This is a genomic window from Bradyrhizobium sp. 18BD (assembly GCF_054185225.1).
Genome location: NZ_JAVAYL010000002.1, coordinates 108839 through 165402, shown reverse-complemented (window position 1 = coordinate 165402; position 56564 = coordinate 108839). Strand labels below are relative to the sequence as shown.

Sequence of the window (56564 nt, the reverse complement as noted above, 5' to 3'; positions counted from 1 at the left end):
CAGTCGACATGATCGCACTCCCATTGGGGGTCGCGCGGCGCAGTGTTGTGGTGGGAACACCGAGCTATTTGAAGTCGCACGGGACGCCCCTGATCCCCCAGGATCTCGCCGAGCATTCCTGTCTCCGCGTCCGGCTTCCCGATGGTGCAATCTACCGCTGGCCGTTCGAGAAGGACGGACAATCGGTCCATATCGACGTCGAGGGTCCCATCACCCTCGACGAAGCGAGCCTCGCGCGCACCGCGGCCCTCGCTTCCGTCGGTCTCACCCTGGCGATGGAGTCCGACGTGCGAGACGACATCGAGGCAGGTCGCCTTGTGCCCGTGCTCGAGGATTGGACGCCCATTCGGTCGCCGTTGAGCCTCTACTATCCGAGCCGACGCAACCCGACCGCCGGGTTCAAGGCGTTCGTCGATTTCGCTCGGCGGCAAAGTGGGGCCAGCATTACCCGACGCACAGATCCGAAAGCGCCAGTAACGGACATTCGAGCGCTGTAAATTCAAAGTCGGTTATGGGTCACCAGCGGTAATGCTCCAGCCGATCAGAAGATTTCCGCTCGGGCTTCACAAGCCGACATCGCTTTCGTGAGTACACGTCCTAGCTAGGCGATACCTCCGGTCCGCGCCTGCCGTCACTTCAGGTGGGTGCGGAAAAAGGCCACGGCCGCGTCATTGAACTCTTTGTGAAACGCAACGCGATCGAACCCTGGCGGATCGGTGCACAGGATCGGCGCGGCTTCGGCGAGTTTTGGCGGACACGGAGCGATGAAGGAGAAGTGCGCGGAGTTCGGAACGATCCGGTAGTCGGGCCGCGCGGGCAGCAACGGCACCAGCGCGTCGACGGCTTCGGGTGCGACACCGTCGCCACCGAGCGCTGAACGCCACAACAGTATCGGGATCGTCACGTCGGCAAGGCGCTCGCGGCTGAACAGGCCCTCGAAGAGCGGCGGATCCGCTAGTACTGCAGCCCTGACACGGGGATCGTGGGCCACCGGCGCGGTCGGCACGCGGCCCTCGTGGATATCCCTGCATTTCGAACTTGTGGTGTCCGCCTTGTCGCAGAGCGGGGCCAGAGCGCCAAAATCAGGATTGCCGCCGATGACGACGAGACCGGTATAGGCGCCCCGCGAAAACCCGAACAAGCCGATCCGCTGCGGGTCCAAAATCGCCGCCTCCTGCCAGGCACCAAGCATGAAGTCGGTGAGCCGCTTCATGTCGGCGGGGCGTTCGATCAGCACGGAGAAATCGTCGGTGCGGCTGCTGTCGCGCGCGGTGTCGCCCGGATGATTGATGGCGGCGACCACGAAGCCGGCATCGGCCAATGCGGCCGCAGTGTCGATGTGGCCGAAAACCGAGCCGCGCCGTCCATGCGTCACCACGATCAGCGGCAGCCTGCTGCCGGCAACCGGACAGTCCCTCACCCCCGGCAGGGACACGCCCCCGCTTAGCACGACTTCGGAGGGCGGCGCCGCGCAAGGTGTCCACACCATGCCCTTGAGCGCGGGCCCGCTCGGATCCGCCGACACGTCGATCAGGCGGACTGCCGCCTGCGCCGACGTCGCCCCAAGCCAGCAGGCTGCGGCCAGCACCATTCCAGCAAGTCGCGACCGGAGCATCAGCGTGCACCTTCGGATCATTCAACCTGTGCGGTTGTACGGTCCCGCCACTCACCCCGTCCAGAGCCTCGCCGCGCCTTCATCCAACTTCGGTCCGAGTTCGGCGTTATTGAACCCGGAACCGCTGGAGGACGACTCATACGGACGACAGTGATCTAGATCACTTTTTGCGATCGCGCCGGGGCGTAAGCGTCGGTCCGGGGACCAATCGTTCAGGAGATGCGAAATGAGGAAGCTGTTGGCCACGGCCGCATTCCTTTTGGCGAGCACCGCTGCCCAGGCGCAGTACACCTTCGAATATGGCGGACGCACCATCCGGATCGATCCGGACCGCGGCACCGTGCAGATTCCCGGCGTGTACGACAACACCGGCCAGGGCAAGGCCAAGAAGGCCAAAAACGACGTCAAGAACGACACCAAGGGAGCTCCGAAGGCCGAACCGCAGGCGCCGCAACAAGCCAAGGCTGATCCGCAACCGCCGGCCGCGCCGGCACCTGTCGCCGCACCTCCGGCCGCCGAGCAAGCCCCTGTCCAGGCCCCCGCGGCCGCGACGGCGAACAACGCACCGGCCGAAGATGCGATGGTGCCGCCGCCCCAACCGGCTCCGAGTGCGGCCCCGTCGGTGGCTGCAGTACCGCCCGCTCCGCCTCCGACAGTGGCGGCCGCGCCCCCGGCACCGCCTCCGCCGCCCGCGCCGGCGCCTGCCCCCGCTCCCGTTCAGGCGGCCGCCGTCGCCCCGCCGGCTCCCGCAGCCGCCCCCGCGCGCGATCCCAATTCGCCGCTCGGCGTCTGGCTCACCGAGGAGAAGGAAGGCAAGGTCCGCATCGAGCAGTGCGGCAACAATCTCTGCGGCTATTCGGTCGACAGCAAATCGAACCAGAACGGCGAGCAGGTCCTGATCAACATGAAGCCCGCCAAGGATCTGAACAAGGATCAGAACAAGGACCAGAAATGGTCAGGCCGCATCCTCGATCCCAACACCGGCTCGACTTACGACTCGACCATCGCGCTGAAGGGCACCGACCGCCTGCGCGTGCAAGGCTGCGCCTTCGGCGGCATGTTCTGCGGCGGTCAGACCTGGACGCGCGTGAACTGAGTTCGGCCTAAGTGGGCGAGAGCTGCCGCTTGCGTGCGGCAGCAATCGGTTCGCGTCCGGCGCCGACCTGCGAGAGCGCTTCAACGAAGATCGGCTCCCAGGCCCTGATATGGTGGCGCAGGAGGTTCGTCAGCGCCTCCTCTTTTCCCGCGCTCGCCAGTTCGATGATCCGGAAGTGCTCGGTTGCGGAGTCGTTCTGCCGGGCGAGGCCGGCGCGCGAATTAATGCCGTAGAGGCGCATCTGATCGCGCAATCCCATCACCATCTCGGTCAGGCGCGGATTGTCGGCGGCAGCCGTCAGCAGTTGGTGAAAGCTTCGATCGGCCTCGATGTAGAGCTTCATGTCCTCGGTCCGGACCGCGCGCTCGATGTCCTCGGCCCAGGGAATAAGTTCGCTCAGATCCTTCTCCGCCTTTCGCGCAACCAGGGTTGCAGCGTGGAGTTCGAGAACCTCTCGCAGATCGAACAGATTGCGAAGCTCCATCAGCGTCGGTTCGACCACCTTGAAGCCCCGATTGCGCACGGGCTCGATCAGCCCGCTCCGAGACAGCTCCAGCAGCGCCTCCCGCACGGGGGTCGTCGATACGCCAAGGCTGGCCGCCAAGGTCGGCACCGAATACATCGTGCCCGGCATGCTCTGACCGGAAATGATCTCCGCGCGCACCTGCTGCACAACCTGCTCGCGCAGATTCTGGTCCATGTCTCCTCCGCCCCAGTCGCTTGCCGCCCGATCTATCAGCACCGCTCAAAGAATGCACTTGACATGACAGGGTCATCGACGAAGCATGTAGCGCGTTACTATAATGCGCTACTATTGGGCTGTCCATGGCGGAACGCTATCCCGGCTATTGTACTCTCTGTCGTTCGCGATGCGGTTCCACGACCGTCGTCGAGAACGGCCGCATGGTTGCGGTGGAGAATGCGCCGGGGCACCCGACCGGCGGCGCGCTGTGCGCGAAGGGCCGCGCCGCGCCCGAGATGGTGCACAGCCCGCGCCGCTTGACCCACCCGCTCCGCCGCACCGCGCCGCGCGATGCCGCCGATCCGGGCTGGGTGCAGATTTCCTGGGACGAAGCCCTCGGCGAGATCGCCGAGAAGCTCGGTCGGATCCGCAGCACCACCGGCGCGGAATCCGTCGCGTTCGCCGTCACGACGCCGAGCGGCACGCCGATGGTCGACAGTTTCGAGTGGGTCGAGCGCTTCATCCGCTGTTACGGCAGTCCCAATCTGATCTATGCCGTCGAGGTCTGCGGCTGGCACAAGGATTTCGCCCACGCGCTGACGTTCGGCCGGGGCATCGGCTTTCCCGACTACGACAGAGCGGACGTCATCGTGCTGTGGGGACACAATCCGGCGCGGACCTGGCTTGCGCAAGCGACCCGCGTTGCGGACGCCCGCCGCCGCGGCGCGCGCGTGGCCGTCGTCGACCCCAAGCCGAATGGGTCGGGACAGCAGGCCGATCTCTGGCTGCGCATCCGCCCCGGCGCCGACGGCGCTCTCGCGATGGCGGCGATCCGGCATCTCATTTCGACCGGCACATTCGATGCAGCTTTCGTGACGCGCTGGACGAATGCACCGTTTCTGGTCGACAAGCATACCGGACGTTTTGTCCGGGCGAGCGAGCTGTGGCCGGATCAGCCGCCGGAAGCGTTCGCTGTGCTGGACCGATCCGGCAAGGCACGGCCACACGATCCGCGAACCGAGACGCTTGATCCGGCGACCTGCACGCTCGATGCCGAAGCGACGCTTGATGGCGCGGACAGACGCGTGATTGCCGCGAGAACCGTTTTCTCGCGGCTTGCCACCGAGGCTGCTCCCTACACAATGTCCAGTGTCGCCGCGACGACATGGCTGGATGAATCGAAAGTTGCCGCGTTCTGCGGACTGTTCGAAAATAGTCCGAAGCTCGCTTATCATTCGTGGACCGGCGTCGGCCAGCACACCAACGCGACTGCGACCGAGCGTGCGATTGCGACCCTCTACGCCCTCACCGGCGCGTGCGACCGGGCGGGAGGCAATGTCTGGCCGGTCCCGCCGCCGACACGCGCGGTCAACGACATCAGCCTGCTGCCGCCGGGACAGAAAGCGAAGGCCCTCGGCCTCGACGAATTGCCGCTGGGCCCGCCAAGTCGCGGATGGATCACGGCGCGCGATTTCAGCCGCGCGGTCCTCAAGGCAGAGCCCTATCACGTCAACGCGCTGATGAGTTTCGGCACCAACTTCGTGGTGTCGCAGGGACATTCCTCGCGCAATCGCGAGGCGCTTCGCGCGCTCGACTTCCATGTGCATGTCGACATGTTCATGAACCCGACAGCCGAGAATGCCGACATCGTGTTGCCCGCCGGCATGCCCTGGGAGCGGGATGCGCTGAAGATAGGCTTCGAGATCACGCAGGAGGCCGTCGAGACCATCCAGTTTCGGCCGCAGATGCTGCCCCGGCATGGCGAGAGCAAGGCGGACTACGAGATCGTCTCCGAACTGGCGCTGCGCATGGGCATGGCGGAGCAATTCTTCGGCGGCGACATCCGTGCCGGCTGGAATTATCAACTGGCTCCGCTCGGCATCACCGTGGAGGAGTTGCGCAAGCAGCCAGAAGGCATGCGCTTTCCTCAGCCGTTCCACCACGAAAAATACGCCGACAACAAGAGCGACGGAACGCTGGCGGGATTTGCGACACCGACGCGGCGCGTGGAGATCTATTCCGAGCTTATGCTCGATCACGGTTATGCGCCATTGGCCGGCCATGTCGAGCCGGCCGAGAGCCCGATGACGACGACCTCGGACACGCGTTTTCCACTGGTGCTGACGACCGCCAAGAGCGGCTGGTTCGTCCACAGCTCGCATCGGCATGTGGCATCGCTCCGCAAGAAATCGCCCGATCCTGCCGTCGAGATCAGCAGGGCGCTCGCTACGCGGCAGGGCCTTGAGGACGGCGATTGGGCGATCGTCGAGACGCCCTCCGGCCAGGTCCGGCTCCAGGTGCGCCTCAACGACTCGCTCGACGACCGCGTCGTCCTCGCCGAGTTCGGCTGGTGGGAGGATTGTCCGCCGCTCGGACGCAACGTCACACCGCCCGCCGGCGTCGCGACCTCGAACATGAACGACGCGTTGAGCGACGCATGGCGCGATCCGGTCAGCGGCTCGGTGCCCCTGCGCGCCACGCTCTGCGACATCCGGCGCGATCAGTCCGCCAATCGCGGCCGCTGGACCGGACGACGCGCCTTCTCGGTCGCGAGCGTCCGCCTTGAGGCCGATGACGTCGTCGCGATCGACCTTGCTCCAAAGGATGGTGATGCGCTTCCCTCGTACCGGCCGGGGCAACACGTCCTCCTGAGCCTGCCGGGCGTCGATGTCGCCCGTGCCTACTCATTGACCAGGAGTGGCGGCGCGAACGTGCTGTCCATCGCCGTCAAGAAGCAGCCGTCGAGCAGCGGCGCCCATCTCTCCGAACACATCCATCGCCTCGCGTCCGGCGACGAGGTCTTCCTCGAAGTTCCGAGCGGGATCTTCACCTCACCGTTGCAGGGAGATCGCCCCCTCGTCTTTCTCGCGGCCGGCATCGGCATCACGCCGTTCATGAGCCATCTCGAATCTTTGCTGGCGCTGACCCCGGTTGAGCGCGTCAACGACGTCCTGCTGCTCTACACATGCCGTAACGGAAATGAGCATCCTTTCGGCACACGGCTGCGGGAGCTCGCGGCGCTGCTGCCACAATTAAAGCTGGTGACGGCGTTCACGGCGCCTCGCTCGACCGATCGACTGCGCGAAGATTACGACTATGCCGGCCGCCCGGATTTGTCGGTGCTCGATCCGCTGATCTCCAGGCGTCCCCTCGTCTATCTCTGCGGTTCGCCGGACTTCATTGCCTCGATGACCGAGCGCCTTGTCGAGCGCGGTCTTCCAAGGTTTGACATCTTCGCGGAGGCCTTTGCGTCCCCGCCCGAGGTGCCGGCCACGCTGGAGGCGCAGACGATTCACCTCGCCGGCAGCGACAAGAGTTTTGTCTGGTCGCCCGAGCTGGGCACGCTGCTCGATGCCGCGCATGCCGCGGGCGTGCCGCTTCCGAGCGGCTGCCGCGTCGGCCAGTGCGAAAGCTGCGCCATGCGTATCGTCGACGGCCGCGTCGCGCAGCTCGGCAGCGGCGACAGCTCGGCCGAACACTGCCTGACGTGTCAGGCCGTGCCGCTCTCGGAGCTCACGCTCGCGCTCTGACCGCACGCCATAACTTTTAACCACGACGACCACTGTCAAATTGGGGGCTGAAGATGACGACTGTTTCCGGAGACTCTCTCAACGAGAATGCGCCGACCGAGATCAATCTGCTGGCGAGATTCTCGCAGCGCCTCGTGGTCTTCTCCGAGCGCTGGTTTCCGGACGCCTACGTCTTCGTCCTCATCGCCGTGATCGCGATTGCGGTCGGCACGATCGTGCATGGCGGGTCCCCGCTCGCCGTCAGCCGCGCGTTCGGCGATGGCTTCTGGAATCTCATCCCGTTCACAATGCAGATGGCTCTGGTCGCGATCGGCGGCTATGTGGTGGCGATGTCGCCGCCCATCGCGGCCGCGCTGCGGCGGCTGGCTTCCGTGCCGTCCACCGGACGCCGCTCGGTGGTGTTCGTGGGGGTCCTGAGCATTCTGCTCTCGCTGGTCAATTGGGGGCTGAGCCTCATCTTCTCGGGTCTGCTGGTGCGCGAGATCGCGCGGCGCAGAGATATCAAGCTCGACTATCGCGCCGCTGGAGCTGCCGGCTATCTCGGCCTCGGCTGCGGCTTCACGCTCGGCATCACCTCGTCGGCCGCACAGCTTCAGGCCAATGCCGCCAGCATTCCGAGCTCGCTCCTGCCCATCACCGGCGTCATCGGGTTTTCCGAGACCATCCTGACCTGGCAAAATCTGCTAACGACCATCCTCGTGACGGCCCTCTCGGCCGTCATCTGTTATCTGACCGCGCCGAACGCGGCCGAGACCAAGACCGCGGAGGATCTCGGCGTGTCGCTCGAAGACGACACGGTCAAGCCCAAGGCCCCGAGCCGCCCCGGGGATTTCCTCGAGTTCAGCCCGATCCTGACCATCCTGATCGTCGTCCTGGCTCTCGGCTGGCTCTGGCAGACCTTCCAGTCCGGCAATCCGCTGATCACTCTGTCGGGCCTGAACACCTACAATTTCGTCTTCCTGATCCTCGGCATCCTCTTGCACTGGCGTCCGCGCAGCCTGCTCGAGGCCTTCTCCAAGGCGATGCCGAGCGTCTCGGGCGTGCTGCTGCAGTTTCCCTTCTATGCCGGCATCGCCCAGATGCTCACCAAGGTCCCGAACGCCAAGGGCGTGACGCTCTCGGACACCATTGCGCACTGGTTCGTCGATGCTTCCGCCAGTTCGACCGTGTTCTCCTTCCTGGTCGGGATCTATTCCGCGGTGCTGGGATTCTTCATTCCGTCGGCGGGCGGCAAGTGGATCATCGAAGCCCCCTACATCATGAAGGCCGCGAACGCCGTCGGCGCGCATCTGGGCTGGACCGTCATGGTCTACAACATCGCCGAGACGCTGCCGAACTTCATCAATCCGTTCTGGATGCTGCCGCTGCTCGGCATCCTCGGACTGAAGTCGAAGGACCTGATCGGCTACACGTCGGTGCAGTTCTTCATCCACTTTCCGATCGTGATGATCGTGGCCGCGATCCTGATGTCGACCTTCACGTATCATCCGCCGATCCTTCCCTGAGGCTGCGGACAAGCAGACCATCGGCAGCGGTACGCCGCGCTGCCGATCAGCGCTTTTGCGCACAGAAGAAATGCCTGAAGCCCTGAACAGCCGGCGTGCGGCGTGACGCCTCTCACATCGCCCGCCCCGGCCCCATGCCACGATGCAGCGAGGTTCAACCATCGAGGCGTGCCATGAACGGTATTCGCAAAGGACTCTTCGTCACCCTTCTCGCCATCGCCTTGCCGCTGCCGCAGGCTGATGCTGCGACAAGTACTTTCGACGGCACATGGAACGTCCGGATCTCGTCATCAAGCGAGACCTGTGGCAACGGAGCGACCGTCGCGATCGGCATCAACAACGGCCAGATTGCATCAAGCAGCGCCGTGGTGAGCGCCTCCGGCCGCGTGGCGGATGCCGGCAGCATCAACGTCACCTTGAGCACCGGCATCAAGCGCGCCGTGGGCTTCGGCCGGCTCAGCGGCACCTCGGGATCCGGCACATGGCGCGGCACACTGTGCACGGGCACGTGGACGGCGGAAAAGATGTAAGTCGCCGTGTCCCGGCTCGGCGACGCATCGCCAAGGGCGATGCGTCTTGTCCGGTGCACGCGCGTCAGCCGAGCGGCGCGCCGTATTCGGCGTCCGTGACAGGCTCGAGCCAGGTCGAGAACACGCCGTCGAGCGCTTCCTGCATGGCGATGTGGCACATGCTGTTGCCCGGAGAGGCGCCGTGCCAGTGGACTTCACCCGGCGGGATCCAGACGGTGTCGCCGGGACGGATTTCCTGCACCGGGCCGCCCTTGGTCTGGACGCGGCCGACGCCCGAAATCACGTAGAGCGTCTGTCCGAGCGGATGATGGTGCCAGTTGGTGCGGGCGCCCGGCTCGAACGAGACCCGCGAGACGTTCAGCCGCGCCGGCGCGGGCGCCATGTTGATGGGGTCCTGCAGCACGGTGCCGGTGAAGTGTTCCTTCGGCGCGCGGCGGGTCGGCCGCGCACCGGCGAGCGTGATATCCATGGGAGTACCTCGTTTCCTTGCCTGTTACTTCTTGCTGGCGGCGTAGCGCGCCTTGGTTTCGGCGTTCATGGGATAGAGGCCCGGCAGCACGGCGCCGTTGTTCACCTCGTTGACGATCCAGGCTTCCATGCGCTCCTGCTCGACGCCCTCATTGAGAACGTGGTCGAGCATCGCCTGCGGGATCAGCACGCAGCCGTCCTGGTCGGCGACCACGATGTCGTTCGGAAACACGGCGACGCCGCCGCAGCCGATCGGCTCGCCCCAGCCGACGAAGGTCAGGCCCGCCACGGAAGGCGGCGCGGCATAGCCGTCGCACCACACCGGCAGGTTGGTGCCGAGCACGCCCTCGACGTCACGCACCACGCCGTCGGTGACGAGAGCGGTGACGCCGCGCTTCATCATGCGCGCGCAAAGGATGTCGCCGAAGATGCCGGCATCGGTGATGCCCATCGCGTCGACGACGGCGATGCAGCCGTCCGGCATCGCCTCGATCGCGGTGCGGGTCGAGATCGGCGACGACCAGGATTCCGGCGTCGCCAGATCCTCGCGCGCCGGCACGAAGCGCAGCGTGAAGGCCGGTCCCACCAGGCGCGGCAGGCCCGGGCGCAGCGGACGCGCGCCGCGCATCCACACATTGCGCAGGCCCTTCTTCAGCAGGACCGTGGTGATGGTGGCAGTGGTGATGCCGGCGAGGGTCTTGCGGGCTTCGGGGGACAGCGACATGGACGAGAACGAGCTCCGAGGTGCGGGGAAGAACGCGCGCATCTTGCGAGCCGGACGCTTGCCGTCAAGGGCCAAAAGGGGTGCGGAAACGCAGGGCCGCAACGCTGTTATGCGCCGCGATAACAAGGCTTTATCGTCTCCCCCTGCATTAATTTATTGGACTTGCGGGCGCATTTACGCGAAGCAGGGACAAGCGGAACTCAAAGCTGAGCCCGCGTTTCCCGAGAAGCCCGATTTCGACAGCTCATGGCCGCGACGCTTCCCCCGCCCCGCCTTCTGCCCAGTGGCGACAGTGCCGTCACGGTCGAGTTCAGCCGCACCATCGACGACGCCGCCAATGAGCGCGTGCTCGCGCTCGACAAGGCGCTCGCGGCAAACCCCATCGACGGCATCACCGAGACGGTGCCAACCTATCGCTCGCTGCTGGTGCACTACGATCCCGGCAAGATCGGCTTCGACGCGCTCGGCGAAAAGCTGCTCCCGATCGCCAGCCAGCCGCTGCCGCCTGCCACCAAGGCGCGGCGCTGGCGCATCCCCGTCGCCTATGGCGGCGAGCACGGCATCGATCTCGAGGACGTCGCCAAGGCGCTCAGCACCACGCCCGACGACATCGTCGCCCGCCACACCGGTGGCGACTATCGCGTCGCCATGATCGGCTTCACGCCGGGCTGGTCCTATCTCAGCGGCCTCGACAAATCCCTCCACATGTCGCGGCGGCAGTCGCCCCGGCTGTTCACGCCCGCCGGCACGATCTCGATCGGGGGCATCCAGGCGGGCATCCAGTGCCTGGCCGCGCCCAGCGGCTGGCACCTGCTCGGCCGCACGCCTGTCAGAACCTACCAGCTCCACCGGAATCCGACCTTTCTCACCGAACCCGGTGATCGCGTGACGTTTTTCGCCATCGACCACAAGACCTTCGAGGAGCTCGACCGCGCCGCCGAGGCCGGCGAGATCATCGCCGAGCAGGTGACCGCATGAGCCGGCTCATCGTCGCCAGCATTGGGCCCGCAAGCTCCGTCCAGGATGGCGGCCGCCACGGCGCGCAGCGCTATGGCCTCACGGTCAGCGGTGCCATGGACCGCCTCTCGCTCGCCGCCGCCAACACGCTGGTCGGCAACGATCCGTTTGCAGCTGCGGTCGAGATCGGCCCGTTCGGCGCCACGTTCACCGCGAAAGACGGCGCCGTGCGCGTCGCCATCGCCGGTGCGCCGCGCAATGCTGATGTGGCCGGAAAACCGGTGGCGATGGACACTTCGGTGACGCTGAAGGACGGCGAAACGCTGACGCTGGGCTTTGCCCGCGGCGGCGCGTTCACGTATCTGGCGATCGAAGGCGGGATCAAAGGCGAGCTGGTGTTCGGGAGCCTCGCGGTGAATGCCCGCGCCGGTCTCGGCAGCCCCTACCCGCGCCCGCTGCAAGCCGGCGACGAATTCACGGTCGATGCCGCCAGCGGCGCGCCCGAGCTGCGGATCGAATTGCCTAAGCCCGCGAGCGGCCCGATCCGCGTCCTGCTCGGCCCGCAGGACGACGAGTTCGACGACGCCAACAAGGCGCTGTTTCTGGACAGCGAGTGGAAGATCTCGGCGACCTCCGACCGCATGGGCTACCGGCTCGAAGGCCCCGCCATCAAGCATCTGCACGGCCACAACATCGTCTCCGACGGCACCGTCAATGGCAGCATTCAGGTGCCCGGCAATGGCTCGCCGATCGCGCTGATGATGGATCGCGGCACCTCCGGCGGCTATCCCAAGATCGCGACCGTGATCACGGCCGATGTCGGCCGTCTCGCGCAGACCTCGGCGGGAACCGCGTTCCGCTTCCAGCAGGTCACGATGGCCGAGGCGCAGGACGAGGCGCGCAAGTTCGCGCAATTGATCCGCAACCTGCCCGATCGCCTGCGTTCCTCCGACACCGTCGAGCTCAACATCGAGGCGCTCAGCGATGCTAACGTTGCGGGCTATGCGGTGAGCGCCATGGATGCCGGGACCTGGCAGGTCACGGCCGAGCCGTAAGCCACAACAAGACCAGAGGCGGAGAGCACCCCATGAAGACGATCGATCTCAATTGCGACCTCGGCGAAGGTTTTGGCGCGTGGGAGATGGGCAACGACGCTGCCATGATCGACCTTGCCAGCTCGGTCAACGTCGCCTGCGGCTTCCATGCCGGCGATCCCGACATCATGCGGCGGACGGTGGAGCTGGCGAAAGCGCGCGGCGTCTCGGTCGGCGCCCATCCCGGCTACCGCGACCTGCACGGGTTTGGCCGGCATCCGATCGCGGGCCTGAAGGCCTCCGAGATCGAGAACCTCGTTGCCTACCAGATTGGCGCGCTGCAGGCGATCGCGACCGCGGCCGGCCACAAGGTCACGCATGTGAAGGCGCATGGCGCGCTCTCCAACGTCGCCTGCGAGGACGACATGACCGCGAAGGCCATCGCCGCCGGCATCAAGGCGGTCGATCCCAATCTGATCTTCGTCGTGCTCGCCAATTCGAAGCTGGTGAAGGCCGGCGAAGACGCCAATCTGCCTCTGGTGCACGAGGTATTCGCCGACCGCGCCTATGAGGACGACGGCAACCTCGTCTCGCGCAAGAAGCCCGGCGCGGTGCTGCACGATGCCAAGGCCATCGCCGACCGCGTGGTGCGCATGGTGCAGGACGGCGCGGTGGTCTCGGTCACAGGCAAGATCATCAAGATGCGCACGGACACGGTGTGCATCCATGGCGACACGCACGGCGCCGTCGACATCGCGCGCAGTCTGCGTCAGGCATTGAAGGATGCGGGGATCGAGGTCGCGCCGTTCAAGCGCGGATGAGGCGGTCGAGGTGCCGTAGGGTGGGCAAAGGCGCAACGCGCCGGGCCCACGATCTCGGCATGAGACAGGTGGTGGGCACGCTTCGCTTTGCCCACCCTACGACAGCGGGGAAACTCGCTAGAACGGGTGCACCGACAGCGTGCCGAACACGATCGCGGCGATGACGGCGAAGGCGCTGTAGAGCGCGACGTGGTGCATGCTCGCCCCGGTCCGACGCGAGAGCGAGCGCGCGTAGAAGTGCAGCCTGGCTTCCGCCGATAGTTCGCGCATGGTCGATCTCCAACGCCCCATTTGCGGGAGTATGAAGGATCAACCGGGGCATCGGGCAAGATACTCGCGGAAATAGCGATGCGGGTTCTCTGGAACAGCCAGATTGCAGGTGCAAATTCTCTGCACCCGCGGGTTCCGAGAATCTTATTCGTTAGAATCCGAGCCAGCTGGAACTGGCTCGGATGACAGTGGCATGACAGGTCGGACTCGGGGCTTAGAGGCTCGTCCAAACCAAAATGTCGAAAACAACCCCATGCACAGTAGAAACGGGTTTTCGATGCGAGGCCCGGCGGTTGCGCCGCCGGGGCGATTCGCGTTGATCCCGCCGCGTCTTAGTAGACGTCAGCCTGAAAGCGGCCGGTCTTCTTGAGCTCGGCGACAAAACTGACGGCTTCGTCGGTCGAACGCGCGCCGAATTGGGCGACGATGTCGACCAGCGCGCGCTCGACGTCCTTGGCCATCCGCTTGGCATCGCCGCAGATGTAGAGATGCGCGCCGTCGGCGAGCCAGGTCCACAATTCGCGGCCGACCTCGCGCATGCGGTCCTGCACGTAAAACTTCTTCTCGCCGTCGCGCGACCAGGCCAGCGACATGCGCGTCAGAAGCCCGGAGGTCTTCATCGCATTGAGCTCTTCCTGGTAGAAGAAATCGCAATCGCTGCGCTGATGGCCGAAGAACAGCCAGTTCTTGCCCGGCGCGCCGGTCGCCTTGCGGTCGAGCAGGAAGGCCCGGAACGGCGCGATGCCGGTGCCGGGGCCGATCATGATGACTGATGTCTTCGGGTCCTCCGGCAGGCCGAAGCCGTGCGCCTTCTGCACATAGACCTTGAGCTTCTCGCCCTCCTTGATGCGCTCGCCGAGGAAGGTCGAGGCAACGCCGATACGCTTGCGCTTGCCGATCACGTAGCGAACGGAATCGACCGTCAGCGACAGCTTTCCGGGCGTCGCATTGTGCGAGGACGAGATCGAATAGAGCCGCGGCTGCAGCGGCTCCAGCGCCTCGATGAAGGCTTCCGGATGCGGACGCGTGCCGGAGAATTTCTGCAGCGCCGCCATCACGTCCAGCGTCGCCGCATCGCCATCGGGATCCTCGCCCTGCGCCAGCGCCCGCGCCTTCTCGCGCTGCGCGCCGCCGGTAATGAAGGAGATCAGCTCGAACAGCGAGTCCGGCGCCGGCGACAGCGAGACGTCGTCGATCAGCACCTCGCGCAGCGTCTTGCCGTTGACCTTGGTGGTGTGGGACGCCCCGAGCAGCGCGATGATCTGGTCGACAAGGCCGACATCGTTGCGCGCAAACACGCCGAAGGAATCACCGACGACGTAGTCGAGCTTGCTCGCGGAGAGATCGAACTCGATGTGATAGGTCTCCTTCTCCGACTTCCCCTTGTTGAGAAGACGGCGCGACAGGAAGGTGGCTTCGGTCGGATTGTCGCGCGAACGGCCCGGCTCGGCGATCGTGACGGTCACGGCAGGCGCGGCCACCGTGTCAGTCTTCCCGGGCGCTTTCGCTGCCGGCGCCTTGTCGAGATCCTCGTACAGCGATTTCAGCATCCGTGCGGTTTCCTTGCCGCCGGGGACGCAGAGATTGAGCCGTGCTTCGCTGCGGCTCGCGATCGCCTCCGAATAATCGTGGCAATTGTAGCCGCACTGCCCGCAATCCTGCTGCGCCATCGCCGCCATCATCTTGCGGCGCACGGGACGACCCTCGGCGAGTTTCATCCGGTCGGCGATCGGCATGGTCTGGTCGTGCCATGGCGCTTCGCCATCGTCGCCGTCCCCGGCTTGCATGACGGCCGCGCCCTGCTCCGCCGACAGAGGCGTTGCGACGTCAGGCGACAGCAGCCCGGCAAAGAAGCCGTTGAGCCAGGAGCGCTGCGCGTCGGAGAACGGCGCGCTGGCGGGAATGATGTCGAGTTTCGGCGGAGGCGTGATCTGGTTCATGCGGACACCTGTGCATCGGCAAGCTTGCGCAGCGTTTCGCCGTCATGGCGGCGCGCAAAGGAGAGGAAGGTTTCATCGGGCGAGGAGCGATGGGCGAGATAGGCCTTGAGCAGCCCCTCGACCGTCTTCGGCGCGTCCTCGGCCTTGAGGTCGTGGTAGACCTCCTGCCCGACATCGGCGTCGGGGCCGAAGCCGCCGCCGGTGAAGAGGTGGTAGCCCTCGACCGTGTCCTCCTCGTTGACCGGCACACGCGCGCCGATCAGGCCGATGTCGCTGATGTAATGCTGGGCGCAGGAATGGTGGCAGCCGGTGACGTGAATGTTCACCGGCTTGTCCATGGCGACGCGCGGCTCGCACCAGTCGCCGATCTCGGCGGCATTGCGCTTGGTGTTGGAGGCCGCAAAACGGCAGCCGGCATTGCCAGTGCAGGCGATCAGGCCGGCGCGGATATGCGAGGCCTCGACCGCGAGCCCGATCTGCCTGATCGCGGCAATGGCGAGCTCGACATTCTCGTCGCGCACACCCGGGATCAACAGGTTCTGCCAGACCGTCAGGCGGATCTCGCCATCGCCGAGGTCGCGCGCGATCTTGGCAAGGCCGCGCATCTGGTCGGAGGTGAGCTTGCCGAGCGTCAGCGACACGCCGATCCAGTTGAGGCCGTCCTGCTTCTGCTTGTGCACGCCGATATGGGCCATGCGGTCGGCCGCAGGCCGCGGCTGGAATGCTTCTTCCGGCACGCGCGTGAACGGCGTCTTCAGCCGTTCCTCGACCAGCTTGAGGAAGCCGTCATGGCCCATGGCGTCGAGCACGTATTTCAGCCGCGCCCTGTTGCGGTTGGTGCGGTCGCCATGGTCGATGAAGACGCGCACGATCGCGTCCGCGACGGCGGTCGCCTGCTCCGGCTTGACGATGATGCCGGAGTACTTTGCAAAATCCTTGTGTCCGGTGATGCCACCGAGACCGAGGCGGAACCAGATGCCGGGCTCGACGCCGAAACCGTCCTTCACCTCATAGGCCGTGAAGGCGATGTCGTTGGTCTCCTCCAGCACCGCGATCCTGCCGGCGCCGTCGAAGGCGACGTTGAACTTGCGCGGCAAGCCGTAGAGCGAACGGTCGTTGAGGATGTGGTAGTGCCACTCGCGCGCATAGGGCCGCGTGTCGATCAGCTCCTGCGGATCGATGCCGGCGGTCGGCGTGCCCGTGACGTTGCGGATGTTGTCGGCGCCGGAGCCGCGCGAGCACAGGCCGAGATCCTGGATGCCCTCGATCAGCTTGATGGCGTACTTGGGCGGGATCTCGCGAAGCTGGAGATTGGCGCGCGTCGTGACGTGGCTGTACGGCCCGCATGTTTCGTCGGCGAGATCGGCAAGGCCAGACATCTGCCAGTGCTTCATGATGCCGTTCGGAATGCGCAGGCGGCACATGTAGGAGTCCTGCGTCGGCGCGACATAGAAGATGCCGTAATAGCGCCAGCGGAAATTGTCCGCCGGGCTAGGCGGCGCGTTGTCGAGCGCCTGCTGACGCAGCCGCGGATAGGCATCGAAGGGATGCTCGTCGCGCTTGAACTTCTCCTGATCGGCGAGCTTCTTGCCCGACGCGATCACCTTGTCCTGCGCCTTGATGTGCACGGCATCGGGACCGGTCGGCTCGGCGTTCGCCTTGCCGGCGCCGCCGCCGAGACCGCGACCGACGCGGCTGATCTGGAGGCCGGTCGTGAAACCTTCGAGATAGCGCTTCTGCTCGTCGGTAAAGTCGACTGAGACGGTATCGATTTTCATGGTCGGTAACGAAGCTCCTGCGGCCACCTCGGTGGCATCGACGGAAAATTGCGCGACCCGCGAGGAACTCGGCTGGCGGCTTGAGCCAGCTTCGCACCCCGACGGTCCAATCAGCTTCGTTGCTGTGGGACTTGGCTCAGCAGGCACCAATGACAGGCTGGCCGCACTGCAACATACAAGTTGCGTGCCAGCTTCAGGAAGTTGGAAAGTTATTTGATTTCAGTGCGTTGGAGGCGTGCCCCGGGGAACCCCGGTGGCGGCGTCCTCACGAAATTCGAGCAGCCCGCTCAAAATTTAGACGAAGAGCCGAGGCGCTCAAAAACCGTGCAGGGCCGAATCAGGCCTTCCAGCGCCCGACCTCGAAGGCCTCCAGATGCCCCCGGATGTTGTCGGGATCGAAGGTGGGGCCCGCGAAGGCTCCGAACGGCGCGGGGGCTTCGGTGGGCGGGCTACGGCCAAGGGCTGCGTCGTACAGGTCCGGCCGGAACACGGCCATGGCTGTCTTCGCACCATCAGGCGTCAGCGCCGTCTGCCCCCAGCGCACCATCTGGGCGTAGAGCCAAGCGGCCTGGACCGGATCGGGGCGCCCTGCCCCTTCGCGCCCGACCAGCAGGTAGCGGCTGCTCTCGCGCACCGTCCCGTCCGGCGAGATCTTCAGGCGCCCGGTGAGCGACCGCTGGATCACCTCGGCATCGACATCGATCCGCTCCGGCCGGGCGAGTATCTCCGCGGCTTCTGCGAGATTTGCCGGCTGCTCGATGAACTCCGCACCCTTCACCGCCGCACGGACCAGTTTGGCGACCACGTCCGGATTCTTGTCGGCCCAGACCTGGCGCACCGCCAGCACCTTCTCCGCCGCGCGGACCAGGATGTCGGCGACGAAATGCAGGATGTGGCCGATGCCGAGATCGACCGCGACCGAATTCCAGGGCGCACCGACGCAGAAGGCATCGACATGGCCGCTCTTGAGGCTGTCGACCATGTAGGGCGGCGGCAGCACGACCAGGCGCACGTCCTCGTCGGGATCGACGCCGGCGGCCGCCATCCAGAACCGAAGCTGGTAATTGTGGGTCGAGAACGGAAAGGTCATGCCGAAGGTCAGCGGATCGGCGCCGGCCTTGCGCCTTTTGACGACGACCTTCGCCAGCGCCTTCGCGGTGACGAGCGGATCGAACCGGTCGCCCTCGATCTCCTCCATCAGCGCCGCATGAAGCGCCGGCGACACTGTGATCGCGTTGCCGTTGATGCCGAGATTGAAGGGTGCGGCGATCGGCACCTTGACGTGGCCGAGCCCGAGCGAGGACGCGATCGCGACCGGCGCGAGCAGATGCGCGGCATCGAACAGGCCGATATTGAGCTTGTCGCGGACGTTGGACCAGGACACCTCGCGCACCAGCTCGACCTCGAGGCCTTCGGCGGCGGCAAAGCCCTTGTCGACGGCGACGATCAGCGCGGCGGCATCGACCAGCGGGATGAACCCGATGCGGAGGGGAGCGGTCATTTCAGCATCTCCGACGCGGTGATGATCGACTGGGCGATCTCGCCGATTTTCTTCTTCTCGCGCATCGCGGTGGAGCGCAGCAGCACATAGGCCTCGTCCTCGTTGAGGCCCTTCACCTTCATCAGGATGCCCTTGGCCTTCTCGATGATCTTGCGGTCCTCGAGCTGCGACTTGGTGCGCTCCAGCTCCTCCTGCAGCTTGGCGAAGGCGTTGAAGCGGGAGACGCAGAGATCGAGGATCGGCTTGATGCGCTCCTTCCTCAGCCCGTCGACGATGTAGGCGGATACCCCCGCCTCGACGGAAGCCTGGATCGAGGCGGAATCGCTCTGGTCGACGAACATGGCGATCGGCCGCTTGACGGCGCGGCTGACCTGGAACATCGCCTCCAGCACGTCGCGGCTGGGGTTTTCGAGATCGATCAGGATGATGTCGGGGTCCACCGCATAAATCCGCGCCAGCAGGCTCTGCATCTCGCGGATATGGACGACCTGCGTGAATCCAGCCTCTCGCAACCCTTCCTCGAGGATCGCGGCCCGGATCGGGCTTTCGTCGACAATCACGATTTTAGGCGACTGTTCGGCGCTCATTGCTCACTCACCACCCGCGATTCATCCATAGCACGCCGGAAGGCCATGCAAAGGGTTGTAATTATGGGCAATTGGGACTAGCTCAAGCCCGTCAATCAGGCAGATTTGGATATGGATCAGACGGCTGCGCCCAAGGTCAGCTTCGTGTCGCTCGGGTGTTCCTGAGACAACGAATGTAGACTTTCAAAAGCCGCCCACTCCCGCCCGGCGGCAGCTGTCATCTGGGCTTACGCGCTCACGGAATTTTCGCGCCAGCGATCATTTTGTCGAGAAGTGGTACGGCGGCCAGCACCGCCGTCTCGCTGAGGCCGGAGACCGCCAGCCGCACGACGTAGGAATTGCCGTCCTTGTCGAGATCGGCGTAATGCGCGATCACTTCGATCGGCTGGTCCTTCAGGGACGGATTGTCGTAGCGATTGATAATGACCTTGGGATTCACCGTCGGAAGCGTGGTGATCTTGGCATTCTTGCCGGATGTCGTCGCCCAATCCCGATCGCTGGCTGCGACCCATTGAACCAATTCGGTCCGATCCTTGTTGTAGCGGCCGTCGGCATAGATGATCGCTTCGGCTTTACCGAAAATCTTTCCGTTGGGCACGAACATCGAGGCGCCGTACTTGAGACTCGCGGCCTCGTCCCTCGTCCACCCATCGGGTGCCTTCACGCGTGGCCTGAATTCCGGACACACTCGTTCTTGCCGATCGCAGACATGGATGATCTTGTCGACTTCGGCTCGCGCCGGAAACATCGCGCCGCAGGCAGCGGTAACGAAAGTCATGCCGAACATGAAACGGCGCATCGCAGTCTAGCTCCGTGGAATTACGCAGGAACAGAATAACAACAAAAACGTGCACGCTGGCGCAATTCATCTCGGCTCCTCCGCTCACACGATCGGAACCGTCTTCCCACATCAGGAGCCCTTAGCATTGCACCGCATAGGTTAGTTGTTGAATTTCGCCATCGGTTCAATTAGTTGGATCGCTAAATCCGGACAATTCAGATCTAGGCTCCAGGCGATACCATGGACAGAGCGCCCCGCATTTCATTCACATCACTCGGGTGTCCCAAGGCATTGGTGGATTCCGAGCGCATCATCACGCGCCTGCGCGCGGAGGGCTACGAGCTCGCCCGCAAGCATGACGGGGCCGATATCGTCATCGTCAACACCTGCGGCTTCCTCGACAGCGCCAAGCAGGAATCGCTCTCGGCGATCGGCGAGGCGATGGCCGAGAACGGCAAGGTGATCGTGACCGGCTGCATGGGCGCGGAGCCGGAAGCGATCGAGCAGGCCTATCCCGGCGTGCTCTCCATCACCGGCCCGCAGCAATATGAGAGCGTGCTGGATGCCGTGCATCGCGCGCTGCCGCCCGCCCATAATCCGCATGTCGATCTGGTGCCGCCGCAGGGCATCAAGCTGACGCCGCGGCACTACGCGTACTTGAAGATCTCCGAAGGCTGCAACAATCGCTGCACCTTCTGCATCATCCCGAAACTGCGCGGCGACCTCGTCTCGCGTCCGGCCAACGACGTGCTGCGCGAGGCCGAGCGCCTGGTCGGCGCCGGCGTCAAGGAGCTGCTGGTGATCTCGCAGGACACCTCGGCCTACGGCGTCGATCTCAAATATGCCGAGAGCCCGTGGAAGGACCGTCAGGTCCGCGCCAAATTCCTCGATCTCGCGCGCGAGCTCGGCGAGCTCGGAGCCTGGGTCCGGCTGCAATATGTCTATCCCTACCCGCATGTCGACGAAGTCATCGCGCTGATGAACGAGGGCAAGGTGCTGCCCTATCTCGACATCCCGTTCCAGCATGCGAGCCCCGAGGTGCTGAAGGCGATGAAGCGTCCGGCAGCGCAGGACAAGACGCTGGCACGCATCAAGCGCTGGCGCGAGGAATGTCCTGATCTCGCGCTGCGCTCGACCTTCATCGTCGGCTTCCCCGGCGAGACCGATTCCGACTTCGCCTATCTGCTCGACTGGCTCGACGAGGCCGAGATCGATCGGCTCGGCTGCTTCAAATACGAGCCGGTTGCGGGCGCGACCTCGAACGCGATCGAGAACCCGGTGCCAGAAGAGGTCAAGCAGGAGCGCTACAACGCGCTGATGGCGCGCCAGCAGAAGATCTCCGCGCGACGGCTGAAGCGCAAGGTCGGCACGCGCCAGCAGATCATCATCGACGAGGTCGGTCCGACCGTCGCGAAAGGCCGTTCCAAGGCCGATGCGCCGGAGATCGACGGCGCGGTGTATCTGACGAGCCGCCGCCCGTTGCGCGTCGGCGAAATCGTCACCGCGAAAATCGAGCGCGCGGACCAGTACGACCTGCACGGCAGCGTCGCGGGGTTCTGAGGTACCGGCCCCCGCGTGCTACGCAAGCACCGTCAGAACATGTCGGCCAGCTCAGCCAGCCCTGCGCCGGTGATGCGGAAGAACCGCTTCGCCGGTAGCGCCTGCCCGCCAAGCATCTCGTAGAAGCTCTGAAGGCGCAGATCGTCCGCATCGACCGTCCAATCGATGCGACCGTGCCCGTCTTGCCGGGCAATGGCAGCCAGGCGCGACATGAGCTTTTTACCCAAGCCGCCCCCGCGCCAATCTTCGCGAACATAGAGCTCTTTCAAAAAGAACCCCGAGGTCAGGCCGGGGCCAGGGTAGATGGCGCTGAAGCAAGCAAAGCCGGCGAGCTTGTCGTGCTCATAGGCCAGCAGAATGCGTGATCCCGCGGGCCTTGATTTCAACCCCTCGATGATCGTATCGCGCGACGGACAATGGACGCGGTAGTAATTCTGCATTTCGATGAGCGCGTCGGCCATCGCTTCGAAATCGGCGTCCTCAATCTCCCGCAGCGTGGTCACGACTTATGGCTCACTCGTGCATCGATCCGCATGGCTGGCCGACGTCCTGGCCAAGCTGCCAGGGGCACCATCACAGAGTATATGTCGGGCGCAAGGGCGAAGTCACGATCAGGCTGTCACCAGCCAAATCTCCGATCGGCCGGTTGTCAGCACGTCCCCGCACAACTAGAGTTCCCAGCTCATTTCAAGCAGGGGATTTTCATGCGCGCACTCGCTCTGGCCTTTGTTCTCGGCATCACGATCAGCGGTCCGGCTTCCGCCCAGCAGAAGGCGTCGCAACCACAAGCGAAGGAAAAACCTGCACCTACGACCAATGCGTCGCGGTCAACAAGGCGCGTGGCTGGGACAGCGCCGCGGTCAGTCGCTGGTGCAGCGCCAACCCCGGCAAATGCGACAATTAGAAAATGCTGAACTGATCAGATGGCTGGGGCCGTTTGCGCGGTCATGCCAGCCATTTCGGCACCCAGCGCTCCGGGCGCGGTGCGCGGGCGAGATCGGCTTTCGCTTCGGCCAGCAGCGCGGGCTCGCCGTCGATGATCGGGCGCCTGTCATATTCGAAGTTCGGCATGACCCGGCCGTCGGCATAGAGGCCGAAATTCATCGCGTACCATAGGCCTAGCTCGGGCTGCGCGCGCCGCATGCCCTCGCGCAGATCGCGCAGCAGGGACTCGATCGAAGACGCTTCCTCGAACGGCTGCGGACCATGGGTCAGGACGCGCGCCTGGTATTGCGACCCGACGATCGCTACCTCGAAACGCGTCTGGTCCCAGGGCTTCTTGCCCTTCGGCAGATGCGCCGCCAGCCGCCAGCCAAGCTCGGCCATCAGCCGGTGATTGGCCCAATAGTCTTCGCGATCCCGGCTCCATTTTTCCACGAAACCGCGGAAGTCGGGCAGCTCCGACGATGCGTCGTCGGGCGGCGCCGCCTCGCCGGCCGGCCGTTCGGCGAGCCATTGCGCGAGCTCGACCGTTTGAGGCTCGACTTCCTCGTGCGGCTTCAGATCGCTCCAGGCCTTGTCGAAGGCCTGCGAGGTCAGTCTTGCCAGCAGCGCATCGAGGCTGGGCGCCAACAGCTCGTAGTCGCCCTCGGAGCCCAGCCCGACGATGGGCGGATTGTCGCGGTCGAGCCCGGCGCCATACCAACCGCCGACGGCTGAACCGTCGGGCAACCGCATGAACAGCGAAAACCTGTCGCGCAAGGGACTGCCATCGACGATCGGTGCCTGATCTGAGAACTGGCCCTGCAGGGAGAAGCAGCCGACGCTGCCCCAGGGGCGGCCCTTGAGCCAGCCCGCAAAATCGACCAGGAGCGGCGGCGCCTCAATGCCCGGCGGAAATGCGCCGCGAATGCTGTCGAGGTCGATCGGGTAAATTGTATCGGACAAGGCTGAAAACTGTCTGGTTGGTCCCGCAACTTTTGGTCTCGACCGTCCGGCGTCCGGTTCGAACCAATCTGCGTCCCTTGATCACAAACGCGCTAGAGGCTCAATGGTTTCTGTGCGACATTCGATGTCTTACAATCACAAGGTTGGTATCCGGGGCGGGTTGTGCACAATCGGCACAGCCTTGATCCTGCTTGCACTTCCCGCGGCCGCACAATCCCCCTCACCCGCGCAGGCGCGGCAATGGTGCTTCGGCGCCAGCAAGCTCGGCGACGAGCAGCGCCTCGCCGGCTGCTCGGCGGTGTTGCGGGCCAATCCCTCCAACGCGCTCGCGCTCGCCAACCGCGGCGAGATATTCCGCCGCAAGGGCGAAACGGAACGGGCCCTCGCCACCTCTCTCAAGCTCGGCAATCTCGACGCGGCGATCGCGGATTACGACATGGCGCTGAGTGCGAAGCCCAAACTCGACAGCGCGCTCTACGGCCGCGGACTTGCGAAGCGGAAGAAGGGCGATGCTGAAGGCGCGGCGCGCGACATCGCGGCAGCGAAGGCGATCAACGCCGGAATCGCCGACAGCTTTGCGCATTACGGCGTCGAATAGGTCCTTGGCGTCACGCGCGCGCAATGTGACACTATAGTGCATTCACGCAGGGGTCACGGACTCGTCCTAACTCTCGCTCGCTTTCAACGCGAGCGAGGAACGAGGATGAGCCGTCTCTCAGACATGCTGCGCACGCAGCGCTTCGACGATTACCGCTTCTACCACCAGAGCACCGTCAACCAGACGCTTCACCTGTTCAGCGCGATCATCTTCCTCGGCTGCTACGCACTTCTGTTCAGGGATCCGGCGCTCGCCGGACTCGTGGGCTGGCTCGCGATGCTGACGCGGCAGAGCGGGCATTTCTTCTTCGAGCCGAACGGCTATGACGCCGTCAACGACGTCAGCAATGATTACAAGGAAGCGGTCAAGGTCGGCTACAACCAGACCCGCAAGATCGTTCTGCTGCTGGTCTGGGGCAGCGCGCCGATTGCGCTATACGTTGATCCGACGCTGCTCGGCCTGTTCGATCCGCCCGCCGACCGTTTCGACTTCGCCCGCCATGTCGGCGCGCTCTGGCTTGCAATCGGCATCGGTGGCGGACTTGCGCGCATGGTCCAGCTGTTCGCGACGCGCGACGTCACGACCGGATTGGTTTGGGTGTTCAAGGTGCTGACCGATCCCTTCCACAACATCGCGCTGTACTGGTCATCGCCGCTCAAGCTGATGCGCGGCGAGCTGATCGACACCTCCATTGCGTACGCGGATTGGGGCGACGAGAGCGCCGAAGAAGCGCCTCATTCGGCCTGACCGATGCACGTTCGGCGGGTGTCTCGGAAAACACCCGCTTGACAAGCCCGGCCCTTCAGCTGTAGGGACGCGCCCCATGATCAACTCTCGGACCCACCGCCGCGCAGCTTTCCGTCGTCGCACCCGCGACGATGATGGGTTGCGCCATGTCCGACGACGCCGCTGATCTCCTGACATCAGCACAGTTTTCGAGAAGGCCGCACCCGCAAAGTGCGGCCTTCTTGCTTTTCGCGTCCCTTTTCCACCCGCCCCCAGAGGAGTTCGACATGACTACCGCCACCCATCCGTATGACGCGTTGATGGACATCACTGCACGGCCCAAGGCCGTGTTCGTCCGCGGCGCGGGCTCCTACCTCTGGGACGACGGCCGCAAGCGCTATCTTGATTTCGTGCAGGGCTGGGCCGTGAACTGCCTTGGCCACTCTCCGTCCGTCATCGCGGATGCGCTCGCCGCGCAGGCAAAGCGGCTGCTGACGCCGAGCCCGGCGTTCTACAACGAGCCGAGCCTGAAACTGGCCGAGGCGCTCGTCGCGAACAGTGCGTTCGACCAGGTGTTCTTCGCCAATTCGGGTGCGGAAGCCAATGAGGGTGCGATCAAGCTCGCGCGCAAATATGGCAGCCTGCACAAGGGCGGCGCGTTCGAGATCATCAGCTTCGAAGGCGGCTTCCATGGGAGGACGCTGGCGACGATGTCGGCCTCGGGCAAGAAGGCGTTCGAGCCGCTGTTCGAGCCGAAAGTTGCCGGCTTCAAGAAGGCGAAGCTGAACGACATCGTCTCGGTCGAGAAGCTGATCAACGACAACACCGTCGCTGTCATGCTCGAGCCGATCCAGGGTGAATCAGGCGTGTGGCCTGCGACCGACGCGTTCCTGCAGGAACTGCGCGCACTCACCGAGGCGCATGGCCTGCTGCTCATCTTCGACGAGATCCAGACCGGCATGGGCCGGACCGGAAAGCTCTTCCACTACGAGCACACGGGGATCGCGCCTGACATCATGACGCTCGGCAAGGGCATCGGCGGCGGCGTGCCGCTCGCGGCCCTGCTTGCGACCGAACGCGCCTCCTGCTTCGAGCACGGCGACCAGGGCGGCACGTTCAACGGCAACCCGATCATGTGCGCAGCGGGGCTTGCGGTGCTCGAGGAGGTCGGCAAGCCCGACTTCCTGAAGTCGGTCACCGAGACCGGCCTGCTGCTCGAAAGCGAGCTGCAGAAGGTCTCGGCACGGCACGGGCTCGGCGGCGTGCGCGGACGCGGGCTGCTGCTCGCGCTCGACCTCAAGCTGCCGATCGCGCCCGGCATCGTCGCGCAGGCGTTCGAGGCCGGCGTGCTGCTGAACGCGCCGCAGGTCGACACGCTGCGCTTCATGCCCGCGCTGAACGTTACGCGGGCGGAGATCGCCGAGATGATCGATTGTCTCGACGGGATTTTGACCAAGGCCGGCGCGGCAAGACGCGTGGCATAAGACTCGTCATTGCGAGGAGCGCAGCGACGAAGCAATCCAGACTGTTTCCGCGGAGATAGCTCAGGATTGCTTCGCTTCGCTCGCAATGACGGCGAGTTACGGCTTCAAGATCGACGCACCCGTCGTCTTGCGGCTTTCGAGATCGATATGCGCCTTCGCGGCATCCTTCAGCGCGTAGGCGTGGTTTATCGGCACGTGCAGCTTGCCGTTGATGACGGCGGCGAACAGGGTGTCGGCGCCTTCCAGCAGCTCCTTGCGGGTGCCGATGTAGTCGTTGAGCTTCGGCCGGGTCGCGAACAGCGAGCCGTGACTGTTGAGCTCGGCGATCGAGAACGGCGGCACGGGGCCCGACGCGTTACCGAAAGACACGAACATGCCGCGCGGCTTCAGGCAGGACAGCGAGCCCGGGAAGGTTACCTTGCCGACGCCGTCATAGACGACGTCGCAGCCCTCGTTGCGGCTGATCTGTTTGACGCGCGCCACGAAATCTTCCTCATTGTAGAGGATGACGTGGTCGCAGCCATTGGCCTCGGCAAGCTCGGCCTTCTCGCGCGAGCCGACGGTGCCGATGACGTGCGCGCCCAGTGCCCTCGCCCATTGACAGGCAAGCAGGCCGATGCCGCCGGCTGCGGCATGGATCAGCACGCGGTGATGCGGCTCGACCTTGAAGGTCTTGTGCAGGAGATACCAGACCGTCAGCCCCTTCAGCATCAGCACGGCGCCCTGCTCATGCGTGATGTGATCGGGCAGCTTGACCAGCTTCTCCCAGGGGATGTTGCGCTCGCCGGTATACGCGCCGAGATTGTGGTAATAGGCGACGCGGTCGCCGGGATGGAAATGCGTCACGCCCGGCCCGACGGCTACGACCTCGCCCGAGGCCTCGTTGCCGGCGATGAAGGGCAGCCCCGGCGCCTTGTAGAGACCGGTGCGGTAGTAGACGTCGATGAAGTTCAGGCCGACCGCATGCTGGCGGATGCGCACCTCGCCGGGTCCGGGCGCCGGCACGTCGATGCTCTCATAGACCAGGGCCTCGGGGCCTCCGACCTTGTGCACACGAACGGCTTTGGTCATCACCTGACCTCCTCTTCTTCAAGACGGAGCGAAAGGCATCACGCCCGCCTTGTCAACTCGACGCAAGCCCGGCCGGCTAGGCGGCCGGCTTGCTCGCTTTCCTGCGATTGCGCTTGGCCAGCACGTTGAAGAATTCCACCGCAGCCGAGAACGCAATCGCGAAATAGATGTAGCCGCGTGGAATGTGGAAGTGCAGCCCGTCCGCGACCAGCGCGACGCCGATCAGCACCAGGAAGGCCAGCGCCAGCATCTTGGTGGTCGGATGCTCCGCGACGAAGCGCGACACCGGGCCGGACGAAATGTACATGATCAGGCAGGCGATCACGACCGCCGCGATCATGATCTCGATGTCCTGCGCCATGCCGATCGCGGTGATGATCGAGTCCAGCGAGAACACGATGTCGATGATCACGATCTGGACGATCACCCAGAAGAAGGCGTTGCCGACGGACTTCTGATCGCCCTCGCCGTCATCGGCTTCGACCTCGGCATGGATCTCGTGCGTCGCCTTGGCGATCAGGAACAGGCCGCCGCCGATCAGGATCAGGTCGCGCCAGGAGAAGTCGTACCCCGCAAATGAAAACACCGGCGCGGTCAGGCCGATCAGCCAGACCAGCACGCTGAGCAGGATGATGCGGAAGACCAGCGCCAGCGCGAGGCCGATCTGGCGGGCGCGATGCGCCTGCTTCGCGGGGATGCGCGAGACGATCACCGACAGGAAGATGACGTTGTCGATGCCGAGCACGATCTCGAGCGCAGTCAAGGTGAGCAGCGCGGCCCAGGCTTCGGGGCTGGTGAGGAGGTGCATCATGCCAAGGATCTGACCAGGCGGATCAATGCGTCGCTGAAGCTGATCCAGAGCGCGATCGCGCACAGCGCAACCGTCACGCCGGTACCGACGCGGAAGTCCATGTCCAGCGTGTAGAGCGAGAGCACGGCCCAGATCGCAATCAGCGACATCGTCAGCCAGCGCAGCCGCACCACGCGGACCGGATGCAGCACGTGGAACGGCACGAAGGTCAGCACCACCAGGGCCGCGACCAGCAGCGTCGACCACAGCGGCGGCCAGTGCAGCAGGAACAGGTAGAACGCCGCTGCATTCCAAAGCGCCGGAAAGCCGCGAAAATGATTGTCGTCGGCCTTCATGCGCAGGTCGGCGAAATACAACGCGCTGGTGACGATGATGGCGATGCCGAGCAGCGGCGCCGCAACCGGCAGCAGCAGGCCGCTCGCCACGATCGCATAGGCCGGCACGAACACATAGGTGACGAAATCGACCACGAGGTCGAGCACGTCACCCGACCAGTTCGGCTGCACGTCCTTGACCTTGAGCCGGCGCGCGATCGGTCCGTCGACCGCATCGATAATCAGGGCGACGCCGAGCCACTGAAACATCCCCGCCCAGTGCTCGCGCACCGCCTCCAGCATCGCGAGCAGCGCGATGGCCGCGCCGAACGCGGTGAAGATATGCACCGAGAAGGCGGCTGCCCGAACCACCGGTCTCGGCTTCAGGGAATCCTGCTGGCTATCCATGGCTCCTGCTATCAGAACGGGACCGATTTGCACATAAGCCATTGCGACGCCCGGTCGCACAATTCGTCATAAAATCAGGGAAATATAGGTGGGCTTGAATTTGCCGCAGGGCGTGTCAAATGTCGTTCCATGACAGAGGCATCGACACTCTTTGACGCAGCCGTGATTGGCGGTGGACCGGCCGGCCTGGCAGCCGCCATCGCTCTGGCGCAGGCGGGTGCGCGGACCGCGCTGGTGGCGCGGCGCGTGCCCTATGCCGACAACCGCACCACCGCGCTGCTGGGCGCCTCCGTCGATCTGCTGGAGAGCCTCGACGTCTGGCCGCGCTGCAAGGACAAGGCGGCAGCGCTCGAGGTCATGCGCCTCGTCGACGACACCGGCCGGCTGTTCCGCGCGCCGGAGGTCCGGTTCTCCTGTCACGAAATCGCGCTCGACGCCTTCGGTTACAACATCGACAACCGCTCGCTGATGCTGGCGCTGGAAGAGCGCGCCGCCGAGCTGCCGCAGATCGTCCGGTTCGACGACGAGGCCGAAAGCGTCGTCATCGAAGCTGATGATGTCGCCGTCCGCACGGCCTCCGCGCAATTCCTCTCGGCCCGGCTCGTGGTCGGTGCCGACGGACGGCATTCGCTGTGCCGGGAGGCTGCCGGCATCGAGGTGACGCGGCGCGAGCTGACGCAGACCGCGCTGACCTTCAACGTCGGCCATTCGCGGCCGCATCGCAACGTCTCGACCGAGTTCCACACGCCGCACGGCCCTTGCGTGTTCGTGCCCCTGCCCGGCAATCGCTCCAGCATCGTCTGGGTCTCGGCACCCGCGGAAGCCGAGCGGCTCCGCGGCCTGAGCGATGAGGAGCTGTCCGCCGCGATCGAGAAGCAGTCGCATTCCATTCTGGGCCGCATGAATGTCGAGCCCGGCCGCAATCTGTTTCCGCTGGCGATCGAACGTCCCAAATCGTTCGGCCGCGACCGCATCGCGCTGGTCGGCGAAGCCGCCCATGTGGTCCCGCCGATCGGCGCCCAGGGTCTCAATCTCGGCCTGCGCGATGCCGCCGATATCGCCCGCCTCGCGGGCGAAGCGATCGCGGCCGGCGAAGATCCTGGCGCTGACGAGGTGCTCAAGCGCTATGACCGCGCGCGGCGTCCGGACATCCTGAGCCGCACCTTTGCGATCGACATCGCCAACCGCTCGCTGCTCAACGATTTCCTGCCGCTGCAGCCGGTCCGCGCCGTCGGCATGCACTTGCTCGGCGCCATCGGCCCTCTCCGCCGCTTTGCGATGCGCGAGGGCCTGACGCCGACCTGGCGCAGGTAAGCCCGCTCAGGGAAACGCCAGCCGCCCGGTCTGGAGCAACCACATCACGCTGGTCAGCGTAACCACCGACGCGAACGTCCCGAGCAGAACCGCGACGGAGGCGGATTCGATCCAGGCATCGTTCTGCCGGGCGATGACGAAGACGTTCAGCGCCGGCGGCAGCGAGGCCATCAGCACGGCGGTCGCGGCCCAGGGCTGCGCGAACGGACCGAACGCCAGCATCAGGCCGAACGCCGTGAGCGGATGGATCAGGAGCTTGACCGCAACTACGCCCGGCACCTCCCACGGCACCCGGTCGAACGGGCGCAGCGCCACGGTCACGCCGAGCACGAACAGAGCGGTCGGCGCCGCCGCGTTCTGGAGAAAGGTGATGGTGCGGTCGAGCGCCACCGGCAGCTCGATATGCAGCGCCGCCACCGCCGCGCCAAAACAGGCCGACATGATCAGCGGATTGAGCACGATCTGCTTCAGCACCACGCCGAAGGCATGCACGATCGAGGGATGGTCACGGTCGGACAGCTCGATCAGCAGCGGCACGATCGTGAACAGGAAGATGCTGTCGCAGCAGAAGATCAGCGCGGTCGGCGCTGCCGCCTTCGGCCCCAGCACGGCCAGCGCGAGCCCAGGGCCCATGTAGCCGATGTTGCCGTAGCCGCCCGAGAGCCCAGCCAGTGTCGCTTCGCGCAGAGTCAGCCGTCCCAGCACCTTGCCGACGACCAGCGCCAGGGTAAACGCGGCAACGGTCGACAGCGTGGTCGCAACCAGGAACGGCGGGTTGTTCAGCTCCGCGAACGGCGTCTTCGACATGATCGCAAACAGCAGCGCCGGCAGCGACACGTAGAGCAGGAAGAAGTTCATCCAGGCGAGGCCTGATTCTGGGAGCGATTTGGCCTTGCCGCAGGCAAAACCAACGAAGATCAAGCCGAAATAAGGCAACGCTAGATTGAGGATATCGCCCATTGATGAAGTGTTTTCTGAAGATTTGGGGGCTATCCGCCCCTTACGCGGAGGTTAATTCCAGATGAGGGCACTAGCATCGGCCACAATCCTGGTCTATCGACGGGGGATGATTAAAGCGCGGACAGCCAAATTCCAGATCGGACAGGTCGTGCGCCACCGGATCTTCTCGTTCCGGGGCGTGATCTTCGACATCGATCCGGAATTCAACAACACCGAGGAGTGGTGGCTGTCGATCCCCGAGGAGGTGCGGCCCCACAAGGACCAGCCGTTCTATCACCTGCTCGCGGAGAACGCGGAGTCGGAATACGTCGCCTATGTCTCCGAGCAGAACCTCTTGCCCGACGAGTCCGGCGAGCCGATCCGGCATTCCCAGGTCGCCGAGATCTTCATCAAGAACAAGGATGGCGGCTATCGCCCGCGCAATCCGTCGCTGAACTGAGCTCTCGCTCTACGCTCTGAGTTTCCGCGAACAAGCGGCCAGCAAAAAAGGCGCTCGAACCGAGCGCCTTTTTCATGTCCGGGATTTGAGCCCGATTACTTCTGACCCGCCGGCGGCGTGCCCGGAGGCGTGCCCTGCTGCTCGAGCTTCTTGCGCTGCTCGTCAGCCTTGCGCTGAAGCTCTTCCTGGAGCTTCTTCTGGGTTTCCTCGAACACCTTCGGATCGGTCGGCGGACCGTCATAGGCCTTCTGGAATTCGCCGGCGAGCGGCAGCGGCAGGGTGAGCGGCGCGCCGTTGGCGTTGATCGCCTGCACCACGAGGTTCTGGCCCTTCTTCATGTTGGCGATGAGCTCGGGCGTCGCTTCATAGTCGGACATGCAGCCGTTCTGGAAGCAGATCACGTACGGGCTCTGCATCGGCGCATTGTTGTCCACGATGATGCGGGTGCCGTGCACGAGCTGCATGCCGAGCGGCAGCGTCACGCGCAGGATCTTCTTGGGCTCGCCTTCCGGCTCGATGATCACGGCCGCGATGACAGGCACGCCGGTCTCGATGCGACCGTCCTTGCCGGTGAAGCAGACCTGCTTGGCATTGGCGTCCTGGCCCTTGAGGCAGAACTTGGTCCAGGGGGCGTAGATGAGCTGGATCTGCTGATCCGCGGGCGGCTGACCGGCCTGCTGGGCCGGGGCACCCTGAGCCGGGGCCTGCTGGGCCTGGGGAGCCGGTGCGGGCGCCGCCGGAGCCGGTGCCTTGGGGGCAGCCTTCGGAGCCGCCTTCGGGGCCGCTTTGGGCGCCGCGGGAGCGCCGGGAGCCGGCGCTGGGGTCTGGGCTTCGGCGGTGAACGGAACGGCCAACACCGTCGCCGTCAACAGGGCGAGAAGTCGCCCGCGCGGCCGGACGGACGCGGCCAAATAACGGAAATTCATTGCAGAAAACCCTTTCTGAACGGGAAGTGCCCGAACCGCTCCGAAACACCGAACCAAGCCGCCTTGGGCGCGGCTCTCTCCCCGTCAATTGAGGCAGTTAAGTGACGGTCTCGGCGCTCTTGCGCGATTGCGTGCCTTCTTAGCGTGGCCGACGGAAAGATCAATGCCGACAAGCGTCTTTGGCCACTTCCAAGCGGGCGCCCAGTGAAATCCCTGTGATAGGATTCAGGGCCGCCGACCCTCGAATCAACGTGTCCGAATGTTCATGTTCCAGCGCCTGCTCGAGGGCCTCAGTGTCCGCCTTTGCAGTCTCGCCTTGGCCCTCGCGATCCCAGTCCTCACGGTAGGGCTGTTGGTCAGTGGCGCACGAGCCGAGGAGGCCCACGCCATTGCCATGCACGGCAAGCCGGCGATGCCGGCCGATTTCACTCATATGCCCTACGTCAACCCAGATGCCCCCAAGGGTGGCCGGCTGACCTTTGGCCTTCTTGGCACCTTCGACAGCCTCAATCCCTTCATCGTGAAGGGATTGCCCGTGCATCAGATGCGCGGCTACGTCGTCGAGAGTCTTCTGACACGCGGCCAGGACGAGCCGTTCACGCTCTACGGACTGCTCGCAAAATCCGTCGAGACCGACGAGGAGCGGACCTATGTCACGTTCCACCTCGATCCCCGCGCCCGCTTCGCCGACGGCAAGCCTGTCACCGCCGAGGACGTGCTGTTCTCCTGGCAGCTCTTGCGCGACCACGGCCGCCCGAACCTGCGGCAGTATTACGCCAAGGCCGCCAAGGCCGAGGCGACCGATCCCCTCACCGTCCGCTTCGACCTCAGCGGCGCCAACGACCGCGAGTTGCCGCTGATCCTCGGCCTGATGCCGATCCTGCCGAAGCATGCGGTCGACGTTGCGACCTTCGAGGGGACGACACTGACTGGCCCGGTCGGCTCGGGCCCCTACAGGGTCACCGCGGTAAAGCCCGGCGCCAGCGTGACGCTCACGCGCAATCCCGATTATTGGGGGCGCGACCTCGCCATCAATCGCGGGCTCTACAATTTCGACGAGATCAGGCTCGACTATTTCCGCGAGGCCAATGGTCAGTTCGAGGCTTTCAAGCGCGGCCTCTACGATTTCCGCGTCGAGAACGAGCCGCTGCGCTGGCACGACGGCTACGATTTTCCCGCCGCGAAAAGCGGCGAGGTGATCCGCGACACCATCAAGCCCGGCGTGCCGCAGCCGTCCGAATTCCTGGTCTTCAACACCCGCCGTGCCGTCTTCGCCGACATCCGCGTGCGAAAGGCCCTGACGCTGCTGTTCGATTTCGAGCTGGTCAACCGCAACTACTTCTTCTCGCTCTACTCACGTGTCGCCGGCTATTTCGCCGGCTCGGACCTGTCGGCCTATGGCAGGCCGGCCGATGCGCGCGAGCGCGACCTGCTCAAGCCGTTCGCCGCGCAAATTCCCGCCGATGTCATGGACGGCAGCTATCGCCTGCCCGTAACGGACGGATCGGGCCGCGACCGGACCACGTTGCGCGCCGCGCTCAAACTGCTGTCGGAGGCCGGCTACGATCTCGACGGCACCGTGCTGCGCAACCGTACCACCAAGGCGCCCTTCAGCTTCGAGATGCTGGTGACGACCCGCGACCAGGAGCGCATCGCGCTGGCCTTCCAGCGCGACCTCAAGCGCGCCGGCATCGAGGCGAGCGTGCGCGCGGTCGATCCCGTCCAGTTCGACCAGCGCCGGCTCGCCTTCGAGTTCGACATGATCCAGAATCGCTGGGACCAGTCGCTCTCGCCCGGCAACGAGCAGTATTTCTATTGGGGCAGCGCGGCCGCGGACAATCCGGGCACCCGCAACTACATGGGCGCCAAAGACCCGGCGGTCGATGCGATGATCGCCGCCCTGCTGGAGGCCCGTGAACATACGGCCTTCGTCTCGGCGGTGCGCGCGCTCGACCGCACCCTGATCTCCGGCTTCTACACAATCCCGCTGTTTAACGTATCCGAGCAATGGATCGCGCGGTGGAATCGGATAGAACGGCCAAAGGCCACCGCGCTGTCCGGCTATCTGCCGGAGACCTGGTGGTCGAAGGGTGAGTCTCAAGCCAGCCAAGCGAAGTGACGCCGTGAATCAGCAAGCCGTATCGCCAACGCTCGACACGCTGTTCCAGCGCACGCTGATGCGGCAGCCCCATGCACCCGCCCTGCTCGATCCCCTCAACAAGGCGCGCGTGACCGGGCACCAGCCGCGGCGGCTGAGCTACGCCGAGGCCGATACCGCCATCGAGGCGCTGTCGGCCTATTTCGTCGAATCGGGCCTGCCGACCAATTCGGTCATCGCGATCCAGTTGCCCAACACGGTCGAGTTCGTGCTGACCGTGCTCGCGGCCCATCGCGCCGGCCTCGTCGTCGCCGTGCTGCCGCTGCTGTGGCGCCACGCGGAACTGACGGCGGCGCTGAACCGCACCGCCGCGCGCGCCATCGTCACCATGAGCAAGGTCGACGGCGTCAGCTATGCCGACCTCGCGATGCATGCCGCCGCCGAGGCTTTCTCGATTCGCCATGTCTGCGGCTTCGGCACTGATTTGCCCGAGGGCATGGCCTCGCTCGACGATGTGCTGGCGCGCCCGCCCGGCACCACGCGCGCCGTGATCCAGGACGGCCGCAAGGCGGCGATGATCTCCTTCGACCTCACCGCGGAAGGTTTCCGCCCCGTGCCGCGGCCGCATTTCAGCCTGATCGCCGGCGGCCTCGCGATGTCGCTCGAAGCCGACATCAGGCAGGGCGCGACCGTGATGACGGCGTTCACGCCGATGTCGTTTGCCGGCCTCGCCTCCTCGCTCGCGGTGTGGCTGCTCTGCGGCGGCACGCTGGCGCTGCACCACCCTTACGACAACGACGTGCTGGAGCAGCAGATCAACGAGCACAAATGCGAGGTGCTGATCGCGCCGGCGCAGCTCGCGCTGCGGCTCGGCGATTCCGATCTCGCGGCGCGGATGCCGAACTTGCGCAACGTCATCGGCCTTTGGCGCGCGCCCGAGCAGGTGGCGGCGAGCGATGCCTGGATCGCGCCGCATGCGCCGCTCACCGACGTCTATCTGTTCGGCGAGGCCGGGCTGTTCGGCGCCCGCCGCGGCGAGGACGGCATGCCTGTTGCGGTGATGCCCGGGCCGCACGGCGCCCCGCGCGAGCAGTCCGGCTCCTCGATCGCCGGCGAGATCCTGCTGACGCCGAAGGGCACGCTCGGCCTGCGCGGGCCGATGGTGCCGATCGCGGCCTATGCGCCGCCGCAGCCGGTCGGTGAGTCGCTGATCGCGCAACCGCCGCGCGACTATGTCGACACCGGCTATGCGGCGCGGCTCGACCGTCCGAGCGGGGCGATCTGCATCACGGCCCCGCCTTCGGGCATCATGGCCGTCGGCGGCTACCGCTTCCTCTCCAACGACCTACAGGAATGGGCGCGCCGGCTCGGCCAGGGCGCCCTGCTCACCGCGCTGCCCGACCGGCTCTCCGGCCACCGGCTGGCAGGACGGGCCCAGGACAATGCCCGCGCCCGCGAGGCCCTCAACGAGCTTGGGCTTAACCCCCTGATGGTTGAGGCTTTTCGCGACCGCTCCGGGCCGGTCTAGGCGCATTTTCGGCGGAACTATTGACGCTGCATTAAGGCGGCCGGACTAGATTGCGCAGCACCTGTTGCGTGATCAGAGTTTTTCGATGTCCCAGGCGGGCCCGATTCTGTTTGTGTCCAATGCCGAGCGTCCCGCTGTCGTTGCGGCGCTGGACGAGGCTCGTCTCTTTCCCGTGGTCGACACCGACTGGGCCAGCGCTGCGCGCGCGGTCGAGCAGGTGCAGCCGGCTGCGGTCCTCGCCGCAATGCATACGGGACATGAGCCGTATCTGGCCGTCCTCGCCAAAAAGATCGCCGAGCAATCGCCCTACCTTCCCTTCGTCGCGCTGGATGCGCCGGGCATGCTGCCTCCCAACGCCCTGCCCTTCGCCTTGGGCGGCGGCCAGCCCGATCGCCTGAGCGCGCGGCTGCGCGCTGCGCTGCGCGTCCGCACCCTTCATGCGACCGTGCTGCGCCGGCTGCCGGAGGCGAAGGTCGCGCTGCCCGAGGCCGATCCGTCGCGCGATGCCACGGTGCTGCTGATCGGCCGCGGCGCGGCCTATCCCGCGCTCTCCGTCGCCCTCGGTGAGCGCGTCGGCGTCGTCGGCGCGCTCTCGATCGAGGCCGCGGCAAAACATCTCAACACCCGCGACCTCGACGGCGTCGTGCTCGCAGAGGGTTTTACCGCACGCGTCACCGATGCCTTCCTCACGGTGCTCGCCGAGGACACCCGCTTCCGCAGCCTGCCCGTGGTCGTGACCGCGCACCAGCTGACGCAGACTTACGACCTGCCCAATCTCGAGCTGATTCCGGGCGAGCCGGCGAGGATCGCCGCCAACGCGCTGCCGCTGATCCGCCAGCACGCGATGGAAGCGCAATTGGGCCGCACGCTGCGCTCGATCGATGCCGGCGGCTGGCTCGATCCGCGCAGCGGCCTGCTCACCACGGAAGCCTTTGCCCGCGATTTTGCCAAGGCGGTCGAGCAGGCGCTGGCCCGCGGCGGCGGCCTGTCGGTGGCGCGCTTCGCGTTCGATCCCGGCAATTCCCGCGCCCAGCTCGACGCCGCGCGTATTCTCAGCCGCCTGATGCGGCAGATGGATTTTGGCACGGCGCAGAAGGACGGCTCGGTGATCGTGGTGTTCGCGGAAACCGACTTCCGCACCGCGCACATGATCGCGCGCCGGCTCTCGGCGGTGATGCGGCATACCTCGAACGGCAAGCACGAGATGCGCAGCGATCCCGTCGTCAGCGTGGATTCGCTGTCGCCGTCGGATACGGCAAGGTCGTTGCTGGCCCGGCTGTCCGCGGATGCGTCGCGGGCGGCGTCGTAACCACGAGCTCGCTACCGTAGGGTGAGCAAAGGCGCGCAGCGCCGTGCCCACCATCTTTCCAAAGCGACAAGACGTGGGCACGCTTCGCTTTGCCCACCCTACGGCATCTCGCCCCGCCGCTACGCAGCCTTCTTGCTCTGCGCGAGCTGCGCCAGTTGCCGCATGATCTCCGTGGTGCCGGCGAGACGTTCTTCCGGCGTCTCCCAATCCTGCAAAAACACCACCTTCATGTCCGGCCGCACCTTGGCAGCCTGGCCGTAGCTGCGGATGAAGGTCACGAGGCGATCGGGATAGGCGAAGGAATTGTCGCGGAAGACGATGACGGCGCCCTTCGGACCGGCATCGATCTTCTCGACATTGGCCTGGCGGCAGAACGCCTTGATCGCGGCGACCTTGAAGAGGTAGCGCACCTCGTCCGGCAGCACGCCGAAGCGGTCGCGCATCTCGGCGCCGAAATTCTCGATCTCCTCTTCGGTGTCGAGATCGGCAAGGCGCCGGTACAGGGACAGCCGCACCGAGAGATCGCTGACGTAATCCTCCGGAATGAGCACGGGCATGCCGATGGTGATCTGCGGCGACCAGCGGTCGGCGGCAGGCTCGGACACGCCGGCCTTGAGGTTGACGATCGCCTCCTCCAGCATCGACTGGTAGAGCTCGAAGCCGACCTCCTTGATGTGGCCGGACTGCTCCTCGCCCAAGAGATTGCCGGCGCCGCGGATGTCGAGGTCGTGCGAGGCGAGTTGGAAGCCGGCGCCGAGCGTCTCCAGCGATTGCAGCACGGTGAGCCGGCGCTCGGCCTGCGCTGTGATCTTCTGCTGCGCCGGCAGCGTGAACAGCGCATAGGCCCGCAGCTTGGAACGGCCGACACGGCCGCGGAGCTGGTAGAGCTGGGCGAGGCCGAACATGTCGGCGCGGTGCACGATCAGCGTGTTGGCGTTGGGAATGTCGAGGCCGGATTCCACGATGGTCGTGGACAGCAGGATGTCGAACTTGCCGTCGTAGAACGCGGTCATGATGTCCTCGATCACCGCGGGCGGCATCTGCCCGTGCGCGACCGCGACCTTCATCTCGGGCACGTTCTTGTCGAGGAAGTCCTTGACCTCGGCGAGGTCGTCGATGCGCGGCACCACGTAGAACGCCTGGCCGCCGCGATAGCGCTCGCGCAGCAGCGCCTCGCGGATCATCAGCGGATCGTGCGGGGCGACGAAGGTGCGGACCGCGAGGCGGTCGACCGGGGGCGAGGCAATGATCGAGAGCTCGCGGACGCCGGTCAGCGCCAGTTGCAGCGTACGCGGGATCGGCGTTGCCGACAGCGTCAGCACGTGCACCTCGGAGCGCAGCGCCTTGAGCCGCTCCTTATGCGTGACGCCGAAATGCTGCTCCTCGTCGACGATGACGAGGCCGAGATCGCGGAATTTGATGGCCTTGCCGAGCAGCGCGTGGGTGCCGACGACGATATCGACCGAACCGTCGGCGATGCCCTTCTTGACCTGGTTCAGCTCCTTGGTCGCGATCAGGCGCGAGGCCTGCGCCACGTTCACCGGGAAGCCCTTGAACCGCTCGGTGAAGGTTTTGGCGTGCTGGCGGGCCAGCAGCGTGGTCGGCACCACGACCGCGACCTGCTTGCCTTCGAGCGCAACGGCAAACGCCGCACGGAGCGCAACCTCGGTCTTGCCGAAGCCGACGTCGCCGCAGATCAGCCGGTCCATGGGACGGCCGAGCTCGAGGTCCTTCAGGGTGGATTCAATGGCCCCTAACTGGTCCTCGGTCTCATCATAGGGGAAGCGCGCGCAGAACTCGTCATAGAGGCCCTGCTGCACCGGCAGCTTGGGTGCCTCGTGCAGATGGCGCGCGGCGGCGATCTTGATCAGCTCACCCGCGATCTCGCGGATGCGGTTCTTCAGCTTGGCCTTGCGCGTCTGCCAGCCGCTTCCGCCGAGACGATCGAGCTCGACCGTGGTCTGGTCGGAGCCATAGCGCGACAGCAGCTCGATGTTCTCGACCGGCAGAAACAGCTTGGTCTCGGCGGCATAATGCAGCTCGAGACAGTCGTGCGGCGCGCCGGCGACGTCGAGGGTCTGCAGGCCGATGAAACGGCCGATGCCGTGGTCGACATGGACGACGATGTCGCCCGCCGCGAGGCTCGTCACCTCCGAGATGAAATTGTCGAGCTTGCGGCTGGCCTTGCGCGGCCGCACCAGGCGGTCGCCAAGGATGTCCTGCTCGCTGATGAGCGCGATCTCGTCGGTCTCGAAACCACTTTCGAGACCGAGCACGGCGAGCATGGTCTCGTTGCGCGGGGTCGCCTGCACCGTCCTCCAGGCATTGACGCTGGTGGTGTGGGTCAGCTTGTGGTCGCGCAGCATCGAATTCATGCGGTCGCGCGAGCCTTCGCTCCAGAGCGCGATGACGACCTTCTTGCGCTGGGCCTGCAGCGCCATGACGTGGCTGACCACGGATTCGAACACGTTGACGGTGGTGTCGTTACGTTCAGGCGCAAAATCGCGGCCCTTGCGGGCGCCTGCATCGACGACACTCGTGCCATCCGTCGGCACCGAGAATGCCGTCAGCCGCGCCAGCGGGATGTCACCCAGACGCTTGGTCCACTCCTCGTCGGTCAAATAGAGCTTATCAGGCGGCAGCGGCTTGTAGATCGCGCCGCCGCCGGGATGCTCCATCGCATCGCGGCGGGCCTCGTAATAGTCCTGGATCTGCTTGAAGCGCTCGCGGACGGCGTCCTCGGCCTGCGGCTCGATCGCGACGGCTGCGCCTTGCAGATAGTCGAACAGCGTGTCCATCCGGTCCTGGAAGAGCGGCAGCCAGTGCTCCATGCCGGGATGGCGGCGGCCTTCGCTGACGGCCTCGTACAGCGAATCGTCGCGCTCGGGCGCGCCAAACTCGGCGACATAGCCCATGCGGAAGCGGCGAATGGTGTCGGTGACGAGCTGGAATTCCGAGATCGGGACGAGATCCAGGGAACGCATGTCCAGCAGCGTGCGCTGGGTCTCGGCATCGAAGGAGCGGATCGATTCCAGGCTGTCGCCGAAGAAGTCGAAGCGGACGGGTTGTTCGAGGCCGGCCGGAAACAGATCGAGGATGCCGCCGCGCACGGCATATTCGCCGGGCTCGCGCACGGTCGAGGAGCGGTTGTAGCCGTTGTGCTCGAGCCAGGCGACGATGGTGTCCATCGGCACCACATTGCCGGGCGCTACGGAAAGCGCCTGCGCCGCGACCAGCTCGCGCGCGGGCACGCGCTGCACGACGGCGTTCACCGTGGTCAGCACGATCAGCGGCTTGTCGCTGCCGGTGAGCGCGGCCAGCCGCGCCAGCGTGGTCAGGCGCTGGGCGAGAATGCCGCCATGCGGCGAGACGCGGTCATAGGGCTGACAGTCCCAGGCCGGAAAATTCAGCACCGGCAGATCCGGCGCGAAGAACTGCAGCGCGCGTTCGAGCTGCTGCATCCGTGCGCCGTCCCGGCACACCACCGCGAGGCTGACGGCCGGCTTCTTCGGCCGCGCCGCGAGGGCGCGGGCGAGATCGGAGACGATGAGGCCTTCAGCGCCCTCGGCGACATTAGCAAGCGTCAGCGCGCGGCCGGGCGTAAGGAGCTCGGCCGGCGACTTCGAACCCGGTTTCATAAATCGCTGTCCGTAATCGGAAACGCCTTGATGCGAGCAAACAGCGCGCCCATGACCTCGGCTGGCAGCACCTTGTCACCGGTGATGGCGGCGTAGAGATCGGGATCGTTGACCTCGAGCAGGGTCTCAAGCTCGGTCAGCTCCGCGTCCGACAGATTGCCGATCTCGGAATCGGCGAAGCGGCCGAGGATCAGGTCCATCTCGCGCGTGCCGCGGTGCCAGCAGCGGAACAGAAGCCGCTTGCGGCGATCGTCCAGCCCGTTGCTCGAACGTGTCGTTCCCGTCATGTCTCAAATCCAGTCAAACGCAGAAAGCCCGGACGTGCCGGGCCCGGGTGATATAGCCACTCGGACCTGCCGTGTCAGCCCTCGATTTGGCATGGCTCGCGGCCGCCGCAGGGTACGAAAAAAGACGTGGATGCCAGCCATAAAGCCGGGCATGACGAGCCGAAACGATCCTAGATTCGCCTGATGCGCCCCAGCCTGCTCAATCCCTTGTTTGCGCCCGTGACCAGCCTGCCCGGCGTCGGTCCGAAGCAGGACAAGCTGCTGCAGTATCTGCTCAGCCGGAACGAGACGCCGCGGCTGGTCGATCTGCTGCTGCATCTGCCGAGCCAGGTCGTCGACCGCCGCGCCCGGCCGAAGATCCGCGACGCGGTCCAGGGCACCATGGTGACGCTGGAGGTCACCGTCGACCGCCACCGCCCGCCTCCGCCGCGCAACTCACGCGCGCCCTACCTCGTTTATGCCAGCGACGACACCGGCGACGTGGTGCTGACCTTCTTCCGCGCGAAACCCGGCTATGTCGAAAAGCTGCTGCCGATGGGCGAGAAGCGCTACGTCTCCGGCACGCTGCAGATGTATGACGGCATCCCGCAGATCGTGCATCCCGATCGGGTGCTCGACGAGGAGGCGATCTCAAAACTCTCGGGGATCGACCCGGTCTATCCGCTGACGGAAGGCCTCGCGCTCGGCTCGCTCCGCCGCGCGATCGCGCAGGCGCTGCAGAAGCTGCCGGCTCTGCCGGAATGGATCAGCCCGGAGGTGCTGCGCCGCTGCAAATTTCCGCCGATCGCGGAAGCGCTCAATCGCGTGCATCAGCCGGTCGAGCTGACGGACATCTTGCCGGACCAGCCATTCTGGTCCCGCCTCGCGTTCGACGAGCTTTTGGCGGGCCAGCTCGCGCTCGCTTTGATCCGCGCGCAACTGCGACGGCCTGCCGGCGTACGCAATGCCGGCGATGGACACCTGCGCAGCAAGATCATCGACGCCCTGCCCTATGCATTGACGTCCTCCCAGCGCGAGGCAGCCGCGGCGATCGCCAACGATCTGCAACAGCCGGTGCGGATGCTGCGCCTGCTCCAGGGCGACGTCGGCTCCGGCAAGACCGTGGTGGCGCTGCTCGCCGCCGCCGCCGTTACCGAAGTCGGCAAGCAGGCTGCGCTGATGGCCCCGACCGAAATCCTGGCGCGCCAGCACATCAAGACCATTGCGCCGCTCGCCGAGCGCGCCGGCCTGCGCGTGGCGATCCTCACCGGCCGCGAAAAGGGCAAGGAGCGGCGCGAGATCATCACGCAGCTTGCCGAAGGCGAGATCGATCTCCTCGTCGGCACCCATGCGCTGATCCAGGATGACGTCGTCTTTAGGGATCTCGCGCTTGCCATCGTCGACGAACAGCACCGCTTCGGCGTTCGCGAGCGCCTCGCGCTGACCTCGAAGGGCGAAGCCGTCGACGTGTTGGTGCTGAGCGCCACGCCGATTCCGCGCACGCTGGTGCTGACCTATTTCGGCGACATGGACATCTCCGAGCTGCGCGAAAAGCCCGCCGGCCGCCAGCCGATCGATACCCGCGCCGTCGCCATGAGCCGGCTCGGCGAGGTCATTGACGGCGTCGGCCGTGCGCTGCAATCGGGAAAACTCGTCTACTGGATCTGCCCGCTGGTCGAGGAATCCGAGGCCGAGGGCACCGAGCGTCTCACCAACGCGACCAAGCGTTTCGAGAGCCTGCAGAAGCGCTTCGGTGACCGCGTCGGCCTCGTCCACGGCCAAATGAAAGGCACCGAGAAGGACCGCGTCATGGGCCAGTTCGCCGCCCACGAGATCGGCCTTCTGGTCGCCACCACCGTCGTCGAGGTCGGCGTCGACGTGCCCGCCGCCACCATCATGGTGATCGAGAACGCCGAGCGTTTCGGCCTTGCCCAGCTGCACCAGCTCCGCGGCCGCATCGGGCGCGGCTCGGAAGCATCGACCTGCATCCTGCTCTACAGCGAGCCGCTCGGCGAGATGTCGAAGGCGCGGCTGAAAGTGATCCGCGAGACCACCGACGGTTTCCGCATCGCCGAGGAGGATCTGAAGCTGCGCGGCGAAGGCGACGTGCTGGGTGTGCGCCAGAGCGGCCTGCCCGGCTACCGCATCGCGCGTTCGGAAGTGCACGGCCAGCTCATCACCCAGGCGAGAGACGAGGCGCTGCGGATCCTGAAGGAGGATCCGAAGCTGAAGGGCGAGCGCGGCGAAGCGCTTCGCTGTCTGCTGTATCTCTACGAGCGGGACGAGGCGATCCCGCTGATCGGCGCGGGTTAGCCCGCGGCCCGCCGGCGCCCGACCTCGTAGGCCGCCACATGCGCCCGGGCGAGATCCAGTAGCGGTGTGTCGATGCCGAGCGCACGGGCGCGATTGGCCATGTCGCCGAGGATGTGCTCCGCCTCGGTGACCGAGCCGCGCTCGATATCGCGCAGCATCGAGGCCTTGAGCGGCGAGTCCAGGGTCGTGAACAGTTTCCGGTCAAACTCGATGAACGGGGCGCGCGGCTCGAAACCCGAGGCCGTCGCCACCGCGCAGCACTCCCCAAACAGGCGGAAAATCGACTGTTCGCCGTTCGGCACGGCCAGGATGTCTCCGATGCTCGCACGCATCAGGCAGGTGATGCCGGCGAGCGTGCTGAGCTGGACGAACTTCTCCCACATGTCCTGCATGATCGCTTCGCTGGCGCGCACGTCGATGCCGGGGACATGGAGCAGCGTCTCCAGCGCGAGCACACGCTCGCTCAGGGCACCATCGATCTCGCCGAAGACGATCGTCTGGTTGGCCATGTACTGGACGACGCGACCGTCCGCATCGAGCCCGGCACTGACGTTGGCGAGCCCGCCGAGGACGCGCGCGGCGCCGAACCGCGCGATCAGGGCGTCGAGATGCCTCAACCCGTTGAGGATGGGAAGAATCATCGTGTTGGGACCAACCGCCCGGGCAAATTGGGCCATCGCATCGTCGAGCGAATAGGCTTTCACGCCGACGAGCACGACGTCGAATGGCTCCTTGAGGTCATCGGCCAGGACGATCTTCGGCTCCACGGCAAAGTCGCCATGCGGACTCACGACCAGCAGTCCATTCCGCCGCAGCTGCTCGGCACGCTTGGTGCGCACCAGAAAGGTCACGTCGCCGCCGGCTCGCACCACACGTGCGCCATAATAACCGCCAAGCGCGCCTGCGCCGATCACGAGCAGTCTCATTCGAACTCCCAACAGAAATCACATGTCGTGCATCGACTATACAGCCATTGCCTCCCCGGCAGGGCATGCAATTTTGCTCCAGTTGAGGCGCCATCACACGAGCACTCTCCTCCCCGTCATTGCGAGCGCAGCGAAGCAATCCAGAGTTCCTCCGCGGAAAGATCCTGCTGGATTGCTTCGCTGCGCTCGCAATGACGACGTGGGTGAAGCTCTGCGTAGGTCAACCAGATTGACCCGCGGAGGGCTCCCTGCCCCCGCTTCAGTGCGACTCCGACCTGCCTCCGATACGGTCCTGACGTTCCGGTCGTGCGGTTGAGACGCGACCGGGACATCCAGGGTTTTCTGGAGTCCGTTTCAGTGCAGCTCAGAGACCGTGCCTGATCCATCCTTTGCAGTCGCGGGCAATATGTATCGGTCCAGCAAGTCCAATTCCGGTGCGACCATGTTTTTGGATTGCCGGGACGCATTGATGACGACCACCATATCGAGCGCGGGGATGACGATGGTTTTTTGGGAATTGAAACCCTTCGCGGCAACCCATTGCACGTCGTTGCCCTTGACCATCGATCGACCACGCCACCACTGATAGCCATAGCCAGCAGAAGGCGGCTCATCCGCCTTGATCTGCTCGGCCGTCGATTGAGCCACCCAGGATGCGGAAACGATCTGCTGCCCTTCCCACGCGCCGTGGTTGAGAACCAACTGGCCGATTTTTGCCCAGTCACGAGGACGCAGGCTCAGCCCATTGGCCGACGCCGGAACACCGCTGAACGGATCTTGACGCCAGTTCACATCCTTGATGCCGAGCGGTGCGAACAGATCCTCCTGAGCAAGAACATCGACGGTCTTCCCCGTCACCTTCTTCAGGATCGCTCCAATGAGCTCCGTCTCATCATCACTGTATGCGAAGGAGATGCCGGGAGCCCTGTTGGAGCCCAATCCCGCCGACATCGTCAGGAGATGGCGCAAGGTGATTGGATCCTTGCCGGGCATACGGAGATCGGCATTGTCGGGAAAGTACGAGACAATCGGAACATCCAGATCTTTGATCAAGCCGCGATCCATGGCGATGCCAACCAGCAGCGAGACGACGCTCTTCGTCATGGAATAGCCGTTGTGCCGCGTGGTCGCGTCGAAACGAAGCTGGTGCGGATACGAATAATAGCGCTCATAGACAAGCGCACCGTGCCGAACGATGACGATGTCGTCCACGTTGGCGAGCATGCCGCCGCTGATGCCGCTGTCCATCGCACAAAGCAAGGTTGCGTTCATCCCCTGCTCGTCCGGCGAGGTCATTATCCAACCGTCGTGAATGTCCGTGGGGAGGCCGCAGCTGGATGCAGCTTCGGCTGCGGCCGCAATGTGAACCGCGATGGGACTCAGAGTGAAGACACACAACGCCGCAACCACACTGCCCCATGCCCGCATGTCAGGTTCTCCACGACCATTCCCCATGTCGGCCAGGAGTTGGCGTTGTGCGTGTGTCCCTTTTGCGGCGCCGTGGAGTGGAAAGGTGCTCAAACCGGCCGCGCGAAGCCTGATTGTTGAGCAGATGCTCTAGGATTTCTTCTTCGCGATGCTCACCGCGAACGCCTTCATCAGCTCCGCATCCACCGCCTCGCCTTTCACGTCCTCGGCGAGGTGCTCGAACCAGCGCGCAAAGCCCTCATAGATCTGGCTCGCGGGATGGTCCGGTCCGAGGAAGCCGGAGATCTCCCGCATCTCCGCGACCCAGCGATAGGCCTTCGGGAGCATATCGGGCAGCGCCACTTCGAGCCGGGCCAGGATCGCGGGCTGGCTGAGTGCGAGCTCGTCGCGCAGCGCGTCGGCCGCGCCCGCTTTCGTCGCCGCGACCACCATGGCCGAGCCGATGCCGGCGAGGCCCTTGACGATGCCGGCATAGGACATCTTCAGCGCAGAGGCCGCGCCGACCGGGCCCTCGACGATGCGCACGTCGAGGCCGAAATCCCTCAGCATCGCGACGTCCCTGGCGTGCTCGCCGGACATGTAGAAGGCGGGGCTCTTGCCGCCGGGCTGCGGCGGGAAGCCGATGATGCCGCCATCCACGAAAGGCGCTTGCGCCGAGCCGATGATCTCCTCGATCCGCTGCACGGTGTCGACGTTGACGGCGTTGCAATCGACCACGAGCGGCTTCTTCTCGCGCCGGACGATCAATCCCGCCAGCCGTTCGGCTAAGGCCACAGCCTCGCCCGGCGGCACGATGGAGAGGATGATGTCGGCATCCGCGATCGCCTCGTCCTCGGCGCCGATCATGCCGGCGTCCGCCGCGCGCTTTTGCGTCGCTTCGCTGCGCCCTTTCAAGGACGTCAGCACGCGCGCGCCGTTTTCGGTCAGGCGACGGGCTACGGCGCTACCCATGGCGCCGGGGGCGAGGATCGCAATGGTCTTGGACATCGTGCACTCCAGGTCGAATTCCAAACGTCGAATTTCGACCGGAGACTAGCAGAGGATGCGAACGGCCGCGTGACCTGCGGCTATCCGCCAAGGGAATGGCCCTACTCCACCTTCGCAGGCTGCGGCGGCAGCGCCGACGCATTGGCGATGCGCGCCGCGTTCGCCATGCCGGCGAGCGCGGCGGCCTTTTTCGGGTCGGGCGCCGAACCCGGCTGCACCACGCCGGCCGACATGATCAGCGTCGCGGCGTCCTCGGCGGTGAGGTCAACCTCGACGATCTTGCTCTTGGGCACGTAGAAGAAGAAACCTGTGGTCGGGTTCGGCGAGCACGGCAGAAACACCGAGACATGCTCCTCCTGCCCCGGCAAGCTGCGGGCGATGTCCTCGCTCGGCGATTGCGAGATCAGCACGATCGACCACATGCCCGGCGAGGGAAACTCGACCAGGCCGACTTTGCGGAAGCTCGAGCCCTTGCCCGAGAACAACGTCTCGAACACCTGCTTGAGGCCGCGATAGATGGCGCGCACGGCCGGGATGCGGCCGAGGAAGGTCTCGCCGACATCGACCAGCGTCCGGCCGATCAGGTTGGCCGCGAGGAAGCCGACCAGCGTCAGCGAGAAGAATGCGACAATCAGTCCCCAGCCGGGGACGCCGTAGGGCAGATAGGTTTCGGGCCGGTAGGCCAGCGGCACGAACGGCCGCACCACGCCGTCGACCCAGGTGACGAACCACCAGACCAGGTAGAGCGTGATCGCGATCGGCCCCGTCACGACGAGGCCGGTTAGGAAGTAATTGCGGAAACGGCCCATCAGGCCGGTATGCGGTTCCGGCGCGGGATCAAGCGGCGCGGGCGCGTCGTCGCGGGTGGTCATTCGGGTTCCAGGTCGGTCGCTACGCTCAAGCTAGGGTCTTCTAGCAGGTTTTGGAAGATCACGAAGCGAGCGGCCCTTGTCCCTTCTGCCTATTCCACGGTCACCGATTTGGCGAGGTTGCGCGGCTGGTCGACGTCGGTGCCCATGATGACCGCCGTGTGATAGGCGAGCAGCTGCACCGGGACGGCATAGACCATCGGCGTGAAGGCGGCCGCCATGTCGGGCATGACGATGGTGACGAGGGATTCGACAGTCGCCTCCGCCGCGCCCTTGGCGTCGGTCATCAGGATGATCTTGCCGCCGCGGGCGGCGACCTCCTGCATGTTGGAGACGGTCTTCTCGAACACGCGGTCATAGGGCGCGATCACGACGACCGGCATGGTCTCGTCGATCAGCGCGATCGGGCCGTGCTTGAGCTCGCCGGCGGCATAGCCCTCGGCGTGGATGTAGGAGATCTCCTTCAGCTTCAGCGCGCCTTCCAGCGCCAGCGGGAAGCTGGTGCCGCGGCCGAGATAGAGCACGTCGCGCGATTTGGCGATCTCGCGCGAAAGCTTCTCGATCTGGAGCTCGGTGGTGAGCGCATCCGACATCAGGCGCGGGATCTCGACGAGGCCGTGGACCAGCTTGGTCTCGTCCGCGTCGGACAGCTCGCCGCGGGCCTTGCCGGCCGCGATCGCGAGGTTTGCCAGCACCATGAGCTGGCAGGTGAACGCCTTGGTCGAGGCGACGCCGATCTCGGGACCGGCCAGCGTCTGCAGCACGGTCTCGCTCTCGCGCGCGATCGTCGAGGTCGGCACGTTGACCACGGCAATCGTGTGCACGCCCTCGGCCTTGGCATAGCGCAGCGCGGCCAGCGTGTCGGCGGTCTCGCCGGACTGCGAGATGAAGATCGCCAGATCGCCCTTGCGCAAGGGCGCCTCGCGGTAGCGGAATTCGGAAGCAACATCGACCTCGACCGGCACGCGCGCAAAGCGCTCGAACCAGTACTTTGCGACGAAGCCGGCATAGCTCGCGGTGCCGCAGGCGGTGATGTTGATGCGGCGGATGTCGTTGAAATCGAACGGCAGCTTGACCGGCAGCGAGACGCGCTCGCTCGCCATGTCGACGTAACGCGCCAGGGTGTGGCCGACCACTTCCGGCTGCTCGTGGATCTCCTTGGCCATGAAGTGGCGGTAATTGGCCTTGTCCACCAGCGAGGTCGAGGCCGCGTGCTTGATCTTCTCGCGCTGGACGGCGTGGCCGTCCTTGTCGAAGATCGTGGCGCTCTTGTGGGTCAGCACGACCCAGTCGCCATCCTCGAGATAGCTGACCGTGTCGGTGAACGGGCCGAGCGCGATGGCGTCGGAGCCGAGATACATCTCGCCGTCGCCATAGCCGATCGCCAGCGGCGGGCCGTTGCGGGCGCCGATCATGAGGTCGTCGTCGCCGGCGAAGATGAAGCCGAGTGCGAAGGCGCCGCGCAGGCGCCCCAGCGCCAGCTTCACCGCTTCCACCGGCTTGTTGCCGCGTGTCATGAGATCGTCGACCAGATGCAGCACGATCTCGGTGTCGGTTTCAGTGTGGAACACCGTGCCGTTCTTCTCGAGCTCCTCGCGCAGCTCGCGGAAATTCTCGATGATGCCGTTGTGGACCACGGCGACGCGCTCGGTCGCGTGCGGATGGGCGTTGTTGACGGTCGGCTTGCCGTGGGTGGCCCAGCGGGTGTGACCGATCCCGGTCGTGCCCTTGAGCGGCTCGGCTTCCAGCCGCTTCTCCAAATTCTTCAGCTTGCCCTCGGCGCGGCGGCGCGCGAGCAGCTTGCCCTCGAGCGTGGCGACGCCCGCGGAGTCATAGCCGCGATATTCAAGACGTTTGAGCGAATCCACCAATTGCTCTGCAACCGGCTCGCGCCCGAGAATGCCGACAATCCCGCACATGCGGATCAATATCCCCCAAATCGTCGAAAAATCGCCAAAACGACGCGCTCAGTTTTTAGCGAAGTTCCTAAGGAACCAGATAGTCAATAATTATTGCTGATTGAGACAGCACCGGCTCGCACTCTGCTTCGACTGCGTCGAATTGGCCGGCGTTAAACCGCGCGCATTAACTTCTTGTCAACAAGTTTGACCAACGATTCCGGGCCAGGAGATCAAGGCCATGAAGAGCTCGTCCGGTCGCAAAGGTCTGTCATCGCTGTCCGTGCGCGCCAGCGAAACCACCGGCACGCACCTTGCGCATTGGCCGCCGCCCCAGCGCGGCAAGGAAAGCAAGCCGGTGTTCGTCAAGCACGTGCAGGGCGAGCCGGCCAAGCGCGCCAAGCCGCGCGGCTGGCGCCTGACTCGCGCGATCTTCTCGGAATTCGCCGACGACTGATAGCGGTGCGTCTCACCACCCCCGCGCCACGGCAAATACGAGGAAAGCGAGAAGCGCCCAGAACACCAGCCCGATGACGAGGCAGACAATCTCGGGCGGATCGTCATCGAACGGTTCCCGCAGCAGCATCCGCCCGATCCCCGTGACCAATGTCTCGATCAGAAAACTGAAGAGATCGCTGATGAAGCGCGAGGACACGGCAGCCGGCGCTCACGTCTCCGGCTTCTTTTCCAGTTTCTTGCCGCTGGTCTTCATTTCGCGGTAGCGGGCCGCGCCGCCTTCCCGGATGGTCTGCTGGCTGCGCTCAAGCGCCATCGCATCGTCAGGCACATCGCGCGTGATCACCGAGCCGGAGCCGATATAGGCTCCGTTGCCGATTTTGACGGGCGCGACCAGCGAGGAGTTGGTGCCGACGAAGGCGCCCTGCCCGATGATCGTCTTGTGCTTCTTGAAACCGTCGTAGTTGCAGGTGATGGTGCCTGCACCGATGTTGGAATTGGCGCCGACGGTGGCGTCACCAATGTAGGAGAGATGGTTGACCTTGACGCCGGCCTCCAGCGTCGCCGCCTTGGTCTCCACGAAATTTCCGATCCGCGCGCCGTCGCCAAGCGAGGTGCCGGGCCGCAAACGCGCATAGGGGCCGATCGAGACCTTCTTGCCGAGCGTGGTCTCGACGATGTGCGAGAACGAGTGGATCACCGTGCCGTCGGCGATCGACACGCCGGGGCCGATGACCACGAACGGCTCGATGGTGACGTCCTTGCCGAACACCGTGTCGGCGGATAGGTAAACCGTCTCCGGCGCGATCAGCGTCACGCCGGAATCCATCGCCGCTTTCCGCAAGCGCGCCTGCATCACGGCTTCGGCTTCCGCGAGCTGCGCCTTGGTGTTGATGCCGCGCACCTCGTCCTCACTGGTCTCGATCACCACGGACTCCCATCCCTTTTCGCGGACGATGCCGACCGCATCGGTCAGATAATATTCGCCCTTGGAATTCGCATTGCCGATCTTCTCGAGGATGTCGAGTGCGCGGCGGCCGTCGATCGCCATCACGCCGGCATTGCACAGATCGATCTTGCGCTCGGCGTCGCTGGCGTCCGCCTGCTCGCGGATCGCGACCAGACGATCGCCCTCGACGATGAAGCGGCCATAGCCGTTGGGATCGGCGGCGCGAAAACCGAGCGCGGCGATCGCGGCGCCCTTGGCAAGCGGCGCGCGCAGCCGCGCAAAGGTCTCGGCCGAGATCAGCGGCGTATCGCCGAACGCAATCAGGAGATCGTCGGCGCCCCGCGCGATGGCCTCTCGCGCTGCCAGCACCGCATGCGCGGTGCCGAGCCGTTCGCTCTGGACGAAGGTCAGCGCGTCGGGACGGATGCGCTTGGCTTCATCCGCGACCGCCTGATGATCAGGACCGATCACGACGGCGAGCGAGGTGCCGGCTCCCTTGGGGGCGGCGGCGAGCACATGGGCGAGCAGCGTCTGATGCGCAACGGGATGCAGCACTTTCGGCAGGCTTGATCGCATGCGCGTGCCTTCGCCGGCGGCGAGCACGATCGTGAGGCTGGAACGGGCGGTCATCGAAATCCTGTCAGATACGGCCGAATCAATTGGCGCGACGGGCGGAACGCCCTCATGAGCTGCCGCCTTGCTACCCCCGCAAACGCCCGGAATTCAAGTGCGAGTGGGTTTTCCTGTTAATGTTCCCTGATTGATTCGGGGGAAGCCGGACAGGGGCTGGGCACTTAACGTTCATGGCAAAGGATTCCGACCCACTGGCGGATGCCTTCGGCGACAAGGAGACCGGCGGCCTGTTCTCCGGATTTTTGGCCGAGGAAAGCACGTTCGACCGCCGCATGATGTGGCGGCTGGGCACGTGGGGCGTCACGGCCATCGGCGCCGTCGTGCTCGCCGTGATGTCCAACCAGACCCAGCTCGGCTGGCGGCGCGACCAGGTCGCCTCCGCCGATCTCGCGCGCCAGGCCGACCGGTTGCAGCTCCTGACCAAGGACAGCCAGAACGAGGCGCGCCGCCTCGCCTCCGCCATCGAGACGCTGAACACCGATCGCGACCGGCTCTATTCGCGCGTCACCATGCTGGAGCAGGGACTCGAGTCCGTCACCGGCGCCATCGCGAGACAGAACGCCGGTGCGGCGCAGGCCTCCGCGGCGAAGCCGCAGGACGCCGCCAGTCTGGTTGGACCGCCGGCCCCCAGCGTCGCGCCGGTCGCCTCGACGCCGGCCGCGCCAAACGAGAAGCTGCGCGCAGAGGCCGCCAAGGAAACGAAGGACACGTCGAACGAGGCCGCCAGGGATCAGGCAGGCCTGCCGCCGCAGACCGCGGCCGCCGCCTCACTCGTGTCGCAGGCGCCGGTGACGACGTCGGCTTTGCCGATGCTGCCGCTGCTGCCGTCCAAGTCAATGATGGCGCCGCCTGATCCGGCCGCCTCCAAGCTGGTTCAGCCCGAAACGGGTGAGAAGGCCGCCGAGAAGAAACCCGAGCCGGCGCCCGCTCCGACCGAAGTCGCCGCCGCGGCCAAGCCGCCAGAGGCAGCCGAAAGCGAGGCGCCCGCGATCGCAGTCCAGCAGACGCGCTTTGCGATCGACCTCGGCGGCGCCAACTCGCTCGACGGCCTGCGCGCGCTTTGGCGCGGCGTCACCAAATCCAATCCGGAAGTCGCAGCGCTGCGCCCGATCATCATGATCAAGGAAGGCGCGACCGGCCTTGGCATGCAGCTGCGTCTCGGCGCCGGCCCGCTGATCAACGCCGCCGCTGCAGCAAAGCTCTGCGCGGGCCTCGCCGAAAGCGATCGCCACTGCGAGACCACCGTGTTCGACGGCCAGCGCCTGTCGATGCGCAGCGGTTCGGAGAAGGGCCAGGACAAGGGGCAAGAGAAGGGACAGGACAAGTCCCAGGAAAAGGGACAAGACAAATCCCAGGACAAGTCCCAGGACCGGGTTCAGGAGAAGGCCTCCGACAAGACCCAGGACGCCACCCCGCAAGCCGAGAGCACGCCGGCCCCCGCGCCCGCCGCCAAGCCGGACAAGCACCGTCGCGGCTATTCCTCCAAACGCTCATCCAAGCGCGAGGAGCCCGCGCCTGCGCCCGCCCCTGCGGCGCCGCAGCCGGCTGCGCAGGCGAAGCCGGAGACCGCATCGACAGGGTCGACGCTATCGTCGTTCTTCAGGCGGTAATCGTCTCGAACGCTTGCTTTCGCGAGCCAGTTCGATCGGACATTCTCGCGTGAATTCGCAGGAAACTTCCCTGCGCCTGTTGCCCCTTCCGGCCATCCCGACCATATTGCGGCCATGACAAAAAAGCCCTTCCGCCTCACGCCCTACCAGGTGCAGTTCCTGATTGTCGTCGGCTTCGCCTCCGTCGGCTATGCGCTGTATCTGCGCTATCTCGGGATCGAGCTCTCGACCGTCGGACTTGCCTGCGACGCCGGCCTGCAGACGATGATCTGCAAGGCGCGCTCGGTGGCGACCGTACTGTTCAAGAATTCGGTGTTCGGCATCGTCGCGCTGGTGGTGGCGACGCTGAACCTGCTGCGGCCGTCGATCGTGCTGCTGACCGTCGGCATCGCTGCCGCCGGCCTCGGCATCGTGCTCTACAATGTCGTGCTGTCGGGCCTTGCGATCGGCCTGCTCATTCTTGGATTTGCTCGGCCCGCGCCCGCCACAGCGTGAGCGCGAACAGCAGAAACATCGCGCAGGTCCATAGCGACTGCCAATTGTCGCGGCCCTCGTTGAAGAGCACGTAGACCGCCGACAGCGCCAGCACGCCAGCGAACACCGCCTCAGCGATCGGACGCTGGCCGATCTGCGGCCGGTTCAGCGTCAACAACAGCGCGAACGGCACCACCGCCATCGTCAGCGAGGCGTAGGGGAAGTCGTGGTAGCGCGGGTCGAACACGAAGGCGAGCGCGGTCTGCGCTGCGATCACCGCAGTCACCGCCAGCGTCAGGCCCAGCACCGCCGTCAGCTTCGACCATTTCCGGCCCTCGCGCGGACCCAGCAGATCGAGGAAGGTCGGCAGGCTCCGGCCGATCACCATCGCCTGCGCGCAGAAGATCGGCGACAAAATGCCGGCGAGCAGCAGCGCACCCCAATGCATCCAGCCGCCGATGCCCAAGCTCTCATAGTACATCTTGTCGACGCCGATCCCGAGCAGGCTGCCCGCCGTGGTCGCAGAGATGGCAACGCCGAGCCAGGCCGAGAAGCGTGGCGTCCACGGCCGCCGGCGCAGCGTGATCAGCGCCACCGCGAACACCAGCACGCACAGGCCCAGGCCCGCGCCCATGTACCATTTCCAGTACGGGAAATTGCTGATCGGCTGGCCCGGCGGATATTTCAGGTTCCGGCGCACGGAGTCATAGAGACCCCAATAGCCGCCGACGGTGCCTTCCAGCTTGCGCTTCCACGGCTGGTCGTAGGACTCGATCAGATTGACGCGGAATTTCTGCGCCTTCGCGAGGCTGAGGATTTCCGAGACCACGCGCGCCTGGTTCGTGCGCGACGGCAGCGCGCCCTCGCGCATGCGCCCTTCGCTCGGCCAGCCGGTCTCGCCGATCAGGATCTCCTTGCCCGGAAACGCGACCGCCATCCGCTCGCGGATGGTCTCGACATGGGCGGCGGCGAACTTCGCCTTGACCGGGAAGTCCTCCCAATAGGGCAGGATGTGGATCGTGACGAAGTCGACGGCGTCGTAGACCTCGCGGTTCTTCAGCCAGAACTCCCAAACGTCGGCATAGGTCACGGGCACGCTGACCTGCGCCTTCACCGAGCGGATGATTGAGACGAGGTCCGCCGTCGTCATCTCGCCGCGCAGCAGCACCTCGTTGCCGACGATGATGCTGGTGATGACGCCGGGGAAATCCTTGGAGAGGCGGACCGCGAGCGCGGCCTGCTCAAGATTCTTGGTGCGGTTGCTAGAGAGCCAGATGCCCTGAAGCACTTTCATCCCGCCGATCCGGGCGGCGATCGCCGGCACCTGGTCGAGCCCGTTCTCCATCGAATAGGTGCGGACGCAGTCGGTGATCTCCTTGAGCTGGCGGAGATCCTGCTCGATCTGGTCGGCCTCGATATGGGTCCAAGAGTTCAGCGGCGACTGCTCGCCGCGGAACGGCGCGTAAGAGACGCATTGAACCTTTTCGGTGGGATCGATCGGCGCGCGCGCGAGCGTGATCGGCGTGGCAAGCCACCACCACACGGCAACGATTACCCCCAGTGAGACGAGCAGAAGCGCCAGTGGCGTACGAAGAGAAATCGGTTCCGTCCTCCGCGAAGGGCCGTCGATTACCTGCTCGCACGCCATCTGCCAAGGGGTGAGGCCGGGATGGATCCCCCACTACCCCAAGGAATTTAGCTGCGGCCGTTCGACAGAGGCCTAGGATCGTGACTTTGCTGGACAAAATTCGAAATACAGGTCATCAGACTCGCCGGGAATTTTCCGCCGCATTGGAGACCCATTTGGACGCCATCACCGGCGCGTCCGCGGGATCCTGACGTGGGCGGTTAGCGGAGATATTGGGGAATTCATGCGGCAACGGGTGCGTCAGTCACGAAATGCGGTCCTGCGGCAGTTCGCCGCCACCTTGGCCGTCTCCTCCCTGCTTGCTCTGGCCGGCCTCGGTGGCGCCTTCGCCCAGAGCGGCACGCCGGCCCCTGACCAGGGCAAGGCCGCTGCCCAGCCCGCCGACGCCGCCGCCAAGGATGCCGCCCAGAACCAGCGCCGCACCGACGAGTTCGCCGAAGCCGCCCAGGTCATCAACGGCCCGGCCGGCAATCCCGAATGCGTCTGGCTCGGCCGGCGCGTGGTGCGGCTGATGTGGCGGGATGACCTCGATACCGCGTTCCGCCATCTCGACCTCTACGACCGCTTCGGCTGCCCCGGCGGCCACATCCAGGCCGCCTTCCGCTGCCTGACCCGCTTCGGCGGCCAGATCGATCCCAAGGTCGCCGAGACCCTGGACAGCCGTGTACACGCTTGCTGGATCAATCCGGCTTCCCAGCCGCAGCAGGCGGCCGCCAGCGCCTCCCAGCCGGCGGCCCCGACCACCGGCAACGCGCAGGCCCCGCAGCCCGCAGCGAGCCCCTCGCCTGCGGCAAGCCCGTCGCCCGCGCCGCAGAAATAATCGCACGCCGCTTCAGCCGTCGTTCAGGAACGATCGGCGATAGAGACGGTTGGCACTGCCACGCATTCCCAAAAGGCCATGCCCTGATAAGGACATGAGCCCATGACAGTTGTGAAACCGCGCGGCAGAGGTATGCTCCATTTGCCGCGGACTCGGTCGGATCTCGGGGTCGGATCCGCTTCCCTGCCACCTCAGCCCCTTTTGGTTTAGCCGCGATGCGCGTTGTCGCCGCCGTTCTGTTGCTCGTGTCCGCGCTTCACGCTGGGCTGTGGGGAGTCTTGCGCGACAGGGAACCTGCGCCCGATTTCAGGGGCCTGCTCCCCAGCGTCTCCTACGCACCGTTCGAAGGCTCAGCCCACCCCGACATCGACAACATCCCGACGGTCGAGAAAATCCG

The 56564-nt window shown here is 65.4% G+C and carries 50 protein-coding genes (2 of these 50 running past the window's edge); 23 read left to right on the top strand and 27 right to left on the bottom strand.

What is annotated here, in order from left to right; all coding sequences use genetic code 11:
- On the top strand, positions 1-497 hold the 3' portion of the coding sequence (locus RAD16_RS03970; RefSeq protein WP_458156944.1) for a LysR family transcriptional regulator. Its footprint begins 454 nt before the window's first position; only the last 497 of its 951 coding nucleotides appear in the window; the start codon falls outside the window, past its left edge; it ends in the stop codon at positions 495-497.
- Positions 498-631: 134 nt separating this feature from the next.
- On the opposite strand, the gene RAD16_RS03965 is transcribed toward RAD16_RS03970, so the two are convergent.
- Positions 632-1591, bottom strand: a complete 960-nt coding sequence (locus tag RAD16_RS03965; RefSeq protein ID WP_458156943.1) for an alpha/beta hydrolase family protein — start codon at positions 1589-1591, stop codon at positions 632-634.
- Between the two features lie 250 nt (positions 1592-1841).
- Between RAD16_RS03965 and RAD16_RS03960 the strand changes: the two genes are divergently transcribed.
- The gene (locus RAD16_RS03960) at positions 1842-2711 is read left to right on the top strand and encodes a DUF2147 domain-containing protein (protein ID WP_458156571.1); all 870 of its coding nucleotides are present in this window, start codon (positions 1842-1844) and stop codon (positions 2709-2711) included.
- A 7-nt stretch (positions 2712-2718) separates the two neighbouring features.
- On the opposite strand, the gene RAD16_RS03955 is transcribed toward RAD16_RS03960, so the two are convergent.
- Positions 2719-3411 carry a GntR family transcriptional regulator gene (locus RAD16_RS03955; RefSeq protein ID WP_458156570.1) on the bottom strand — a complete coding sequence of 231 codons (693 nt, stop codon included), beginning with the start codon at positions 3409-3411 and terminating at the stop codon, positions 2719-2721.
- A 125-nt stretch (positions 3412-3536) separates the two neighbouring features.
- On the opposite strand from RAD16_RS03955, the gene RAD16_RS03950 reads away from it, so the two are divergent.
- The 3 genes from RAD16_RS03950 to RAD16_RS03940 all read left to right on the top strand — a co-directional run bounded on the left by RAD16_RS03950 (position 3537) and on the right by RAD16_RS03940 (position 8958).
- Entirely contained in the window at positions 3537-6923 is a 3387-nt protein-coding gene (locus tag RAD16_RS03950) for a molybdopterin-dependent oxidoreductase (RefSeq protein ID WP_458156569.1), read from the top strand.
- A gap of 53 nt (positions 6924-6976) precedes the next feature.
- The gene (locus tag RAD16_RS03945) at positions 6977-8428 is read left to right on the top strand and encodes a short-chain fatty acid transporter (RefSeq protein ID WP_458156568.1); all 1452 of its coding nucleotides are present in this window, start codon (positions 6977-6979) and stop codon (positions 8426-8428) included.
- Between the two features lie 173 nt (positions 8429-8601).
- Positions 8602-8958, top strand: a complete 357-nt coding sequence (locus RAD16_RS03940; protein WP_458156567.1) for a hypothetical protein — start codon at positions 8602-8604, stop codon at positions 8956-8958.
- A 64-nt stretch (positions 8959-9022) separates the two neighbouring features.
- On the opposite strand, the gene RAD16_RS03935 is transcribed toward RAD16_RS03940, so the two are convergent.
- Positions 9023-9427, bottom strand: a complete 405-nt coding sequence (locus RAD16_RS03935) for a (R)-mandelonitrile lyase (protein WP_326904413.1) — start codon at positions 9425-9427, stop codon at positions 9023-9025.
- 24 nt (positions 9428-9451) lie between these two features.
- Positions 9452-10150: a ribonuclease activity regulator RraA gene (locus tag RAD16_RS03930; protein WP_008129640.1), complete on the bottom strand. Its 699-nt coding sequence runs from the start codon at positions 10148-10150 to the stop codon at positions 9452-9454.
- A 246-nt stretch (positions 10151-10396) separates the two neighbouring features.
- Here RAD16_RS03930 and pxpB point away from each other — a divergent pair, with 246 nt between their 5' ends.
- Genes pxpB through RAD16_RS03915 form a run of 3 tightly spaced genes read left to right on the top strand, consistent with a single transcriptional unit; the run spans position 10397 to position 12962 of the window.
- Complete coding sequence (pxpB, locus tag RAD16_RS03925) at positions 10397-11128, top strand: 5-oxoprolinase subunit PxpB (protein WP_458156566.1); 732 nt, start codon at positions 10397-10399, stop codon at positions 11126-11128.
- A complete protein-coding gene (locus tag RAD16_RS03920) occupies positions 11125-12162 on the top strand; it encodes a 5-oxoprolinase subunit C family protein (protein ID WP_458156565.1) in 1038 nt (345 codons plus the stop codon). Before pxpB ends, RAD16_RS03920 begins: the two co-directional genes overlap by 4 nt.
- Before the next feature lie 32 nt (positions 12163-12194).
- Positions 12195-12962: a LamB/YcsF family protein gene (locus RAD16_RS03915; RefSeq protein WP_458156564.1), complete on the top strand. Its 768-nt coding sequence runs from the start codon at positions 12195-12197 to the stop codon at positions 12960-12962.
- Positions 12963-13079: 117 nt separating this feature from the next.
- Here the strand turns inward: RAD16_RS03915 and RAD16_RS03910 are convergent, their stop codons facing one another.
- The 6 genes from RAD16_RS03910 to RAD16_RS03885 all read right to left on the bottom strand — a co-directional run bounded on the left by RAD16_RS03910 (position 13080) and on the right by RAD16_RS03885 (position 19837).
- Entirely contained in the window at positions 13080-13232 is a 153-nt protein-coding gene (locus RAD16_RS03910) for a hypothetical protein (protein WP_167561251.1), read from the bottom strand.
- Between the two features lie 332 nt (positions 13233-13564).
- A complete protein-coding gene (locus RAD16_RS03905; RefSeq protein WP_458156563.1) occupies positions 13565-15172 on the bottom strand; it encodes a sulfite reductase subunit alpha in 1608 nt (535 codons plus the stop codon).
- On the bottom strand, positions 15169-16950 hold the full coding sequence (locus RAD16_RS03900) for a NirA family protein (RefSeq protein WP_458156562.1): 1782 nt from the start codon (positions 16948-16950) through the stop codon (positions 15169-15171). The genes RAD16_RS03905 and RAD16_RS03900 overlap by 4 nt, the downstream gene beginning before the upstream one ends.
- A gap of 337 nt (positions 16951-17287) precedes the next feature.
- Complete coding sequence (locus RAD16_RS03895; protein ID WP_458156561.1) at positions 17288-18451, bottom strand: CmpA/NrtA family ABC transporter substrate-binding protein; 1164 nt, start codon at positions 18449-18451, stop codon at positions 17288-17290.
- Positions 18448-19038, bottom strand: a complete 591-nt coding sequence (locus RAD16_RS03890; RefSeq protein ID WP_458156560.1) for an ANTAR domain-containing response regulator — start codon at positions 19036-19038, stop codon at positions 18448-18450. The genes RAD16_RS03895 and RAD16_RS03890 overlap by 4 nt, the downstream gene beginning before the upstream one ends.
- Before the next feature lie 235 nt (positions 19039-19273).
- Positions 19274-19837 carry a hypothetical protein gene (locus RAD16_RS03885; protein ID WP_458156559.1) on the bottom strand — a complete coding sequence of 188 codons (564 nt, stop codon included), beginning with the start codon at positions 19835-19837 and terminating at the stop codon, positions 19274-19276.
- Between the two features lie 222 nt (positions 19838-20059).
- Between RAD16_RS03885 and rimO the strand changes: the two genes are divergently transcribed.
- Positions 20060-21379, top strand: a complete 1320-nt coding sequence (gene rimO / locus RAD16_RS03880) for a 30S ribosomal protein S12 methylthiotransferase RimO (RefSeq protein ID WP_458156558.1) — start codon at positions 20060-20062, stop codon at positions 21377-21379.
- Between the two features lie 32 nt (positions 21380-21411).
- On the opposite strand, the gene RAD16_RS03875 is transcribed toward rimO, so the two are convergent.
- Positions 21412-21882: an N-acetyltransferase family protein gene (locus RAD16_RS03875; protein WP_458156557.1), complete on the bottom strand. Its 471-nt coding sequence runs from the start codon at positions 21880-21882 to the stop codon at positions 21412-21414.
- Positions 21883-22324: 442 nt separating this feature from the next.
- A complete protein-coding gene (locus tag RAD16_RS03870; RefSeq protein WP_458156556.1) occupies positions 22325-23266 on the bottom strand; it encodes a hypothetical protein in 942 nt (313 codons plus the stop codon).
- A gap of 181 nt (positions 23267-23447) precedes the next feature.
- Here RAD16_RS03870 and RAD16_RS03865 point away from each other — a divergent pair, with 181 nt between their 5' ends.
- From RAD16_RS03865 to RAD16_RS03855, 3 genes are all read left to right on the top strand, one after another.
- Positions 23448-23864 carry a hypothetical protein gene (locus tag RAD16_RS03865; protein ID WP_458156555.1) on the top strand — a complete coding sequence of 139 codons (417 nt, stop codon included), beginning with the start codon at positions 23448-23450 and terminating at the stop codon, positions 23862-23864.
- Between the two features lie 105 nt (positions 23865-23969).
- Positions 23970-24611: a hypothetical protein gene (locus RAD16_RS03860; protein WP_458156554.1), complete on the top strand. Its 642-nt coding sequence runs from the start codon at positions 23970-23972 to the stop codon at positions 24609-24611.
- Between the two features lie 266 nt (positions 24612-24877).
- Positions 24878-26074 (top strand): acetylornithine transaminase, encoded by a 1197-nt coding sequence (locus tag RAD16_RS03855; protein WP_458156553.1) that lies wholly within the window; start codon positions 24878-24880, stop codon positions 26072-26074.
- Between the two features lie 96 nt (positions 26075-26170).
- Here RAD16_RS03855 and RAD16_RS03850 read toward each other — a convergent pair whose 3' ends face one another.
- The 3 genes from RAD16_RS03850 to pcsA form a co-directional block, all read right to left on the bottom strand.
- The gene (locus RAD16_RS03850) at positions 26171-27145 is read right to left on the bottom strand and encodes a quinone oxidoreductase family protein (protein ID WP_458156552.1); all 975 of its coding nucleotides are present in this window, start codon (positions 27143-27145) and stop codon (positions 26171-26173) included.
- A gap of 76 nt (positions 27146-27221) precedes the next feature.
- On the bottom strand, positions 27222-27956 hold the full coding sequence (locus RAD16_RS03845; RefSeq protein WP_458156551.1) for a TerC family protein: 735 nt from the start codon (positions 27954-27956) through the stop codon (positions 27222-27224).
- Positions 27953-28720, bottom strand: a complete 768-nt coding sequence (gene pcsA / locus RAD16_RS03840; RefSeq protein WP_458156550.1) for a phosphatidylcholine synthase — start codon at positions 28718-28720, stop codon at positions 27953-27955. The genes RAD16_RS03845 and pcsA overlap by 4 nt, the downstream gene beginning before the upstream one ends.
- Positions 28721-28807: 87 nt before the next feature.
- On the opposite strand from pcsA, the gene RAD16_RS03835 reads away from it, so the two are divergent.
- Positions 28808-29992, top strand: a complete 1185-nt coding sequence (locus RAD16_RS03835; protein ID WP_458156549.1) for a UbiH/UbiF family hydroxylase — start codon at positions 28808-28810, stop codon at positions 29990-29992.
- A gap of 6 nt (positions 29993-29998) precedes the next feature.
- Here RAD16_RS03835 and RAD16_RS03830 read toward each other — a convergent pair whose 3' ends face one another.
- Positions 29999-30952, bottom strand: coding sequence for an AEC family transporter (locus RAD16_RS03830; protein ID WP_458156548.1), 954 nt, complete (start codon positions 30950-30952; stop codon positions 29999-30001).
- A 106-nt stretch (positions 30953-31058) separates the two neighbouring features.
- On the opposite strand from RAD16_RS03830, the gene hspQ reads away from it, so the two are divergent.
- Positions 31059-31391, top strand: a complete 333-nt coding sequence (hspQ, locus tag RAD16_RS03825) for a heat shock protein HspQ (protein ID WP_018317973.1) — start codon at positions 31059-31061, stop codon at positions 31389-31391.
- Positions 31392-31486: 95 nt separating this feature from the next.
- On the opposite strand, the gene RAD16_RS03820 is transcribed toward hspQ, so the two are convergent.
- Positions 31487-32317 (bottom strand): invasion associated locus B family protein, encoded by an 831-nt coding sequence (locus RAD16_RS03820; RefSeq protein ID WP_458156547.1) that lies wholly within the window; start codon positions 32315-32317, stop codon positions 31487-31489.
- 259 nt (positions 32318-32576) lie between these two features.
- On the opposite strand from RAD16_RS03820, the gene RAD16_RS03815 reads away from it, so the two are divergent.
- From RAD16_RS03815 to RAD16_RS03805, 3 genes are all read left to right on the top strand, one after another.
- On the top strand, positions 32577-34436 hold the full coding sequence (locus tag RAD16_RS03815; RefSeq protein ID WP_458156546.1) for an extracellular solute-binding protein: 1860 nt from the start codon (positions 32577-32579) through the stop codon (positions 34434-34436).
- Between the two features lie 4 nt (positions 34437-34440).
- Complete coding sequence (locus RAD16_RS03810; RefSeq protein ID WP_458156545.1) at positions 34441-35943, top strand: AMP-binding protein; 1503 nt, start codon at positions 34441-34443, stop codon at positions 35941-35943.
- A gap of 85 nt (positions 35944-36028) precedes the next feature.
- The gene (locus RAD16_RS03805) at positions 36029-37252 is read left to right on the top strand and encodes a GGDEF domain-containing protein (RefSeq protein WP_458156544.1); all 1224 of its coding nucleotides are present in this window, start codon (positions 36029-36031) and stop codon (positions 37250-37252) included.
- Positions 37253-37371: 119 nt separating this feature from the next.
- Here the strand turns inward: RAD16_RS03805 and mfd are convergent, their stop codons facing one another.
- Positions 37372-40890, bottom strand: a complete 3519-nt coding sequence (gene mfd, locus RAD16_RS03800; protein WP_458156543.1) for a transcription-repair coupling factor — start codon at positions 40888-40890, stop codon at positions 37372-37374.
- Positions 40887-41177 carry an FAD assembly factor SdhE gene (locus tag RAD16_RS03795; protein ID WP_458156541.1) on the bottom strand — a complete coding sequence of 97 codons (291 nt, stop codon included), beginning with the start codon at positions 41175-41177 and terminating at the stop codon, positions 40887-40889. The genes mfd and RAD16_RS03795 overlap by 4 nt, the downstream gene beginning before the upstream one ends.
- A 183-nt stretch (positions 41178-41360) precedes the next feature.
- Here RAD16_RS03795 and recG point away from each other — a divergent pair, with 183 nt between their 5' ends.
- A complete protein-coding gene (recG, locus tag RAD16_RS03790; RefSeq protein WP_458156539.1) occupies positions 41361-43469 on the top strand; it encodes an ATP-dependent DNA helicase RecG in 2109 nt (702 codons plus the stop codon).
- Here the strand turns inward: recG and panE are convergent.
- The 5 genes from panE to glmS form a co-directional block, all read right to left on the bottom strand.
- The gene (panE, locus tag RAD16_RS03785) at positions 43466-44395 is read right to left on the bottom strand and encodes a 2-dehydropantoate 2-reductase (RefSeq protein WP_458156538.1); all 930 of its coding nucleotides are present in this window, start codon (positions 44393-44395) and stop codon (positions 43466-43468) included. The genes recG and panE overlap by 4 nt on opposite strands.
- 354 nt (positions 44396-44749) lie before the next feature.
- Positions 44750-45823 carry a serine hydrolase domain-containing protein gene (locus RAD16_RS03780; RefSeq protein ID WP_458156537.1) on the bottom strand — a complete coding sequence of 358 codons (1074 nt, stop codon included), beginning with the start codon at positions 45821-45823 and terminating at the stop codon, positions 44750-44752.
- 129 nt (positions 45824-45952) lie between these two features.
- Positions 45953-46810 (bottom strand): DUF1932 domain-containing protein, encoded by an 858-nt coding sequence (locus RAD16_RS03775; protein ID WP_458156536.1) that lies wholly within the window; start codon positions 46808-46810, stop codon positions 45953-45955.
- 101 nt (positions 46811-46911) lie between these two features.
- Entirely contained in the window at positions 46912-47682 is a 771-nt protein-coding gene (locus RAD16_RS03770; protein WP_458156535.1) for a DUF502 domain-containing protein, read from the bottom strand.
- 89 nt (positions 47683-47771) lie between these two features.
- A complete protein-coding gene (gene glmS / locus RAD16_RS03765) occupies positions 47772-49598 on the bottom strand; it encodes a glutamine--fructose-6-phosphate transaminase (isomerizing) (RefSeq protein WP_458156534.1) in 1827 nt (608 codons plus the stop codon).
- Between the two features lie 220 nt (positions 49599-49818).
- On the opposite strand from glmS, the gene RAD16_RS03760 reads away from it, so the two are divergent.
- The gene (locus RAD16_RS03760; RefSeq protein ID WP_458156533.1) at positions 49819-50034 is read left to right on the top strand and encodes a hypothetical protein; all 216 of its coding nucleotides are present in this window, start codon (positions 49819-49821) and stop codon (positions 50032-50034) included.
- 12 nt (positions 50035-50046) lie between these two features.
- Here the strand turns inward: RAD16_RS03760 and RAD16_RS03755 are convergent, their stop codons facing one another.
- Both RAD16_RS03755 and glmU read right to left on the bottom strand, forming a co-directional pair.
- Entirely contained in the window at positions 50047-50232 is a 186-nt protein-coding gene (locus RAD16_RS03755) for a hypothetical protein (protein ID WP_458156532.1), read from the bottom strand.
- Between the two features lie 12 nt (positions 50233-50244).
- Entirely contained in the window at positions 50245-51612 is a 1368-nt protein-coding gene (gene glmU / locus RAD16_RS03750; RefSeq protein WP_458156531.1) for a bifunctional UDP-N-acetylglucosamine diphosphorylase/glucosamine-1-phosphate N-acetyltransferase GlmU, read from the bottom strand.
- A 173-nt stretch (positions 51613-51785) separates the two neighbouring features.
- Between glmU and RAD16_RS03745 the strand changes: the two genes are divergently transcribed.
- A complete protein-coding gene (locus tag RAD16_RS03745) occupies positions 51786-53225 on the top strand; it encodes a hypothetical protein (protein WP_458156530.1) in 1440 nt (479 codons plus the stop codon).
- A 114-nt stretch (positions 53226-53339) separates the two neighbouring features.
- Entirely contained in the window at positions 53340-53720 is a 381-nt protein-coding gene (locus tag RAD16_RS03740) for a hypothetical protein (protein ID WP_458156529.1), read from the top strand.
- Here the strand turns inward: RAD16_RS03740 and RAD16_RS03735 are convergent.
- Positions 53680-55347, bottom strand: coding sequence for a glycoside hydrolase family 17 protein (locus RAD16_RS03735; RefSeq protein WP_458156528.1), 1668 nt, complete (start codon positions 55345-55347; stop codon positions 53680-53682). The genes RAD16_RS03740 and RAD16_RS03735 overlap by 41 nt on opposite strands.
- A 223-nt stretch (positions 55348-55570) precedes the next feature.
- Between RAD16_RS03735 and RAD16_RS03730 the strand changes: the two genes are divergently transcribed.
- On the top strand, positions 55571-56167 hold the full coding sequence (locus RAD16_RS03730; RefSeq protein ID WP_458156527.1) for a beta-1-3, beta-1-6-glucan biosynthesis protein: 597 nt from the start codon (positions 55571-55573) through the stop codon (positions 56165-56167).
- Between the two features lie 215 nt (positions 56168-56382).
- A protein-coding gene (locus RAD16_RS03725) for a glycosyltransferase (protein ID WP_458156526.1) crosses the window boundary here: on the top strand, positions 56383-56564 show its 5' portion. The gene runs 2488 nt beyond the window's last position; the window shows 182 of its 2670 coding nt (coding positions 1-182); its start codon is at positions 56383-56385; the stop codon falls past the right edge of the window.

What these genes read in the sequence shown, in the direction of transcription:
- mfd (WP_458156543.1), bottom strand. Translation starts at nt 40,890, where the DNA reads ATGAAACCGGGTTCGAAGTCGCCGGCCGAGCTCCTTACGCCCGGCCGC.
- RAD16_RS03890 (WP_458156560.1), bottom strand. Translation starts at nt 19,038, where the DNA reads ATGAGCGCCGAACAGTCGCCTAAAATCGTGATTGTCGACGAAAGCCCG.
- RAD16_RS03770 (WP_458156535.1), bottom strand. Translation starts at nt 47,682, where the DNA reads ATGACCACCCGCGACGACGCGCCCGCGCCGCTTGATCCCGCGCCGGAA.
- RAD16_RS03915 (WP_458156564.1), top strand. Translation starts at nt 12,195, where the DNA reads ATGAAGACGATCGATCTCAATTGCGACCTCGGCGAAGGTTTTGGCGCG.
- RAD16_RS03740 (WP_458156529.1), top strand. Translation starts at nt 53,340, where the DNA reads ATGACAAAAAAGCCCTTCCGCCTCACGCCCTACCAGGTGCAGTTCCTG.
- RAD16_RS03760 (WP_458156533.1), top strand. Translation starts at nt 49,819, where the DNA reads ATGAAGAGCTCGTCCGGTCGCAAAGGTCTGTCATCGCTGTCCGTGCGC.
- RAD16_RS03735 (WP_458156528.1), bottom strand. Translation starts at nt 55,347, where the DNA reads ATGGCGTGCGAGCAGGTAATCGACGGCCCTTCGCGGAGGACGGAACCG.
- RAD16_RS03965 (WP_458156943.1), bottom strand. Translation starts at nt 1,591, where the DNA reads ATGGTGCTGGCCGCAGCCTGCTGGCTTGGGGCGACGTCGGCGCAGGCG.
- hspQ (WP_018317973.1), top strand. Translation starts at nt 31,059, where the DNA reads ATGATTAAAGCGCGGACAGCCAAATTCCAGATCGGACAGGTCGTGCGC.
- RAD16_RS03955 (WP_458156570.1), bottom strand. Translation starts at nt 3,411, where the DNA reads ATGGACCAGAATCTGCGCGAGCAGGTTGTGCAGCAGGTGCGCGCGGAG.
- RAD16_RS03775 (WP_458156536.1), bottom strand. Translation starts at nt 46,810, where the DNA reads ATGTCCAAGACCATTGCGATCCTCGCCCCCGGCGCCATGGGTAGCGCC.
- RAD16_RS03830 (WP_458156548.1), bottom strand. Translation starts at nt 30,952, where the DNA reads ATGGGCGATATCCTCAATCTAGCGTTGCCTTATTTCGGCTTGATCTTC.
- RAD16_RS03860 (WP_458156554.1), top strand. Translation starts at nt 23,970, where the DNA reads ATGAGCCGTCTCTCAGACATGCTGCGCACGCAGCGCTTCGACGATTAC.
- RAD16_RS03845 (WP_458156551.1), bottom strand. Translation starts at nt 27,956, where the DNA reads ATGATGCACCTCCTCACCAGCCCCGAAGCCTGGGCCGCGCTGCTCACC.
- RAD16_RS03950 (WP_458156569.1), top strand. Translation starts at nt 3,537, where the DNA reads ATGGCGGAACGCTATCCCGGCTATTGTACTCTCTGTCGTTCGCGATGC.
- RAD16_RS03815 (WP_458156546.1), top strand. Translation starts at nt 32,577, where the DNA reads ATGTTCATGTTCCAGCGCCTGCTCGAGGGCCTCAGTGTCCGCCTTTGC.
- RAD16_RS03930 (WP_008129640.1), bottom strand. Translation starts at nt 10,150, where the DNA reads ATGTCGCTGTCCCCCGAAGCCCGCAAGACCCTCGCCGGCATCACCACT.
- rimO (WP_458156558.1), top strand. Translation starts at nt 20,060, where the DNA reads ATGGACAGAGCGCCCCGCATTTCATTCACATCACTCGGGTGTCCCAAG.
- pcsA (WP_458156550.1), bottom strand. Translation starts at nt 28,720, where the DNA reads ATGGCTTATGTGCAAATCGGTCCCGTTCTGATAGCAGGAGCCATGGAT.
- RAD16_RS03780 (WP_458156537.1), bottom strand. Translation starts at nt 45,823, where the DNA reads ATGCGGGCATGGGGCAGTGTGGTTGCGGCGTTGTGTGTCTTCACTCTG.
- RAD16_RS03855 (WP_458156553.1), top strand. Translation starts at nt 24,878, where the DNA reads ATGACTACCGCCACCCATCCGTATGACGCGTTGATGGACATCACTGCA.
- RAD16_RS03895 (WP_458156561.1), bottom strand. Translation starts at nt 18,451, where the DNA reads ATGACCGCTCCCCTCCGCATCGGGTTCATCCCGCTGGTCGATGCCGCC.
- RAD16_RS03835 (WP_458156549.1), top strand. Translation starts at nt 28,808, where the DNA reads ATGACAGAGGCATCGACACTCTTTGACGCAGCCGTGATTGGCGGTGGA.
- RAD16_RS03960 (WP_458156571.1), top strand. Translation starts at nt 1,842, where the DNA reads ATGAGGAAGCTGTTGGCCACGGCCGCATTCCTTTTGGCGAGCACCGCT.
- glmS (WP_458156534.1), bottom strand. Translation starts at nt 49,598, where the DNA reads ATGTGCGGGATTGTCGGCATTCTCGGGCGCGAGCCGGTTGCAGAGCAA.
- RAD16_RS03920 (WP_458156565.1), top strand. Translation starts at nt 11,125, where the DNA reads ATGAGCCGGCTCATCGTCGCCAGCATTGGGCCCGCAAGCTCCGTCCAG.
- RAD16_RS03910 (WP_167561251.1), bottom strand. Translation starts at nt 13,232, where the DNA reads ATGCGCGAACTATCGGCGGAAGCCAGGCTGCACTTCTACGCGCGCTCG.
- RAD16_RS03745 (WP_458156530.1), top strand. Translation starts at nt 51,786, where the DNA reads ATGGCAAAGGATTCCGACCCACTGGCGGATGCCTTCGGCGACAAGGAG.
- RAD16_RS03885 (WP_458156559.1), bottom strand. Translation starts at nt 19,837, where the DNA reads ATGCGCCGTTTCATGTTCGGCATGACTTTCGTTACCGCTGCCTGCGGC.
- RAD16_RS03945 (WP_458156568.1), top strand. Translation starts at nt 6,977, where the DNA reads ATGACGACTGTTTCCGGAGACTCTCTCAACGAGAATGCGCCGACCGAG.
- recG (WP_458156539.1), top strand. Translation starts at nt 41,361, where the DNA reads ATGCGCCCCAGCCTGCTCAATCCCTTGTTTGCGCCCGTGACCAGCCTG.
- RAD16_RS03820 (WP_458156547.1), bottom strand. Translation starts at nt 32,317, where the DNA reads ATGAATTTCCGTTATTTGGCCGCGTCCGTCCGGCCGCGCGGGCGACTT.
- RAD16_RS03935 (WP_326904413.1), bottom strand. Translation starts at nt 9,427, where the DNA reads ATGGATATCACGCTCGCCGGTGCGCGGCCGACCCGCCGCGCGCCGAAG.
- RAD16_RS03795 (WP_458156541.1), bottom strand. Translation starts at nt 41,177, where the DNA reads ATGACGGGAACGACACGTTCGAGCAACGGGCTGGACGATCGCCGCAAG.
- RAD16_RS03850 (WP_458156552.1), bottom strand. Translation starts at nt 27,145, where the DNA reads ATGACCAAAGCCGTTCGTGTGCACAAGGTCGGAGGCCCCGAGGCCCTG.
- RAD16_RS03940 (WP_458156567.1), top strand. Translation starts at nt 8,602, where the DNA reads ATGAACGGTATTCGCAAAGGACTCTTCGTCACCCTTCTCGCCATCGCC.
- RAD16_RS03730 (WP_458156527.1), top strand. Translation starts at nt 55,571, where the DNA reads ATGCGGCAACGGGTGCGTCAGTCACGAAATGCGGTCCTGCGGCAGTTC.
- RAD16_RS03905 (WP_458156563.1), bottom strand. Translation starts at nt 15,172, where the DNA reads ATGAACCAGATCACGCCTCCGCCGAAACTCGACATCATTCCCGCCAGC.
- glmU (WP_458156531.1), bottom strand. Translation starts at nt 51,612, where the DNA reads ATGACCGCCCGTTCCAGCCTCACGATCGTGCTCGCCGCCGGCGAAGGC.
- panE (WP_458156538.1), bottom strand. Translation starts at nt 44,395, where the DNA reads ATGAGACTGCTCGTGATCGGCGCAGGCGCGCTTGGCGGTTATTATGGC.
- RAD16_RS03805 (WP_458156544.1), top strand. Translation starts at nt 36,029, where the DNA reads ATGTCCCAGGCGGGCCCGATTCTGTTTGTGTCCAATGCCGAGCGTCCC.
- pxpB (WP_458156566.1), top strand. Translation starts at nt 10,397, where the DNA reads ATGGCCGCGACGCTTCCCCCGCCCCGCCTTCTGCCCAGTGGCGACAGT.
- RAD16_RS03900 (WP_458156562.1), bottom strand. Translation starts at nt 16,950, where the DNA reads ATGAAAATCGATACCGTCTCAGTCGACTTTACCGACGAGCAGAAGCGC.